This window comes from Mycolicibacterium arabiense, from assembly GCF_010731815.2.
GTDB lineage: Bacteria > Actinomycetota > Actinomycetes > Mycobacteriales > Mycobacteriaceae > Mycobacterium > Mycobacterium arabiense.
Genome location: NZ_AP022593.1, coordinates 5901223 through 5958893, shown reverse-complemented (window position 1 = coordinate 5958893; position 57671 = coordinate 5901223). Strand labels below are relative to the sequence as shown.

Sequence of the window (57671 nt, the reverse complement as noted above, 5' to 3'; positions counted from 1 at the left end):
GACGAATCCTCCGGTCGAGGGCGCCTTCTACTGGCTAAGCGACCGCGAAGTCCGATGGCGCCCAGCGCAGTACTGGAACCCGGGGACCACGGTAGAAGTCAACGTCAAGGCCTACGGCGTCGACATGGGAGAAGGACTCTTCGGTCAAGACGACGCCTCCACGCGGTTCACGATCGGTGACGAAGTCATCGCCACTGCCGATGACACCACCAAGACGATGACCGTGCGTGTCAACGGCAACGTCGTCAAGACGATGCCCATCTCCATGGGCAAGGACAAGACGCCCACCGACAACGGCACCTACGTCATCGGTGATCGATATTCGTTTCTGGTCATGGACTCCTCGACCTATGGCGTGCCGGTGAATTCCCCCGACGGCTACCGCACCGAGGTCAACTGGGCCACTCAGATGTCCTATAGCGGAATCTACGTGCATGCCGCCCCATGGTCGGTCGGCAGCCAGGGCCGCGACAATGTCAGTCACGGATGCCTCAACGCCAGCACCGAGAACGGCAAGTGGTTCTACGACAACACCAAACGAGGCGACATCGTGGAGGTCGTCAACACGGTGGGGCCCACCTTGTCCGGTACCGATGGACTCGGCGACTGGAACATCCCCTGGGATCAGTGGAAAGCGGGCAACGCTGCGGTAACCGGCTAATACCGGCGCACGTTGTAGATCGGCGCCGACGAGATCGGCGCCACCTTCACCGGCGTGCCATAGGTGGAGGCGTGCACCATGTTGCCGTTGCCGATGTAGATGCCCGCGTGTGAGGCGTCCGAATAGAAGGTGACGATGTCTCCGGGCTGCACTTCCGCGGTCGCCACGGGTTGTCCGCCCGCCGCAAGCGCCTGACTCGACCGCGGGAGCGACTTGCCGCTCTGCAGAAACGCCCACTTGATGAGCCCCGAGCAGTCGAAGGCATCCGGCCCTGTCGCACCCCACGAGTAAGGCGCACCCACTCGGGTCAGCGCCGCCTGCACCACCATCGCCCCCTCGGGTGAGTTAGGCGGACTCGGCGCCACCGGCGGTGTCGCTTCGGGCAACGCCACGATGACAGGGTCTGCCGGGGGCGGGGGGGCGGGCGGCATCGGCCCAGGGTCGGCAAGCGCTGCACGTTGACCCGGAGTCAACGCCCGATACAACGCCTCCACTTCGGCGACCTGCGCACGTAGGCGGCTCTGCTTGGATTGCAGGCTGGCGCGGACCGCTGACGCCTGTTCCGCGGCTGTGCGTGCTGCCGTCGCCGACGATTGCGCCGCGCGCGCGGCCTCGTCGGCACGGTTGGACGCGTCGCGAAAGGCGACTACCCGGTCAGAAACGTGAGTGGCCATCACCCGGCTCGTCGTGAGTTCATCGAGCAGGCGTTGCGGAGACTGCGCGGTCAACGCAGCACCGACCATGCTGGTCGAGCCTCCCATATACGCCGCAGCCGCTACCTCGTTCACCGCGGCCTGATACCGACCAAGGTCGGCTCGCGCTGCGGTCATCGCCCCGAGTTCAGCGCGTTCGAGACCCTCGGCCGCGCGCTGTGCCGCGACTTTCGATTCGAGGTCCAGTTCGGCCGAATACACCGCTTCCGAAGTCCGCTCGGCTTCCCGAGAAAGCTCCGTCATTTTAGCCAAGGCATCAGCAGCCGGGTCGGCCCACGCTCTCTCCGCCGAGTCACCAAGCGACAGTGCCAACACGAACGCCACGACGAGAGCGCCCGCCGAACGGCATGCCCCGGCAGGGCGATTCATCCTCAAGACATCAGTCCTAACACCGCAGGGAGATCTATGGTCTAGCTACGTAGGTCACGGAAAGATTACGAGCAACGTCGTCCGATGTCCACGCCCCCGGCCATATCCATCGGCGCGTGCGCACCCGACACGAGTTCACCTTCCTGTCGAGGCCACGGAAAAATTGTGACTGCCGCTGCTGATTCAAGACTCCGGTTCAGCAGCGTCCCAGCGCCGCAGCGACCGCAATCCACGGTGTGCGATAGTAGGTAGCGACATAGTAGGTAGCGTCCTAGTAGATTGTCTGCGGGCTGGCTCGACGAGGAACGACATGACAACCGGCACGGCAATCACGGCACGAGTTCATTCATTGAATCGGCCCAACATGGTCTCTGTCGGAACCATCGTGTGGTTGTCGAGCGAGCTGATGTTCTTCGCCGGTCTATTTGCGATGTACTTCACCGCTCGCGCCCAAGCCGACGAGTGGCCGCCGCCGCCCACCGAGCTGAACCTCGCCCTCGCGGTGCCGGTGACCCTGGTCCTCGTTGCGTCCTCATTCACCTGTCAGATGGGCGTCTTCGCCGCCGAACGCGGCGACGTGTTCGGCCTCCGCCGGTGGTATGTCGTCACCTTCCTGATGGGCCTGTTCTTCGTCCTCGGCCAGGGATACGAGTACGTGAGCCTGGTGCGTGAGGGAACCACGATCGCCGGCAGCGCATATGGATCGGTGTTCTACCTCGCTACGGGCTTTCACGGGTTGCACGTGATTGGTGGTCTCGTCGCCTTCGTCTTGCTGCTTGTGCGCACGCGTATGAGCAAGTTCACCCCCGCCCAAGCGACGGCGGCCATCGTGGTGTCCTACTACTGGCACTTCGTCGACATCGTGTGGATCGCGCTGTTCGCCGTTATCTACTTCGTGAGATGATCGATGCCACGCTGCGTTCCCCCGACTACGTTCGACGGCGAACCGCATGGGCTCCCGTCCTGCTGGCAGCCACCGCAGCACTGTTAGGACTTGCCTCCATCGCTGCGCCAGCTGCCGCGGCTGAACCGTCCTCGGTGCAGGGCACCTCCTCGACAGCCCCACCAAGCTCGGCCGACCCAACACCGACCACCCATTCCTACGACGACGCGCACACCGGCGAACAACCCGAAGGTGCCAGCCCCGCTCTGTGGATCCTGGCGGGCGCGGTCGCCGGGCTGATCGCAATCGCAGTCGTCATGCTGAGGGCGGGCAAACCCCCACGCCATCACCTCATTCGAGGTCCGTAACCAGTGCGCGAACCGCGCGATCAGCCGCCGAACAACAGATACAGGCCCAGGAAGGTGTGTCCGACCATCGTGAGCATCATTGCCAATTGGCCACTGATCTGATGCCGTCGCGTAAGCAGACGCAGCGCCCGGTCGTGCGCGGCAACGACGGCCACGATGTGTCCAATGACGACGCAGGACACCTTGATCAACCACAGCACCGACGGATGGGCCGACAGCACGTACACCACGTCGGACCGGTCCAACCCCAGCAGATGCCACCCTTGCCCAGTGGATGGGCCAGACGGACGATCGTTTCCTGACCACGCTCAACCGACTACGACAAATGGTGGGCGAAGATGTAGCCCACCACTATTCGTATCGAAGAGTGCGTCAGCTCGCCGGGTAGCCGCTAACGGCTTTCTCGATCTACGCCGCCGGTAGCGCGTGCGGCGGCCCAGAACGCGACACCGACGACCGTCGCGAACACGACGAGTAGCTGTGACGGTACGCAAGAGCGACGCAGCCTAAGCCTCGCTCGGCACAGGTACCGATGGCGGCAGAGCCACCTACGGGGTCGCCTGGCCAATCCGCTGCCGCCACACCCAGCCTTCTACCCGTCCGCCAGAACGAGACTTACTCAGCGGTGGGCTGGTCGCGAAGCAGCGCCGCTTGCACCGCGGCGGCCAGCCATCGCGCACCGCGTCGCGCAGCGCCACCGATCGTGCGCGCCGCACACCGCGACTGTCGAAGCGCCGCACCGCATGGCGGCCGCCGCCGCGACGCATCCGCGCCATCCGCTCCATGTTGTCGCCCTGGGAACCCGACACGACGTGCTGTCGCACGTCGGCATCGGCCGCGATCTTCACGCACACCGGGTTGTCGCATTCGTGCAAACCCAGCACCCCCGCAGCCACGGTTCCGCTTGCGATCGCCAACGCGTAACGGTGCGGCCGCACGCAGAACCCCACGCCGTCGCGCGTGAGGTAGAACCGGCCGTAGCCATCGGCGCCGATGGCACCGATCCAGATGTCGCAGTCCGAACGCGTTGGCCCGCAGACGACGTGACTGTCGAAGCGCGCGATCTCCGCGGCGTGCCGACGCCGATCAACGATTAGTTGGCTAGCGCTTCGCGTGGCCGCTGACCCTACGTCCGTGCACTGACGTTCAGCACGCCCCACGGCGGGCGTCGGCGCCCCGCCGCACGCGCGCCGCGGGGAGCTACTGGTTCGGCGTGGCATCTGATGTCCCGTCCAACAGTGCCTGTCGCCTCTCCAGCTCGCGCTCGATGATGGACCCCGCGCGCTCGACGTTGCGAGGGTCTGCGCGCACGTGGCGCAGCGCGTCGTCGGTGTGCGCGACGGCGAGCGGATCCTACTCGGGGGTGGTGAAACCCTCTTAGTCGTGCACCACGATCGGCGCCTCATGGCTCAATGGTCGCCCTCCGGTGGCCTCCTGCATCAGGCCGTGGCCGCATTCGGCTCGGCGTCACCGGGGTAGGCAACCCCCGCGCGCTCGTCGCACTTCTCGCCGACGTCGCCTAGTGCGCATGCGAACCGTTGCTGGGCATGGACTTCTCGTCTCTCGGAGCGTGCCGCAGCATGGTCCGAACGATTCCGATTCCGACGTCTGTCCGTGCGGCGATGGTCGTCAGCGTCTCACCACGGTCCTGCATGCGTGCGACCGCTGCGCCTGCCTTCGCCCGGTGCGTGGCCACTCGCTTGGCAGCGTCGGCGTCGACCTGCGCGCGCAGCTGGGCCAGGCGCTCCTTCTTCCAGACCTCGACCTCGGAGAGCTTGCCGACCTCGTAGAGGAAGTTCGTGGCGTCGTCGATGTTCGCCTTGTCCCGCGCCGCGCGCGCTTCATTGGCGCGCCGGTTCGCTTCCACGGCCCGTCGCCGGGCTTCCAACTTGGACGTTCCTGCTGCTGTCATGACCGGGACACTAAAACCGGTCGGGCTGGACGTGCCACCACCACAGCCACATTCGCCGTCCACCAATTTTTTCGTCGGCGCCCCTGCCGCAGCACCGCACCTCACTCACCCACCGCGCAGCCCGCCCGTTCACCAGCGCCGCACCGCCCGCTCAGCTCACCCCCTCACAGCCACCTCCCACGGCCCAACGACAGACCACACACCTCTTGCACTCAGGAAGCCCGGCAGTCTAAGAGTTTTCTAAGAACCTCCGGTTTGGTGGTGGCTTCGCCAACCCCGGAGTTCGTAGCGTGCGGCGCATGCGGACACCGGCGTGCGCGTCATGGTGATGACGCTGCACAAGCTGACCGCCGGGGACGGATACCTGTACCTGGTGCGGCAGGTCGCTGCCTCCGACAGCACCGAGCGGGGCCGCTCGACCCTGGCTGACTACTACTCCGCCAAGGGTGAATCGCCGGGACGCTGGATGGGACGCGGCCTGGCCGCTCTGTCCGACACCGGTCGCAGCGAGGTCAGTCCGCAAGCCCGCGAGGAACTTTGGACTGTCGACGAGGGGTCCAGCGTCGTTGAATCGCAGATGCGCAACCTCTACGGGGTGGGATTGCATCCCAACGCTGACCGCATCTCGACCTACGTCAACGCTCACGGATCGGGCGCGCCCCGGGCAGCCGGCCGGCTTGGGCGAAAGTTCCACGTCCGCGACGGCGAGCCAGAGTTCGCGCGCCGTTTGGCCGTCGCTTTCCGCGACCACAACGCCGAATCCGGCGCGCATTGGAACGCCACCATCGACCCCGAGATCCGCTCGCAGATCCGCACCCGGGTCGCCATCGAGCTGTTCAGCGAGGAGTACGGCCGCCCGCCCGCCGATGACCGCGAACTGTCCGGATTCATCGCCCGCAACACCCGCGCGAAGACCACCGCCGTGGCCGGCTACGACCTGACGTTCTCGCCGGTGAAATCAGTGTCCGCACTGTGGGCTATCGCCCCGTTACCGGTGTCCGAGCAGATCGAAGCCGCTCACGATGCGGCCGTGGCCGACGTCCTGGAATGGCTGCAAGATCAGGCCGCATTCACCCGCACCGGCGCCGGTGGTATCGCCCAGGTCGACACCGAAGGGCTCATCGCCGCGGTGTTCACCCACCGCGATTCCCGCGCCGGGGATCCCGACCTGCACACCCACGTCGCGATCTCCAACAAGGTGTCCTATGTCGACGCCAACGGCGTGCGCCGCTGGCTCGCCCTGGACGGCCAACCGCTGCACCGCGTCACCGTCGCGGCCTCGGAGTTGTACAACACCCGACTGGAAGCCCATTTGATCTCCAGGCTGGGTGTGCGCTTCGCCGAACAGTCCCGCGGGCGCGGCAAACGCCCGGTGCGTGAAATCGTCGGAATGTCAGCGAAATTGATGGAGCGGTGGTCAAGTCGCCGTGCGGCGATCAAGGCCCGCACCGCCGAGCTGGCCAAGCAGTTTCAGACCGATCACGGACGCGAACCAACGAACGTCGAGATCATCGCGCTGGCCCAGCAAGCGGCCCTGGAATCGCGCGAGGCCAAGCACGAGCCGCGCTCACTCGGCGAGCAGCGCCAGGAGTGGCACACCCAGGCCGTCGAGGTCCTTGGAGAACGCGGCGTGAACCAGATGCTGGCCGACACGTTGGCCGCACCGCAGACCACCCGCGAGGCCGTCACGATCGACGAGGAATGGATCGCGTCGCGCGCTGGCGAACTCATCGCCACGGTGGCCGAAACACGCTCCACCTGGCAGCGCCACCACGTGCGCGCCGAAGCGCTGCGCATGGCGCGCGGCCACGACGTGGCGCACGATGTCGCACTGGTCGAAAGACTCACCGATACCGCCCTCGGAGAGGGCTTCTCGGTGCCGCACGCCCGCGTCGAAGACGCCGAGCTGGGTGAGCCTGTCGCATTGCGTCGCCGCGACGGCGCCAGCGTCTACCGCCGCCACGGTGTCGCGCTCTACACCAGCCAGGAAACACTGGCCGCCGAGCAGCGAATCCTGGACGCGGTGCACCGCGGCGACGGCCGTGTCGCAAGCGCCGCCGACGTCGAACTGGCACTGGCGGATTCGACGGCGCGAGGGCGCACACTCAACCCCGGCCAGGCCGCGCTGGTCACCGAGATGGCCACCGCGGGGCGCCGTGTCGCACTCGCACTCGCCCCGGCCGGAACCGGTAAAACCACGGCCATGGCAGCGCTGGCGCACGCGTGGCGCAGCTCGGGCGGACACGTCATCGGACTGGCCCCCACCGCCGACGCGGCGATCGTGCTCGGCGAGGACCTGGGCGCCACGACCGACACCCTGGACAAGTACGTGTGGTCCGCCGATCCCGTCAAGGCCGCGACATCACATGTGCCCGAATGGTTCAGCCGTGTCGGACCCGACACCCTGATCGTGGTCGACGAGGCCGGAAAAGCGGCCACCGCAGGGCTGGACGCGATGATCCGCGACGCCCTCAAGAAGGGCGCCAGCGTGCGTCTGGTCGGTGATGACGGCCAGCTCTCGTCGATCTCGGCCGGCGGCATTCTGCGTGACATTGCCGAGGCCACCGACGCCCTCACCTTGAGCGAAGTGGTGCGGTTCAAGTCCCCGGCCGAAGCCGCCGCCGGCCTCGCGCTGCACGACGCCGACCCGGCCGGAATCGGCTTCTACATCGACCATCACCGCATCCACGTGGGCACCGACGAAACCGCCGCCGACATGGCTTATCAGGCGTGGCGCGCCGACCTCGCTGCCGGCGGGGACAGCATTCTGCTCGCCCCGACCAACGACGTCATCAACGAGCTCAACGCCCGCGCCCGCCTCGATCGTCTGGCCACCGACCCCGAGGCCGCCGAGGCGCCCACCGTGGTGCTGGCCGATCAGCTGCACGCCAGCGTCGGAGACACCATCCGCACCCGCAAAAACAACCGGCGAATCACGATCGGGCGCAACGATTTCGTCCGCAACGGCTACCGCTACACCATCACCGACGTCCTGCCCGATGGCGGCGTGAAAGCCCGCCATCTGCGCAGCGGGCGCATCGTGACGCTGCCGGCGGACTACATCGCCGAACACGTCACGCTGGGCTATGCGGCCACCATCGACTCCGCGCAGGGTTTGACGGCCGGCGGCCGCACCACCAGGGGCACCTGCCACATCGTCGGCTCGGACACAATGACCCGCCAAGGGTTGTACGTCGCGTTGACTCGCGGCACCGACGAGAATCACCTGTACCTGTCCACGGCCGAGGGCGACCCGCACCGGCTGTTGTCCCCCAAAGCCACTCACCCCGAGACGGCGGTCGACGTGTTGACCAGGATCTTGGCCCGCGACGGCGCGCAGGTCTCGGCGACCACCGCCGCCCGACAGGCCGCCGATCCGGCCGCCCGGCTGCAAGCCGCGGCCGCTATGTACTACGACGCACTCGGTGCCGCCGCCGAGAACCGGCTCGGCGTCGGTGCCCGTGATCGCCTCGATGCCATTGCCGACGAGGTGATCCCGCAGTTGAGCCAGCGTGAGGCCTGGCCGGTGCTGCGCCGCAACCTCTCGGTCCTCGCCCTGCGTGGGGCTGACCCGCGCGAGCTGCTGACCGAGGCGCTGGCCAAGGGCAGCGTTTCTGACGCCGCTGACCCGGCCGCGGTGCTGGATCACCGCATCGACCCCGCCGGCACGCAGTCGTCTGGCATCGGGGTGCTGCGCTGGCTGCCCGCCGTTCCGCAGGCGCTGGCCGACGATCCGCAGTGGGGCGCCTATCTGGCCCGTCGCGAGAAGCTGGTCGAAGACCTGGCAGATGACATCCGGACGCGCGCACGCGGCTGGTCCAACGCCACCGCACCCGCCTGGGCGCGCCCGCTGATCACGGTGAACCCGGTCCTGACCGCCGAGATCGCGGTGTTCCGCGCCGCCACCGGGGTCGCCGACGCCGACACCCGCATCACCGGTGCCCGCCAGTACCCGGTGCGCACCCGCGGTGTGCAGGCGGGCGTGCAGCGCCAAGCCGCCGCCGACATCGGTCGCCGCAGCGCCGACACCTCCCGCTGGAACGACCTCATCGACGGCATCGACCCGCGGGTGCGCTCGGATGCCTACTGGCCGCAGCTGGCCGCTCAGCTTGTCCAGGCCGCCCGTATCACCCCGCAACTGCGCCAGATCATCACCACCGCGGCAGGCCAAGGGCCGCTGCCCGACGAGCTGCCCGCGGCCGCACTGTGGTGGCGCATCGCCGGCGCGCTATCCCCGACCGCCACCTTGGCCACCACCCATTCGCGGCTGCGCCCGCCCTGGGTGACCGATATCGACGTCGTGTTCGGGACCGCGCTCGCCGAAATCATCACCTCCGATCCTGCCTGGCCCGGGCTGGTAGCCGCGATCAGTGCCGCCGACCCGCACAAGTGGACACCGCGGGATCTGCTGCACGTCGCCGCCGAGCAGCTCGCCGACGCCACCGACGAGGACCATCCGATCCCGCCCGGCGATTACGCCCGGCTCATCACCTACACCGTCGATGCGTTCACCCATCGCCTCCAGGCCCGCCTCGGCGTGGATCTCGAGGACCTCCCCACACCCCAGGACGCGCCGCCGGACCCCGCCGAGGAAGCACTATTTCCGCCCGACCCGCAAGCTCCCTACGCGCACGTCGAGGAGCACCCGCCCCTCGACGACTACTTCGACCTCGCTGCGCCCGAAGACGTCCACGCCTTCAAATACGGGTCCCACGAATTCGAGGATCTTCGATTCGAAGACCTCTCAACACATCGCCCTACACCCGAATTGGGCATCACTATGGACGCCTTCATCGCGCTGCGCGCCGAGTACCGGAACGTCTGCGACGAAATCCAAACTCTTACCGCCGCTATTCGCGCCGGAAATGGCCCGGCATTGCGCGCCGCCGCCGACGATCTGCTGTGCATGCGCCGCCAGGTCGACGCCGATCGCCCCTACAGCCACGCCGTCACCGACGTGATAGAGCAGTGGTCGGACGCCGATGCCGCCTACAATGACACCCTGCGTTTGATCGAGCACTCACGCACCCAGCTCGACCTCCTGTTGGCCACCTCTGACGCCGACGAACTCGACATCATCTCGGCCCGCCAGCAGATCGCCTTCTACACCGACCTGCTCCCCGACCAGCCGCCCGCTCTGAAGTTCCAGCACGCCCTCGCCGACGCCCAGGCCGCCCGCGCCGCGGCCGCCGGAGGCGCCGACAAGATCGTCACCGAGCGCGACATCGCCGCTGCCCGCGGCGACGCCGAACGCGCCGACCTCGCCGCCCTCAACGCGCTGCGGGTACGGCGCCCGGTGCTGCGCCGCGAACTTCAACGCGCCGAGCGCGACATCGCCACCGCGTTCGCGGCCGCCCAGACCTCCACCTCACACACCCTCGAACAGCTCCTCGAGTCAGCACGCTCGGAAGTCGCTCTCCTCCAGGTCGCCGGCCACCTGGACCCCAAGCGCACTCCCCTGCTCATCCCCGACGCAGTACTATTTACACACGACCCCCACATCGTCAGCCGACTCAAATCCCTGACCGCACTGCCCTATCGCCTCGCCGTAATCCGCGCCGACATCACCGACAGCGACACCGCCGCAGCCCTCTACACCCTGCGCAGCACCGCCAACGCCGCCGACCGCAGCGTCCTGTGGCTCTCGGCTTCCGACACCAGCACCGACACAGCCCGCGGCGCCGAGCTGGCTGACACCATCACCACCATCGGTCACGCCCACCACCAACTCAGCGAACAGCACTGGGCACTGCCGCCCGGGACCATCGTCGTCATCGACGACCCCGCCACCGCCGAACCCGCCCAACTGGTCGACATCGCCCGCCAAGCCGCCGCCGCAGACGCTCGGGTCATCTTCCTCGACCACGGCGACGCCAGCCGCGGGCCGAGCTCCGCCGCGGTGCGCCTGCTCACCCACTCCCTGCCGTGGAACACCACCCTCACCGACGCCCAGTCGGCTCCCGAAGATCCAGTGTTCGAGACGATCCCGGCTGTGACGTTGGCCGACCGCCTCGGCCGCACCGGACTCAGTGATTCATGGCGTCGAGTGCTTACCCAGTACGACAACGCAGCGCGCGCCGTCCGCTCCGCGCACCGTCGAAACCTCGCCCTGGGATGGCGTACCCAAACACGCTCGGCCGACCGGGACCCCGCCCTCGGCGCCAGCATCGACGACTAACAGCCACCAGCACGGCTCTAGTGGTGGACTCTCGCGCGCACCGCCCGCCGCCGTAAGTAAGCGGACCGAGCCTTACTCCTACTGGGGGTGTCGTACACGACAACATTCAGGCGGAAATGTCGAAGGTGAAGCCACATTGGGCACCCCGCGTCCGACCCAATCGGCAAATCACGGCGTCGACACCGCTCGGCGGCGTAGTTATAAATCGGACCGCACATTTCCCAGTCTCAGTGTATTGACCGATAACAGCTCTGAATCGGAATGCTCACAAGCTGCTCACTCGCGCGAAAGTCGTTTGGCACCGCGATATTTATGGGTAAGGGGTCTCTCGTAATGAGACGCCATCTATCGAAACTGTCGTTGTGGAAACATCCTCACGATCCATGATGGGTGCTCAACCTCTACGGTGCCGGGCGTCTCGGTCCGGTCCACTTGCCCTTGAGTTGCCCGTATGCCGAGTAAAACCTGCTGCAACCGCGGGCGGAACTTATACGGCCTGCCTGTGGACTCGCCGGCGTCTGCACCGACACGTACTGGCGAGTGAGTTGGGGCCCCGCAGGCTGGTGTGGGCGCGATTGCCAAACCGAAGCTCGATCGCGACACGCTGATGTCGAGCGCTCATCCCGACATACCTTGCGGCGCCGGTAGCGATCGAGGACAACATCGTTACGGAGAGACTCCGGATTGGGCGCGCGGCCGGGTGTTCGACTCTCAGCATGGCACGATTGCAGCGAACCGTTTCGCACGCGACATCAGGGGCAGACGCCATCTCACACGAACCGCCCGACATAAAACCCGAGATGGGTAGCACCCAAACGACGCCGCAACTTCCTGAGCAGCGCCCAATGGCCGCTGTCGACGACCACCGCCTCAGATCGCAATTCATGCGCGCACTCATTGCGTCTCACCCGGCCCCGCCACCTCGCGGGGAACCGGCCCCGCGCGTGATCGTTCAGTTCTGGGACGACCGGCGAACGGTCCCCACGGACGTGGAAGGGTGCATAAGTGGCTGGGCAACGCTCGATTCTCAGGGCTACCAACACGTCCTCTTTGACGATGAGTCAGCGGCCGACTTCATCAAAGAGCACCTCGATGACCGTCATCTTCGAGCGTTTCAAGCGTGCCCGCACCCGGCGATGCGGTCCGACTTCTTTCGCTATGCATTCATCTGGGTGAACGGCGGCTACTACGTTGATGCCGATGACGAATACGTCGGCGGATCCCTCGCCCAGACAGCCCGCGCCGGTGGCCTTCAGCTTCGTCCGTTGTGCTACGACATCGCGAGTGATCAGATGATTGACGCAGTAGGGGCCGCCTCGGCAGCCTCTGACGCACAGAGGGTGTTCTACGTAGATACAACCCCACTCATTGCGCCCGCCAAGCATCCCATCGTCGGCGCCGCGCTTCGCAACGCGATGGAGAATATTCTCGGCGCGTCGAACGAGAATCGAGACATCCAATCCCTTACTGGCCCTGGTAATCTCACGGCGAGCCTAGTTCGACACGCGATCCAACTGAGACAATCCTCCATGCCTCTAGATTTCAGTATCCTTGAAGACTGGAACTCCGTTGCTGTGAGCAAATGGCCCCTCTCCTACCGGTCCGACAAGCGCAACTGGAGGCTGTGGCAGCGAGGCGGTGAGTGAGCGCGTGAGGAATGACGGCCCGCTGATGCCGCTATGAATCTGCTCGCCTTCGCTGACGCAAAGGTATTGCTGGCCCACCGCCTGCGGGTCGTGGCACGATTCACGGACTTCCACCGGCGGGTAGACGTCTTCTCCGGGTCTGACGACGTTGATGCACTCCGACGCATTTACGTCATCAATCTCGACCGCAAGCCCAACCGATGGCGGCGCCAACGGCGCGAGTTACACCGCTTTCGTGACCGACGTGGCGAACGACTCTCGGGGCTGACGCGACGATTCTCGGCGATCGACGCCAGATACCTCAACGGCGACATCGACGAGTCGATCCTAGTGCCCTCATTCTCGTTGGCCGAACAGCTCGCCGTCGACCCCCACCCTCGCCTCGTCATCGACGACGCGACGCGTGCTCATCAGATTGCGATGACGCCGCAAGAGGTCGCTGTTGCCTTGTCTCATATCGAGGTCTGGAAGCTGGTCGCACACGGAGACGTGTCAAGTGCTCTGATCCTCGAAGACGATGTCGTGTTCGTCCGGAGTTTCGCCAAAAAGCTAAAAGCGGCGTGGGTCGAACTAACTGACGCCTCGGGCGGCGACTTGCGATTCGACCTCCTCTATCTGGCGTACCGAGAGCTTCGGCCCACAGCGCGCCGGAACTTTGTCCGTCGCAAACCAATTCCTCGGACTGAACCTGGACTTTGGGAGGCGTCCGGTTACGTGCTGAGCCGAGCCGGCGCGCGGAGGCTACTCGACCGATTACCCGCACACGGCCCGATTGACCTGTGGCTGAATCTTCAGTTTGATTCGCTCCTCGTCTATTCGGCGGCCGAACGGATAATCGAACAACGACTCGACGAGCCGTCAACGAACTCATATTCGGTCTTGCCAGCACTTGCGAAAGTTGGACTCCTAACTCAGGAGAAACCGCTTGTGCATGCCGCGGCGAAGTTGCCCGAGCCGGTTATCGCGTTGGGCCCACACGGCTCCGGCCTCACCGCGCTTGCGACGGCACTAGCCATGCTGGGTTACACCTGCTTCAGTGATGCCAATTCGCTGCCGCGACGAGAGCAGGACGCGCTCGACAACAACCGACTCCGAAGCTTCAATGCCTACGTCAACATTGGATCGGTAGCAGGCCTGCATTTCGCCGCGCTCGCCGCAACTTACCCGTCGGCACTGTTTATCTCGACGGCGCCGGATACCCAGTTCGGTGCCATTCCCGTCCATAGGCACCTACATCTCGAACCTCATCACCGCGACAAGTGGGCAGCACTGAGCCATTTCCTCAGCATCGAGTATCCGTCACTCCCCTACCCCGGCGACATTGATCTGGGCCAGCGAACCACGGTCGAAATGCCCGAAACGTCAACCACTGTGAACCAATCGCACGTGCTTCGGGCCGATGTGTCGCCATGGATTCTCCGCCAAGCGGATGACGTACTTCGCGGCTTTCGTACGCTAGACGACACCCGAGTCAAGTCCGCTCACACCACTGTGGATTGGACGAGTGATTCTGCCCTCCCCCTGGATGACTGGAGACTCCGCGATGACACCTTCCCAAGCAACCTGGCGCTCTTCTCGGCCAGAAACTACGAGCAGTCATCCGGATCCCCAGCGGTTCTGAGATTACGCCGAGAGCAGACCGCCGTACGCGAGTACACGTCAGGTGCGATTGCAAGCCAGCAAGAGTTCTTGTACGGGACCTTTGGCGCGGATCTGCGAAGCTCCAACGTCTCGGGCCTGATCACTGGGTTGTTCCTGCACCGTAACGCCCCCCGCCAAGAGATAGATATCGAGTTTTTGGGCAAGGACACAACCAAGATGTTGGTCAACGTCTACTACAACCCAGGCCCCATCGGAGCGCGAATGGAGTACGGGTATCGCGGCACACCTGTGCTTGTAGATCTCGGGTTCGACGCTGCCGCAGACTTTCACCGCTATGAGATCGATTGGTACCCAGATATAATCCGCTGGAGAGTCGACGGCGTAGTACTGCATGAACGTAGACAGTGGAGTCCCACGCCAATCCCAGATCGTCCATTAGAACTCAACTTGAACCTCTGGTACTCGAGATCTGAAGCACTGGCAGGACGGCTCGACGCCTCCCAACTGCCTGCAGCCGTCGAGTTCCGCTCAGTAACCGTTCACACACCTGCAAATAGGTAAACGCGACAGTCATGCTCGCTCTTCGGCGACATCGTCGCACCCGCGATTGTTGCCGTGGCAGTGGCTGCCGCGGCCGCCTATCCCGGCGCGTTTCCCGCGTTGACCCGCCGATACGAGTTCCGCGACCGTCAGCGTCACGATTACGCAGTACCTGCCGAATGACCGACGGCGGCGTCTACAACAACGTCGGGTTGTCACCGCTACACCCGGTCGCTTCCGAGCGCCTACCGGCCACGTCTACGACGTCGACTACCTGATCGTCGCCGACGCTGGGCGCGGGCGCACCGCACGCACGCGGCACGGTTTTGGCTCCGCCGAATGAAGCAGAGTTTCGCAATGGTCCACACCGGCGCCCAGGACGCCGCGCGCGCTCGGCTTCACCTCGGCGTGCCTGATCGCCGGTCCTGAGCGTCGGTCAGGCTGGATTTCGCCGGTCGACGACGACAACTGCGGACATGCGGAGAATCTGCCTCGCTGACCAATCCAATATGGCTCAGCTGGTGGACCCCATTCCGCCCGGAGTCATACGTTCACGTCATGCCATACCACGCCGGGGACCGTACGCCGGGTAGCGACCCGGTGACCTGCGGCCAGGTCGCACCATCGGTGATCCTTTTGATCGCGCTGCAACAGTTGGCCACAAACCCTGCCATCACGCCGCTGCTTCAACGGTATGTGGTCAACGTCCCCGAGCTACTACGAGCTTCAGACCGAGGAGGTGAAAGAATTGAGCACCAACATCTTTGACGGTTTACCGCTGTTACTTGCAGTTCCTCAAGCCGCTGCAATACTCGGCATCAGCCGGGCGGCGGCGTATCGGCTCGCCGCCTCGGGCGAACTGCCGGTGCGCCGACTTGGCGGCCGCGTCTACGTCGTTACCGCAGAGCTACAACAGCTGATTGCGTCGTAAGCCGCCTTACCGTTCGAACGGCGGTCGCGAGCTGTCCACGACGACTACATTTGAGCGTCAAGTGAGGCGAATTCAGTTCGCCGTGCGCACCTGTCGCAGGCCTGAGGCAATATTGGACAGAACCGCTCGGGCGCAGACGGGTGTCGGCAGGAGGGCAGATGACTACCACTGACGAGCCAGGTACCAAACGCGCACGTCGCGCGGAGCCGATCACCAAACACACCGCAAGAAACGGTGCAGTCAGCTATAGGTTTCAGGTCGACGTCGGCATCCAGCCCGACGGCACCCGCGACAGGCAACGATTCACCTTTCCCACGCTTGCGGAAGCGCGTCGCGAGTACCGGAGAATTACCACCGAGGTGGCAGCCGGCGCGTTCGTCAAACGCGACCCCACGACTGTCGCCGAGTATTTGACCCGGTGGCTTGACAGCAGACGCGACGTGCGTCCTAACACCCTCACCGGATACCGGCATTCTCTGAAGCCTGTCATCGACACACTCGGGAGCATGGGTCTTCAACAGCTGCGCACCGCTGACATCGACGCTCTGGTGACGGTGCGACTGAGCGGCGCGCCGGTCACCCAGCGCGACAGAAGAGGCCGTCGCGCAGCAGAAGTCCTCACTTTCTTGCGAGGCCAGCCCGAAGGGGCGAAGTACAACGAGATCTTGGGGGCCCTCGGTGAACCAGGTATCAGGTCCCTCGACCGGCTTGTGACTTCGGGTGGCGTGGTGCGGAAGGGGCGCGGTCGCTACGTGGCCGCCGAACCAAGTGACCCACAGCGCCCCCGGGTCCCAGGCAGCGTCAGTCCGCGGACTGTGGTCACCATGCTCGTCGTGCTGTCGTCCGCCCTCGACGACGCGATGCGGGAAGGTCTGGTAGCGCGGAATGTGGCGCGCTTGGTGAAGCGCCCGACAGTCGAACACCACGAAATGAAAAGCTGGACCCCTGAACAGGCCGGCCAGTTTCGGCATCACGTGCGCGACGACCGTCTGAACGCCTGCTGGTTGTTGACCCTCGCCGGACTTCGCCGCTCGGAAGTACTCGGGCTCAGATGGTTTGACGTCGATTTCGATGCTGGCACCGTGTCCGTCGCTCAGGGCCGCGTGGTGGTCGAAGGCACAGGCACAGTCACCGGCGACCCGAAGTCAAAGCGCTCGCGCCGGGCGCTCCCGATGCCCGTCGACGTCCTTACAGCGCTCCGTACCTTCAGGCTTCGCCAAGCCGAGGAACGCCTCGCCATCGGTTCGCAGTATCCCGACACCGGACTCGTTGCCGTCAACGCAGACGGCTCCCCCATCCGGCCGGAGACATACTCTTCCCAGTTCGCTCAGCACGCGAAAGACGCTGGCGTGCCGGTCATTCGGCTACACGATGTGCGGCACACCGCCGCCACCATGCTGCTCGACGGCGGCACCACACCGTCGGCGACGGCAAAGTGGCTGGGCCATGATCCGGCGATCACGCTGCGGGTGTACGGGCACGTCTATGACGATGCACTCGCCGCGGCGGGTGATGCGCTGATGGGACGGTCGCGCACTAGCGGCGAGCCGTAGGCGGGGCGGTCGCCAAGGCTACACGCCAGTGTTAGCGCGCGCCTCAACCCATTTGATCAGTCGGCGGCGGCGTTCTGCGATGCGCTCGGGATTCTGCTCCGCGTCACGCTCGGCGGCGTCGGCTTCCTCCCAGGCACGACGCATGTCAGCGTCGCGGAACTCCACAGTCTTCGCCATCACTCATCCCTCTCGGACGACGCCAGCATTGCTGCGCTTCCCGACACAACACGTTAAGCATCTGCGACATCGTTCAAAGCGAAGCGCCTAGAGCCGCGTACTTCCGCCTTTGCGCGACAGCAACGGGACCGAGGAGCGAGTTGAGCGGTCGATCAACCGCGTCGGCCGGCGCGTTCGGCGAAAGCATCGAGCGCGGCGAGTACTTCTGGAGAACGCCACACTCTGTTGCGGGGCCCGTTGGTTGTCTCGATGAGAATTCCTGCTTTCGTGAGCGGGTTGAGATAGCGGTGAGCATTGGTCGACTCGATGCCCAGTTCTTGCGCCAGTAGTACGGCGTTCAGGACCGGGCGGCGAGTCAACAAGTCGGCGACCTTCCACACCGCGGAGTCGGACCGCGCGGAGATCACACCGTTCCAGTTTTCCCGAATCTCGCGAAGTTCGACGACCAGTTGTCGCCCGTTGGCGATCGCCAGAATGGTGGCTCGCGAGAAGCTCTCGACAATCGGCGCAGCGTCACCGTCGCGATAGCTCGTCAATGCGGCGAAGTATGCGCCGGTGTCGGCCAACAGCCCGGCTGAGACCGGCACCGTAACCTGCCGCGTCAATCCCTTATTGCGCAGCATCGCTTGCACTAATGCGCGCCCTGTCCGGCCGTTGCCGTCGGTAAAGGGGTGGATGGTCTCGAACTGTGCGTGACTCACCGCGATCTGCGGCAGCGCGGGCACGTCGGCCCGGTGGGCGAACGCGATCAGATCGCCGATCGCCCCAGGGATCAGCTCATGTCGCGGGCCGACAAACGTCGCGCCGATTGGGGTGGACCCACTTCCGATCCACACTGGCTCGGTGCGGAACTCGCCTGGGGTGTGGCGGGGATCGTTGATCATCAAGGCGCGGTGCATCGTCCGGATACTGTCCGCGTTCAAGGTGTCAGACAGGGTGACCGCTGCCTGCATCGCAGCGGTGTTGGCGACGACCATGGCCGCGTTTCGCTTGGACTTTCCACCGGGCAGCTCGGCCTCACCGATTGCGCGCGCCGAGGCGGTCAGGTTCTCGATCTGCGAACTCGCGGCGGATTCCGACCGCAGCAGCACTGATGCGAACGGAGCGATCTCGCCGCCGAGTTCGGCGTCAAACCGTGCAATCTCGCGGCTGGCTGACTCAGCGTCGGCCAACACAAATGATGGCAGCTCCAAAACTAGATCGGCAATGTTGGCGGGCACCGTGGGGTGATAGGTGCCGTACTTGGGCAGCGCTCGCCCCGCATGCCTCCTGCTCTGCGGCTCCCAACGGACGTCCTCGCGAGTGACAGAGCTAAGTGAAGTCACCACCGCAGTCTAACTTCACTTATTTGCCTACGTGAAGTCAGAAGACGCATCTGACTTCAGTTAGCGGGATCGCCTGGGGTGTCTTACAAGTGACTGTCGGCTCCGCGTGCAGGCCAAGTCCAGGCCCTGTGGGCTCACCCGTTCGAAATCTCTTGGCACACTATTGGCACACCGGGGGTTTTGAAAAGCGCCCAGAGTCTGGGCTACAAGCTTCTGAGCTGCAGTTATGACGGTGGGCGCGGAGGGTTTCGAACCCCCGACCGCTGGTGTGTAAAACCAGAGCTCTACCACTGAGCTACACGCCCGTGCTCGGGGGAGGCTACACGGCGACGAGGCGTCACCGGAAATTCCTCAGCCGGTGGGCAGGGCCGCCAGCGCCTCGGTCCACACCGCCCGATCGCGCAGTTCCCCCGGCTGCTTCATCTCCGCGAACGCGATGACTCCGGACGCGTCGACGACGAACGTGCCGCGGTTCGGGTAGCCGGTCTGCGCGTTGAACACGCCGTAGTCCTCGGCCACCGCGCCGTGCGGCCAGAAGTCGGACAGCACCGGGAACGTGAACCCGTTCTGCGCGGCCCACGCCCGGTGGGTGGGCGGTGGCCCGACCGAGATGGCCAGCGTCCGGGTGACGTCGTTTTGAAAGTCGTCGAGGTGGTCGCGGATCTCCCCCAGCTCGCCCTGACAGACCGGGGTGAACGCGAGCGGAAAGAAGACCAGCAGGACGCTGTGGGTCCCGCGGAAGGCGCTCAGGGTGACGGGCTGGCCCGCCTGATCCTTCAGCGTGAAGTCCGGCGCGCGGGTGCCTGCCTCAAGCAGCGCCACTCACCTCCGGCTGGCGGCCTTCGACTTCGGCTGCACCAGTCGACTCGCAATCCAGTCGCCCAGATTGGCCGACGAGGTCTGGACCAACCCTGCGGTCGGTGCCGACTCGGCGATCTCCGCCGGCTGCACGTGCCCTGGCTTGCCGGTCTTGGGTGTCACCACCCAGATGACGCCATCGTCCGCGAGCGGTGTGATGGCATCCATCAGCCGGTCGACGAGGTCGCCGTCGTCGTCGCGCCACCACAGGAGCACGACGTCGACCACCTCGTCGGAGTCCTCATCGAGGAGTTCGCCGCCACAGGCGTCCTCGATGTCCGCCCGGATGTCGTCGTCGCTGTCCTCATCCCAGCCAAGCTCCTGGATGACATGGTCCTTTTCGATGCCCAGCCTCTGGGCGTAGTTCGGCGAGTCCGCCGCAACCACCCTGTCCTCCTTATGCCAGCGGGTCCGACACCCACTTTCGTCGGCCCTATAGTTGCACGCTACGGCTCAACCCACGCGCCTGGCGCGCGAGTTGGTCAATATGCGGCGTCGCAGAGGTCCAACGCAGCGGTCTGCGAATCGTTCACCCGGGTGACCGCGGCGTTGAACTCGTCGACCCCCGCATCCCCCGAGATCGCCGCGGCGAGCGCTCGCGCCGCATCCACCCAGCCGAGGAGGGACGCCTGCAATTCCGGCGTCAACGGGTCCGCGACGCTGCCCTCCACCAGATCTGCGCTGCGGTTGAGCGCGTCGATCGCCGGGCCTGCCTTGTCGACGACGTCCGGCAGGTCCTCGTTGTAGGCGCCGACGTAGACGTTCACGGCGGCGATGGCGTCGACGCTGCTCGAGCTGAGCGCCTCGCACGCGGTGTGCACGGCCTCGGTCGATGCCGACGCCCGCCGCTCGGACTCGCGCGCCACCGAACTCGATACCGACGCCTCGCTGGAGGCCGACGCCGACGCGCGGTACAGCGGCACGTCCGAGCCGTCGAGCGTCGGCGAACCGTCCGTGACGCTCTGACAGCCCACGACCACCATTGCCAGCACCGCCACGACGCCCACCGCCCGACCAGCGGCGCGCGGGCTGCCGGCCCGCAGCGGTCGACCGATCATGGTCACCAGACGTTACCGGTCGGCCGGGTGAACCGTCGGTCATCTCGCTACGACGACCCAGGTGGTTGGGTTGAGGCAGGATGGAGGACGATGGACATGCAGTTCACCAGGGCCACGAGCCCGAGCACCCGCCAACCAAGGAGCGGAAGTTGACCACCGAGTTCGCACGCCAGGACCTGGCCCAAAACTCAAGCAACACAACAGAACCCGATCGCGTTCGCGTCATCCGCGAAGGCGTCGCCTCATACCTGCCCGACATCGACTCGGACGAGACGGCGGAGTGGCTGGAATCGTTCGACGCATTACTCGAGCGGTCCGGGCCGTCGCGCGCCAGGTACCTGATGCTGCGTCTGCTGGAGCGCGCCGGCGAACAACGCGTCGCGATCCCGGCGCTCACGTCGACCGACTACGTGAACACGATCCCGACCGAGTTGGAGCCCTGGTTCCCCGGTGACGAGGACGTCGAGCGTCGCTACCGCGCCTGGATCCGGTGGAACGCCGCGATCATGGTGCACCGCGCGCAGCGGCCCGGAGTCGGTGTGGGCGGCCACATCTCGACCTACGCCTCGTCGGCCGCACTCTACGAGGTGGGGTTCAACCACTTCTTCCGCGGCAAGAGCCACCCCGGCGGCGGCGACCAGATCTTCATCCAGGGCCACGCCTCCCCCGGCATCTACGCGCGCGCCTTCCTCGAGGGCCGGCTAACCGCCGACCAACTGGATGGTTTCCGCCAGGAACACAGCCATCCCGGTGGCGGCCTGCCGTCCTACCCCCACCCGCGGCTGATGCCGGACTTCTGGGAGTTCCCGACGGTGTCGATGGGCCTCGGGCCCATGAACGCCATCTATCAGGCCCGGTTCAACCACTACCTGGCCGACCGCGGCTTGAAGGACACCACCAATCAGCACGTGTGGGCGTTCCTCGGCGACGGCGAGATGGACGAACCGGAGTCGCGCGGACTGATCCAGGTGGCCGCCAACGAGGGGCTCGACAACCTGACCTTCGTGGTCAACTGCAACCTGCAGCGCCTCGACGGCCCGGTGCGTGGCAACGGCAAGATCATCCAGGAGCTGGAGTCGTTCTTCCGCGGCGCCGGCTGGAACGTCATCAAGGTGGTGTGGGGCCGCGAGTGGGACGCGCTGCTGCACGCCGACCGCGACGGCGCGCTGGTGAACCTGATGAACACCACGCCCGACGGCGACTACCAGACCTACAAGGCCAACGACGGCAGCTACGTGCGCGATCACTTCTTCGGTCGTGACCCGCGCACCAAGGCGCTGGTGGAACCGATGACCGACGCCGAGATCTGGAACCTCAAGCGCGGCGGTCACGACTACCGCAAGGTGTACGCCGCCTACCGCGCCGCGATGGACCACAAGGGTCAGCCCACGGTGATCCTGGCCAAGACCATCAAGGGTTACACCCTGGGCAAGCACTTCGAGGGTCGCAACGCCACCCACCAGATGAAGAAGCTCGCGCTCCAAGACCTCAAGGACTTCCGCGACGCCCAGCGCATCCCGATCGGCGACGATCAGCTCGAGGAGAACCCCTACCTCCCGCCGTACTACCACCCCGGGCCGAATGCACCCGAGATCCGCTACCTGCTCGACCGTCGCCGCACCCTCGGCGGCTTCCTGCCGGAGCGCCGCACCAAGATGAAGTCGCTCAAGCTCCCGCCGCGCGACACCTACAAGGCGCTCAAGAAGGGGTCGGGCAACCAGGAGGTCGCCACCACCATGGCGACGGTCCGCACGTTCAAGGAACTCCTGCGCGACAAGGAGATCGGCAAGCGCATCGTGCCGATCATCCCCGACGAGGCCCGCACGTTCGGTATGGACTCGTGGTTCCCGAGCCTGAAGATCTACAACCGCAACGGCCAGCTCTACACCGCCGTGGACGCCGAACTGATGTTGGCGTACAAGGAGAGCGAGATCGGCCAGATCCTGCACGAGGGCATCAACGAGGCCGGCTCGACGGCGTCGTTCACCTCGGTCGGCACCTCGTACGCGACCCACGACGAGCCGATGATCCCGGTCTACATCTTCTACTCGATGTTCGGGTTCCAGCGCACCGGCGACGGGCTCTGGGCGGCCGCCGACCAGATGGCGAAGGGCTTCGTGCTGGGCGCCACGGCCGGTCGCACCACGCTGACGGGTGAGGGCCTGCAGCACGCCGACGGTCACTCGCTGCTGCTGGCGTCGACGAACCCGGCCGTGGTGACCTACGACCCGGCGTTCGCCTACGAGATCGCCTACATCGTCGAAGAGGGTCTGCGGCGCATGTACGGCGACGCCCCGGAGAACGTCTTCTACTACATGACGATCTACAACGAGCCCTACGTTCAGCCCGCCGAGCCGGAGAACTTCGATCCCGAGGGGCTGTTGAAGGGCATCTACCGGTACCGGCCGGCGAAGGAGAAGCGCAGCAACGTCGCGCAGATCCTGACCTCCGGCGTCGCGATGCCCGAGGCGTTGCGTGCCGCCGACCTGCTGGCCGCCGAGTGGGACGTCGCCGCCGACGTCTGGTCGGTGACCAGCTGGGGCGAACTCAACCGCGACGGCGTCGCACTCGACCGGGAGGCCCTGCGCCACCCGGACAAGCAGGCCGGCCAGGCGTACGTGACCAAGGTGCTCGCCGACACGGCGGGCCCCGTGGTGGCCGTGTCGGACTGGATGCGCGCGGTGCCCGAGCAGATCCGTCCCTGGGTGCCCAACACCTACGTCACCCTGGGCACCGACGGGTTCGGATTCTCCGACACCCGGCCCGCGGCGCGGCGCTACTTCAACACCGACGCCGAGTCGGTCGTGGTCGCCGTGCTCTCGGCGCTGGCGCGCGACGGTGAGATCGATCCGTCGGTCGCGGTGGCGGCCGCCAAGCAGTACAAGATCGACGACGTGCTGGCCGCAGGCGTCTCGTTCAAGGACACCGGAAGCGCCTGACCTCGACACCGGTCGACCGCCTTTAGAGGAATCTGCCAGAACAGTGGCGTAGCTTTTAGGGGTGACCGACAAAACCGTGGGCGACGACCCAACCAGCAGGTCGTCGCTGGAGTTGCTGGACTCCGTCCCGGAATCGCTGCTTCGACGCGTGAAGCAGCATTCCGGGCGGCTGTCCACCGAGGCCATCCACGTCATGGGCGAGCGGCTGCCGTTCTTCGCCGAACTCGAGGCGTCGCAGCGGGCCAGCGTCCAGCTCGTCGTCCAGACCGCGCTGGTGAACTTCGCCGAGTGGATGCGCGACCCCCGCGGCGACGTGGGCTACACGGCCGAGGCCTTCGCGTTGGTGCCGCAGGAGTTGACCCGTCGCATCGCACTGCGCCAGACCGTGGACATGGTGCGGGTGACCATGGAGCACTTCGAGGAAGCGGTGCCGGTGCTGGCGCGCAACCAGGACCAGCGGACCGCGCTGACCGTCGGCATCCTGCGCTACAGCCGCAACCTGGCCTTCGCCGCCGCCTCCGGGTACGCCGACGCCGCCGAGGCGCGTGGCGCGTGGGATACCCGGATGGAGGCCAACATCGTCGACGCGGTCGTCCGTGGCGACATCGGCCCCGGACTCCAGTCGCAGGCCGCCGCGCTCAACTGGGATGCCACCGCGCCGGCGACCGTCGTGGTCGGCCTGCCCAACCCGGCCCGGGTGGAGTACACCAGCGAAGACGTCCACGCCATCGTCAACCGGCACGGACGGGTCGCACTGACCGACGTGCACGGCACCTGGTTGGTGGCCATCGTGTCGGGTCAGCTCTCGCCCACCGACAGGTTCCTGGCGGACCTGATGAACGTGTTCGGGGACGGCCCGGTCGTCATCGGGCCGGTCGCCACGTCACTATCGGGCGCGCATTACAGCGCCCACGAGGCGATGGCGGGCATGAACGCGGTGGCCGGATGGAGTGGCGCGCCGCGGCCCGTGCCGGCTCGCGAATTGCTGCCCGAACGAGCCCTTGCCGGGGACCGATCGGCCATCGCGGTCCTGGAATCCGAGGTGATGCGGCCGCTCGCCGACGCCGGACCTGCGCTCGCCGAGACCCTCGACGCCTACCTCGACTCAGGGGGCGCGATCGAGGCTTGCGCACGCAAATTGTTCGTTCATCCAAACACCGTTCGCTACCGCCTGAAACGCATCACCGACTTCACGGGCAGGGATCCCACGGTGCCGCGCGACGCGTACATCCTGCGGGTCGCGACGACCCTCGGCCGCCTGAGCCGTGAGGTCTCCCACACCAGCGCCGTGAACAGGGCCATGGTGGAGCTGACGCCCCTGGCTACTTCGTTTCGTGGACAGTGACGTCGTTGCGGATGTCGCGGCTGTATATCGGGAATGTCCCATCACGTGCGCTTTTGTGGACTTCCCACAAAAACATAAGACCAGGTTCATAATTTCTTACACCGCACAAACCGGTCTTCACAGTGTTCTCTTAATCCGTGCCCCAAGAACCCGTGCTTGCGCTGCTCGCGCCAGGACAAGGATCGCAGACCCCAGGCATGCTCTCCCCATGGCTCGAACTGCCCGGCGCGGAGGAACGACTCGGCTCGTGGTCTGAGGCCATCGGCCTCGACCTCGTCCGGCTGGGCACCACGGCAACGGCCGAGGAGATCACCGACACCGCGATCACCCAGCCACTCGTGGTCGCCGCGACGCTGCTGGCCTTCGACGAGGTCACCAAGCGCGGACTGCTCGACGGCAAGACGACCGTGACGGCCGGACACTCGGTCGGCGAGATTGCGGCCTACTCGATCGCAGGCGTGCTCGCCGCCGACGACGCCGTCACCCTCGCCGCCACCCGCGGTGCGGAGATGGCCAAGGCGTGCGCCACCGAGCCCACCGGCATGGCTGCGGTGCTCGGCGGCGACGAGGCCGAGGTGCTGGCCCGTCTGGAGGCGCGCGACCTGGTCCCCGCCAACCGCAACGCCGCGGGACAGATCGTCGCCGCAGGCGCGATCTCGGCGCTCGACAAGCTCGTCGAGGACCCGCCTGCGAAGGCGCGCGTGCGCAAGCTCGCGACGGCCGGCGCGTTCCACACCCACTACATGGCCTCCGCGCTCGACGGCTACTCGGCCGCCGCCCAGTCCGTCACCGCAGGCGAGCCGTCCACCACCCTGCTGTCGAACGCCGACGGCCAGCCGGTCGAGTCGGCCGCCGACGCGATGACCAAGCTGGTCGCCCAGTTGACCAGGCCCGTGCGCTGGGACCTGTGCACCGCGACGTTGGCCCAGCGCCAGGTCACCGCGATCATCGAGTTCCCGCCGGCCGGGACGCTCGTCGGGATCGCGAAACGAGAACTTCGGGGAGTGCCGACGCACGCCGTCAAGACCCCCGCAGACCTGGACGGGCTCACGGAGATCTAACCGGGCCCGCCAGACCGCACCACAACGTCTTCAAGGCGTGACAACGGCCCTCCACCGTGGAGGGCCGATCATCAAGAAATAGAAGGAGCCATCGTGGCCGCCACTCAGCAGGAAATCATCGCCGGTCTCGCGGAGATCATCGAAGAGGTCACCGGCATCGAGCCCTCCGAGGTCACCCCGGAGAAGTCGTTCGTCGACGACCTGGACATCGACTCGCTGTCGATGGTCGAGATCGCCGTCCAGACCGAGGACAAGTACGGCGTGAAGATCCCCGACGAGGACCTCGCGGGCCTGCGCACCGTCGGTGACGTCGTCGCCTACATCCAGAAGCTCGAGGAAGAGAACCCCGAGGCAGCCGCAGCCCTGCGCGACAAGTTCACCTCGTGACCCGCCCTTCCACTGCTAACGGCGGTTTCCCCAACGTCGTCGTGACCGCCGTCACGGCGACCACGTCGATCGCACCGGACATCGCGAGCACGTGGAAGGGACTGCTTGCAGGAGAGAGCGGCATCCACGTTCTCGAGGACGAGTTCATCACCAAGTGGGACCTGCCGGTCAAGATCGGCGGGCACCTCAAGGAGCCGCTCGACCCGCTGATGTCGCGCCTCGAGATGCGGCGCATGTCCTACGTGCAGCGGATGTCGAAGTACCTCGGCAACCAGCTCTGGGACAGCATCGGGCGCCCGGAGGTCGATCCCGACCGTTTCTCGGTCGTGATCGGCACCGGGCTCGGTGGCGGCGAGAAGATCGTCGAGACCTACGACGCGATGAACGAAGGCGGACCCCGCAAGGTGTCGCCGCTGGCCGTTCAGATGATCATGCCCAACGGCGCCGCCGCGGTCGTCGGCCTCGAGCTCGGTGCCCGGGCCGGCGTCATCACCCCGGTGTCGGCATGTTCGTCGGGCTCGGAGGGCATCGCCCACGCATGGCGTCAGATCGTCATGGGTGACGCGGACATCGCCGTCTGCGGTGGCGTCGAGGGTGGCATCGAGGCGCTGCCAATCGCGGCGTTCTCGATGATGCGCGCGATGTCGACCCGCAACGACGATCCGGAAGCCGCATCGCGTCCCTTCGACAAGGACCGCGACGGATTCGTCTTCGGCGAGGCCGGCGCGCTCATGGTCATCGAGACCGAGGAGCACGCCAAGGCTCGTGGCGCCAAGCCACTGGCCAGGCTGATGGGCGCAGGCATCTCGTCGGACGCCTACCACATGGTGGCGCCGGCACCGGACGGTCTTCGGGCCGCCCATGCGATGAAGCGTGCGATGGAGACCGCCGGCCTGTCGCCGTCGGACATCGACCACGTCAACGCGCATGCCACGTCCACCTCGATCGGTGACATCGCCGAGGCGAACGCCATCCGGAACGCCGGTGTGGAGAAGGCCGCGGTGTACGCACCGAAGTCGGCGCTCGGTCACTCGATCGGCGCCGTCGGTGCACTGGAGTCGATCCTGACGGTGCTGGCGCTGCGTGACGGCGTCATCCCGCCGACACTGAACTACGAGACGCCCGACCCCGAGATCGATCTCGATGTCGTCGCGGGTGAGCCTCGGTATGGCGACTACCAGTACGCCATCAACAACTCGTTCGGTTTCGGTGGACACAATGTCGCTCTGGCCTTCGGTCGCTACTGACCGTCGCCGGATCTAGAGGGAGTGTTCGAGCAGTAATGGCAGGAATGTCGTCAGACGGTTTGCCCAACGTGGTCGTCACTGGTTTCGCCATGACGACCGCGTTGGCGACCGACGCCGAGGGCACCTGGAAGCGTCTCCTCGACGGACACAGTGGCATCCGCACGCTGGACGACGACTTCATCGATCTCTACGACTTGCCCGTCCGCATCGGCGGGCATCTCCTGGAGGACTTCAACGGGGACCTGACGCCCGAGGAGATCGATCGGTTCTCCTACCTCCAGAAGATGGCCACCGTGATCGGCAGGCGGGCGTGGGAACACGCCGGCTCACCCGAGGTCGACACCAAGCGTCTGATGGTGTCGATCGGCACCGGCATGGGTTCCAGCGAGGAATTGCTGTACGCCTACGACGGCATGCGGGAGAAGGGCCTCGGCGGCGTCTCCCCGCTGGCCGTGCAGACGTACATGCCGAACTCCCCCGCCGCGACGGTGGGGCTCGAGCGCAACGCTCGAGCGGGTGTGGTGACGCCGGTGTCGGCGTGCGCATCCGGTTCGGAGGGCATCGCCAACGCGTGGCGCAGCATCGTGGTCGGCGACGCCGACATCGCGATCTGCGGCGGCCTCGAGACCCGCATCGAAGCGGTGCCGATCGCCGCATTCGCGCAGATGCGCATCGTGCTGTCCACCACCAACGACGACCCGGCGGGCGCATGCCGCCCGTTCGACAAGGACCGCAACGGCTTCGTCTTCGGCGAGGGTGGCGCGCTCATGGTCATCGAGACCGAGGAGCACGCCAAGGCACGCGGCGCGAACATCCTCGCCCGACTGATGGGCGCGGCCGTGACGTCCGACGGGTACCACATCGTGGCGCCCGACCCGTCCGGTCAGCAGGCCGGTAGGGCGATCACGCGGGCCATTCAACTCGCCGGGCTGACTCCAGGCGACATCGACCACGTCAACGCGCATGCGACCGGCACCTCGGTCGGCGACGTGGCGGAGGGCAAGGCGATCAACAACGCCCTCGGCAGCAACAGGCCGGCGGTGTACGCACCGAAGTCGGCGCTCGGTCACTCGGTGGGCGCAGTGGGTGCGGTCGAGGCGGTCCTCACCGTGCTGGCCCTGCGCGACGGAGTCATTCCGCCTACCTTGAACTTGCGCAACCTCGATCCGGACATCGACCTCGACGTGGTCGCCGGAGAGCCCCGACGGGGTGATTTCCGGTACGCGATCAAGAATTCATTCGGATTCGGCGGGCACAACGTCGCTCTCGCCTTCGGGAAGTACTGAAGTACGCACGGCACGAAACCAACAGCGCCCTTGAAGCGAAGCGTTACGAAACCAGGAGACTTGAGATGACGACAGTGGCCAATCCGGAAGCCCCCGGCAACGTAGGCGAATCCCTCGACCCGCGCGACCCGCTGTTGCGCCTCTCCACCTTCTTCGACGACGGCAGCGTCGAACTGCTGCACGAGCGGGACAAGTCCGGCGTCCTCGCCGCGGCCGGCACCGTCAACGGCGTGCGCACCGTTGCCTTCTGCACCGACGGCACCGTCATGGGTGGCGCGATGGGCGTCGACGGCTGCAAGCACATCGTCGACGCGTACGACACCGCCATCGAGGAGCAGAGCCCGATCATCGGCATCTGGCACTCCGGTGGCGCCCGGCTGGCCGAGGGCGTCAAGGCGCTGCACGCGGTCGGTCTCGTGTTCGAGGCGATGATCCGCGCCTCCGGCTACATCCCGCAGATCTCCGTGGTCGTCGGCTTCGCCGCGGGCGGCGCCGCCTACGGCCCCGCGCTCACCGACGTCGTGATCATGGCGCCGGAGGGCCGCGTGTTCGTCACCGGCCCCGACGTCGTCCGCAGCGTCACCGGCGAGGACGTCGACATGGCGTCCCTCGGTGGGCCCGACACCCACCACAAGAAGTCCGGCGTCTGCCACATCGTCGCCGACGACGAACTCGACGCCTACGAGCGTGGCCGCCGCCTGGTCGGCCTGTTCTGCCAGCAGGGGCACTTCGACCGCAGCAAGGCCGAGGCCGGCGACACCGACCTCGCGGCGCTGCTGCCCGACTCCCCCCGGCGCGCCTACGACGTGCACCCGCTGGTGAGCGCCCTGCTCGACGAGGACGCTCCCTTCGAGGAGTTCCAGGCCAAGTGGGCGCCGTCGATGGTGGTCGGCCTCGGTCGTCTCGCGGGCCGCTCGGTCGGCGTGCTCGCCAACAACCCGCTGCGCCTGGGCGGTTGCCTGAACTCCGAGAGTGCGGAGAAGGCAGCGCGTTTCGTGCGGCTGTGCGACGCGTTCGGCATCCCGATCGTCGTGGTCGTCGACGTGCCCGGCTACCTGCCCGGTGTCGACCAGGAGTGGGGCGGCGTGGTCCGCCGCGGTGCCAAGCTGCTGCACGCGTTCGGTGAGGCGACGGTTCCCCGCGTCACGCTGGTGACCCGCAAGATCTACGGCGGCGCGTACATCGCGATGAACTCGCGGTCGCTGGGTGCCACCAAGGTGTTCGCGTGGCCCGACGCCGAGGTCGCCGTCATGGGCGCCAAAGCCGCGGTCGGAATCCTGCACAAGCGCAAGCTCGCCGCCGCCGCTCCGGAGGACCGCGAAGCCCTGCACGAGGAGCTGGCTGCCGAGCACGAGCGGATCGCCGGCGGCGTGGACAGCGCCATCGAGATCGGCGTCGTCGACGCGAAGATCGACCCGGCGCACACCCGTAGCGTCGTGACCCAGGCCCTCGCCGAGGCGCCCGCCCGCCGCGGCCGCCACAAGAACATCCCGCTGTAAGCCGGGGGCTTCCCCGCGAGCAGACGCAAAATCCCCTGATGCCCGGTGCATCAGGGGATTTTGCGTCTGTTGGGCGTTCGTGGAGTGCGCGACTGTGGGCCTTACGTACGCCAACCGGCCGAAATGCGTACACAACCCACACACTCGGCGCTCAGCGGGCCGCGAACATCTCCTCTGCGACGCCCACGACCCGCGAACGATCCTCTGCCACCAGGCCGATCCGCGTCCGGCGGTCGAGCACGTCGTCGACGGTCAGGGCGCCCTCGTGGGTGACCGCGTACTCGAATTCCGCCCGCAGCACGTCGATTCCGTCGGCGACTCGCTCCGTGGGGCGCGCACACGTCGCACGCGCGATCACGTTGGGCGCCTCGGCGCCGAAGCGGGCGACCAGTGACGACGGCAATTCGACCGGCGACCGCAGCGTCGCCACCGGGTTGGCGAGCGCCCCAACCAGCGGCAGGTTGCGCGTGCGGCACGGCCCGGCCGACAACCCACGCAACGCAATCGCCCGGTCCAGCACGTCCTCGGCCATGTAGCGATACTCGGTGAGCTTGCCGCCGATCACGCTCACGACGCCATTGGCGGACTCACTGACCGCGTGGTCGCGTGACACGTCGGCGGTGTGCCCGCTACCGGTGTCGATCAGCGGCCGCAGCCCCGCATACGCGCCGATCACGTCGGCCGTCGTCAGCGCCGTGTCGAGCGCGGTGTTGACGGTGTCGAGCAGGAACGCAACCTCGTCCGGCGTCGGTTCCGGCACATCGGGAATCGGCCCGGGAGCGTCCTCGTCGGTGAGGCCGAGGTACACCCGACCGAGCTGCTCGGGCATCGCGAAGACGAACCGATTGACCGCCCCGGGAATCGGGACCGTCAACGCGGCGGTGGGGTTGCCGAACGTCGCCGCATCGAACACCAGGTGCGTGCCGCGGCTGGGCCGCAACCGGATCGACGAGTCGACCTCACCGGCCCACACCCCGGTCGCGTTGATCACCGCACGCGCCGTCACGTCGAGCGATTCCCCGGTCAGTTCGTCGGTCAGCCGGACCGATGTGCCGGTCGCCTGCGACGCCGACACCCGGGTCAGCACCCGCGCGCCGTGCTGCGCGGCCGTGCGCGCGACGGCGGTGACGAGGCGGGCGTCGTCGATGAGTTGCCCGTCGTAGGCAAGGAAGGCGCCGTCGAGACCCTCCCGGCGCACCGTCGGTGACAGTTCGGCGGACCGACGGGCGTCGATGCGCCGAGACCGCGGTAGCGTCGCCGCGGACGTCCCCGCCAACCTGCGCAGCCCGTCGCCCGCGGTGAAGCCGACGCGGACCAGCGCCCGTGACGACGTGCTCATCGACGGCAGCAGCGGCACCAGTTGCGGCATCGCCGTGACCAGGTGAGGGGCGTTGCGGGACATGAGGATTCCGCGTTCGACGGCGCTGCGCCGCGCGATGCCGAAGTTGCCGGTGGCGAGGTAGCGCAGGCCTCCGTGCACCAGCTTGGAACTCCACCGGCTGGTACCGAAGGCCAGGTCGTGCTTCTCGACGAGCACCACCGACAGCCCCCTGGTCGCTGCGTCGAGCGCGATGCCCGTGCCGGTGATGCCCCCGCCGATGACGACGACGTCCACCGGTCCCCCGTCCCCGAGCGCCCGGAGGTCGGAGGTGCGGCGGGCGGCGTTGAGTGCGGTCGGACTGGTCATGGCTTGAGGTATCCGTTCAGGGCGTGGGCCAGTTCGGTGGCGAGTGCGTCGGAGTCGAGGATCGGTTCGACGGAGTCGGCGGACAGGATCGTCGACTGCGTGATGAGCAGGCACATCGCCGCCAGCCGACGGGGGTCGCCGGCGCGCACGCTGCCCTCGCGCTGGGCCGCCGCGATCTCGTCGGCGACGGCGTCGAGCAGGATCTGCTGGCTGGTGCCCAGTCGTTCCGAGAGATAGACCATCGCGAGGTCGGGCGCCTGGTGCAGCACGGTCATGATCACGGGTTCGTGGCGCAGTCGGTCGGCGAGATCGATCACCCGCTCCACCAGGCGCTCCCGGCCCGTGCCCGCACTGGGGACCTCGTCGAGCGCGCGGGTGATCCGGAGGGTCAGCAGCGCCGCGAGGATCGAGCGGGTGTCGGGGAAACGCCGGTACACGGTGGGTCGGCTGACACCGGCGCGACGGGCGATCTCGGCGAGCGTGACGCGGTCGACCCCGTAGGCGACGACGCATTCCGCCGCCGCGTCGAGGATGCGATCCGCCACCGGCGCGGGCGGCGCTGCGTTACTGATTGACATGATCTGTAATACTGTAACGCATGACTCTCGTGGACGACCAGTCGATGCCCCCGATGAAGTGGAACGCCTGGGGTGATCCTGCTGCCGCCAAGCCGCTCTCCGACGGCATCCGCACCCTGCTGAACCAGGCACTCGGCGTCGACACGACACCGCGGACCGAGCTGACCGCCGACCAGGTCCAGCTGCGGCCGTCAGCCCTCTCCGACGCCGACGCCAGCGCGCTCAGCGAGATCGTCGGCGCCGAACACTGCGTCGTCGACGACCTCGGCAGGCTGCTGCGCGCGGGCGGCAAGTCGACACTGGATCTGTTGCGCCGCAGGCACACCGGCGTTCAAGATGCACCGGACGCCGTCCTCCTGCCCGCCGACGACGACGAGGTGGCCGCAGTACTCGCGGCGTGCGCGGAACGCAGGATCGCCGTCGTCCCGTTCGGCGGCGGCACCAGCGTCGTCGGTGGACTCGACCCGCTCCGCGGCGATTTCGGGGCCGTCGTCTCGCTGGATCTGCGACGCCTTGACGCCCTGTACGACCTCGACGAGACCTCCGGTGAGGCCGAACTCGGCGCGGGCGTCACCGGGCCCGAGGCCGAACGGCTGCTCGGCGCGCGCGGGTTCTCGCTCGGGCACTACCCGCAGAGCTTTCAGTTCGCGACCATCGGCGGGTTCGCGGCGACGCGGTCGTCGGGTCAGGACTCCGCGGGCTACGGCCGGTTCGACGACATGGTGCGCGGGCTGCGCGTCGTAACCCCCGCAGGCGTTCTCGACCTCGGCCGCGCACCGGCCTCGGCGGCGGGGCCCGATCTCCGCCAGCTCATCGTCGGCTCCGAGGGAACCTTCGGCGTGATCACCCGGGTGCGGGTGCGCGTTCACCCCGCTCCCGAGACGACGCGATACGAGGCATGGTCGTTCCCCGACTTCGCAACGGGTGCATCGGCTTTGCGGGCCGTGGTGCAGACCGGCACCGGGCCGACGGTGATCAGGCTGTCCGACGAAGCCGAGACCGGGGTCAACCTGGCCACCACCGAGGCGATCGGCGAGCAGACGGTCACCGGCGGATGCCTCGCCATCACGGCGTTCGAGGGCACCGCCGCCCACGCCGAGAGCAGACACGCCGAGACGCGCGCCGTACTCGAGGCCGCCGGCGGCACGTCGCTCGGCGAGGCACCTGCGAAGGCCTGGGAGCATGGCCGGTTCGGCGCACCGTATCTGCGCGACTCGCTGCTCTCTGCGGGGGCGCTGTGCGAGACCCTGGAGACGGCCACCAACTGGTCGAACGTCATGACGCTCAAGGCCGCTGTGACCGACGCGTTGACGAACTCACTCTCCGAATCGGGCACGCCCGCACTGGTCCTGTGCCACATTTCGCACGTGTACCCGACCGGCGCCTCGCTGTACTTCACCGTGGTCGCCGGGCAGCGGGGCGATGCGATCGAGCAGTGGCGCGCCACCAAGACCGCGGCATCGGACGCGATGGTCCGCTGCGGGGCGACCATCACCCACCATCACGCCGTCGGCGCCGATCACCGCCCGTGGATGCGTGACGAGATCGGCGACCTGGGCGTCGAGGTGCTGCGTGCCGTCAAGGGCGTACTCGATCCCGCGGGAATCATGAATCCGGGCAAGCTGATTCCGTGAACCGGGTCACCGTCCTCACCAACCCGGCATCGGGACACGGCAACGCGCCGCACGCCGCGCAGCGAGCCGTCGCGCGGTTCCAGCAGCGCGGTGTCGACGTGTGCGAGATCGTGGGCCGCGATGCCGTGCACGCCCGCAGACTGGTCGACGACGAACTCGCCCGCGGCACCGACGCGCTGGTGGTGGTCGGTGGCGACGGCATCGTGTCGGTCGCACTGCAGGCGTTGGCGCTGGGCGACGTACCGCTGGGCATCGTCCCGGCCGGCACCGGCAACGACCATGCGCGCGAATTCGGCCTGCCGACGGGCGATCCCGCCGCGGCCGTGGACGCCATCGTCGACGGCAGGACCGAACGCGTGGACCTCGGCCGCATCCGCGGCGCCGACGGCACCGACCGTTGGTTCGGCACGGTGATGGCGGCCGGCTTCGACTCGCTGGTCACCGATCGCACCAACCGCATGCGATGGCCGCACGGCCGGATGCGGTACAACGTCGCGATGGTCGCCGAGCTGTCGCAGCTGCGCCTGCTGCCGTTCCGCCTGACCTTCGACGGCGGCCCGGAAGTCGTCACGGAACTCACTCTCGCGGCATTCGGCAACACGAGGAGCTACGGCGGCGGCATGTTGATCTGCCCGGGCGCCGACCACTCCGACGGCATGCTCGACGCGACGATGGTGCGATCGGCATCGCGCACCAAGCTGATTCGGCTCTTCCCGACCGTCTTCAAGGGCACCCACGTCGACCTGGACGAGGTGAGCACGGCCCGGGCGAAGGTGATCACGGTCGACTGCCCGGGGATCAACGCCTACGCCGACGGCGAGTTGGTGTGTCCGCTACCGGTGGAGGTGTCGGCGGTCGAAGGCGCTCTGACGGTCCTGCGACCGTAGAGCTACCCGACTCCGCGGTTCAGCCAGCTGACCTCACCGGTGTCGCCGCCGCCGCGGTAGGGCTCGAGCGCCTCGTCCCATGCCGTGCCCAGCACGGTGTCGAGTTCTGCGGCCAGGGTCTCGGCGCCCGATCGCATGAGTCCGCGCAGTCGCATCTCGCCGACCATGACGTCGCCGTTGGCGCTCATCGCGCCGTTCCACAGTCCGAGCTGGGGGGTGTGGCACCACCGGTGACCGTCGACGCCCTCACTGGGGTCTTCGGTGACCTCGAAGCGGAGCACCGACCAGGCGCGCAGTGCGTTCGCCAAGGCAGCGCCGGTGCCCACGGGTCCACGCCAGTTGGTGATGGCGCGGAGTTGTCCGGGCATGGCGGGTTGAGGGGTCCACTTCAGGTTGGCGCGCGCCGACAGGGTCGACGACAACGCCCACTCGACGTGGGGACACACCGCCGCGGGTGAGGCGTGGACGTACACCACACCTGTCGTCGCGTCGGCGAACTGGTTCGACGCACGCATATCTGCTCCTTAAGGCTCCACCTGGGACGTCTTCCCCAACGGCCTGGTGTTACCTAACTGATGCAGATGTTTCGTGCGTGTCTATTGTGCCTTGTGGGACCGGTGTTGCGCTAGTGTGCTTTGAAATCTCTCAGGACTCCATCAGAAATCGCCGGCCAGACGGTGTGCGTCCAGTCGCCGAAGTCGTGGTCGGTGAGGACGACGAGGGCCAGGTCAGCCGTCGGATCCACCCACAGGAACGTGCCCGACTGACCGAAGTGCCCGAACGTCGCAGCCGAGTTCTGCGCTCCCGTCCAGTGCGGCGACTTGCCGTCGCGCAGCTCGAAGCCCAGCCCCCAGTCGTTGGGCCGCTGCGTGCCGAAGCCGGGCAGCACGCCGGCCAGGCCGGGGAATTGCACGGTCGTCGCCTCACCGTGCAGCTGCGGCGAGACCAGTTCCGGGCGCAGCAGTTCCCGCGCGAAGACGGCGAGGTCGGCGGTCGTCGACTCAGCGCCGTACCCGGCCTCCTCGGCACCGCCGGCGAGGGTCGTCGACGTCATGCCGAGCGGATCGAGCACCGCCTCGCGCAGGTAATCGGCGAACTCGATACCCGACTCCTCCTGCAGCGTGCGGGCGAGGACGGCGAAGCCCTCGTTGGAGTAGACGCGCCGGGTGCCGGGCGTCGCGATGACGTCGGCCGACCGCATCGACAGGCCGGAGGTGTGCGCGAGCAGGTGGCGCACCGTGGCGCCGGGCGGCCCGGCGGGGGCATCGAGGTCGAGCGCACCTTCCTCGATCGCGACGTGGGCGGCCCGGGCCACCAGGAGCTTGGTCACCGACGCCAGCGGGAAGCGTCGCTCGACGTCCCCATGCTCGGCCAACGTGCCCGCCGGACCCACCACGGTTGCGGCGACGTTGGGGACCGGCCACTCGGCAACGGTGTCCAGGGCACTCACGTGGAGGATCGTAGTGCGCGGGGCATCGGACACGCGTGGACGGCGCTCGACTCCACCGGTGCGCGAGCACCCTCACCCATTAAGTTGTTGGCATGAGTCAGACAGTGCGCGGCGTGATCAGCCGGAGCAAGAAGCAGCCCGTCGAACTGGTCGACATCGTGATCCCCGACCCGGGTCCCGGCGAGGTCGTGGTGGACGTCATCGCGTGCGGGGTCTGCCACACCGATCTGACGTACCGCGAAGGCGGCATCAACGACGAATACCCCTTCCTGCTCGGCCACGAGGCCGCGGGCACCGTCGAGTCCGTGGGTGAGGGCGTCACCGCCGTCGAGCCCGGCGACTTCGTGGTGCTGAACTGGCGCGCGGTGTGCGGCCAGTGCCGGGCCTGCAAGCGCGGCAGGCCGTGGTACTGCTTCGACACCCACAACGCCGCGCAGAAGATGACGCTGACCGACGGCACCGAACTGACTCCGGCGCTGGGCATCGGCGCGTTCGCCGACAAGACCCTGGTACACGAGGGCCAGTGCACCAAGGTCGACCCGGAGGCCGACCCCGCCGTGGCGGGTCTGCTGGGCTGCGGGGTCATGGCCGGGATCGGCGCGGCCATCAACACCGGTGCCGTCGAGCGCAACGACACCGTCGCCGTGATCGGCTGCGGTGGCGTCGGCGACGCCGCGATCGCCGGCGCCGCACTCGTCGGCGCCAAGCGGATCATCGCCGTGGACACCGACGACAAGAAGCTCGAATGGGCCCGCGACTTCGGCGCCACGCACACCATCAACGCCAAGGAACTCGACGTCGTCGAGACCATCCAGGACCTCACCGACGGCAACGGCGCGGACGTCGTCATCGACGCGGTCGGCAGGCCCGAGACGTGGAAGCAGGCGTTCTACGCCCGCGACCTGGCAGGGACGGTGGTCCTGGTGGGTGTCCCCACACCGGACATGACGCTGGAGATGCCACTGATCGACTTCTTCTCCCGCGGCGGGTCGCTGAAGTCGTCCTGGTACGGCGACTGCCTGCCCGAGCGCGACTTCCCCACGCTCATCAGCCTCTATCGCGAGGGCCGGCTTCCACTCGACAGGTTCGTGTCCGAACGCATCGGCCTCGACGGCATCGAGGACGCCTTCGGAAAGATGCACGCCGGTGAGGTCCTGCGTTCCGTGGTGATCCTGTGAGCGCCGCGAACAACATCGAGCGAATCGTCACCAGCGGCACGTTCGAACTCGACGGTGGCAGCTGGGACGTCGACAACAACATCTGGGTGGTGGGCGACGAGTCCGACGTCGTGGTCTTCGACGCCGCGCACACCGCGCAGCCGATCATCGACGCGGTGCGCGGACGCAACGTCGTCGCGGTGGTCTGCACGCACGGACACAACGACCACATCACCGTGGCGCCCGAGCTGGGCAGGGCGCTCGACGCGCCCGTGCTGATGCACCCCGCCGACGACATGCTGTGGCGAACGACCCACCCGGACAGCGAATTCCGCAGCGTCGAGGATGGGTTCGTGCTGCGGGCGGGCAGCGTGGAGATCCGCGCGCTGCACACGCCCGGACACTCCCCCGGTTCGGTGTGCTGGTTCGCTCCCGACCTGCAGGCAGTGTTCAGCGGGGACACGCTGTTCAACGGCGGACCGGGCGCGACGGGGCGTTCCTACTCCGACTTCCCGACCATCCTCGAGTCCATCTCGGGACGCCTCGGCATGCTCCCCGGCGAGACGGCCGTCTACACGGGCCACGGCGACACCACGACCATCGGCGACGAGATCGTGCACTACGACGAGTGGGTCGCCCGCGGGCACTAGTCAGCGCCCGTCCAGCACCCGCTTCTTCTCGGCCTCGAACTCGTCCTCGGTCAGTGCGCCCGAATCACGAAGCCTGGCAAGGGTGTCGAGTTCCTGGATCCGGATGCCCTGGTCTGTCGGGACGTAGGCGCCCACGGCGTCGACCGGTAACGGGTGATGCGTGACCGTCGATTCGGGGGTCTTTCGCCTGTAGATCCAGACGATGACGATGATCAGATCAACGAGCGCGACGCCGAAGACGATCGCGAAGATCTCGGGCAGGTGGCCGTAGGGGCTGCCGTGGCCGAACGCCAGCGTGGGATTGACGTAGGCACTCACCTGCCCTTCGGTGGTGATCCCGTAGTCACCCTCGGCGGGGATCTGAGCCGTCCAGACCTGGACGCGCGCATCGTTGTTGACCGTGGTCGTGCCACCAACGTCCTCGACCAGAACGGGGTCGGGCACCCCGTCGGGGGGCGCGATCGAGATCTTCATGCGGGGCACGGGCAGGCCGCCGCCTTCTCCGATGATCATGGTGTGGAAGCTGATGGTCACCTCGCCCTCGGGAAGGTGGACGCTGCCCGTCCCGGGGATCGGCACCTCGCCGTAGGCGTCGTAGTCGTCGAAGACCAAGGCGTTGAGGACCATCGTCGCGACGAACCCGATGATCGAGGCGATCATGGTCGCCACCGCGATGCCGGTGAGTATGCGCGGCGCGTCTCCACGACTCATGGCCGCAGTCTGTCACGACCCCGGATTTGGAGCTAACGTTTCCTCATGCCGGAGTCGAGCAACGTGGTGCGGCCGGAGCCTAAGGACAGCGCCTGGTACAGCGCTGCCTCGCGGCTGCAGGCTGCCGGATTGCGGCAGGCGATAACCCTTTTCGAGCAGGCCGCCGAAGTGGTGCCGATCCCACGCCCCCCGCGGCCGATCGTGATCGCCGACTACGGAGCCGGTACCGGTCACAATTCGGTGCTGCCGGTGTGCGCGGCGATCTCGGTGTTGCGCAAGCGGACCCGTCCGGAGCACTCCATCCTGGTGACCCATACCGACGTACCCGACAACGACTTCACCGCACTGTTCCGCACCCTCACCGACGATCCGGACAGCTACCTACAGCGGGACAAGGCGGCGTTCGCATCGGCGGTCGGCCGCTCGTACTACGGGCAGATACTCCCGTCGAACAGCGTGAACCTGGCCTGGTCGTCGTGGGCGCTGCAGTGGATGGGCGGTGACCCACTGCCGGTCGGCGATCACTTGCTGGCCGCTTACAGCGGGGACGACGGCGTCCGCCGGGCCCATGCGAAGCGAGCCGCCCACGACTGGCACGAGTTCGTGGCGTTCCGCGGCCGCGAACTCGCTCCGGGTGGTCGGCTCGTCGTGTTGACGCTGGGCGTGGACGAGGATGGCCAGCTGGGGTTCGGGCCGCTGCTCGACGCGATGCTCGACACTCTCGCCGAACTCGAGTGCGACGCGGTGATCGGCGCCGACGAGCACGCACGGATGGCGATTCCGATCGTGGGCCGCACCGGGAAGGACTTCGGTTCGCCCTTCGCGCCTTCGGGCACGTTCGAGAAGCTGTCCATCATCCACATGGAGTTGTTCGACGCCGAGGACAGGTTCTGGAAGCAGTACCAGGCCGACGGGAAGGCCGACGCCTTCGGGGCGCAGTGGGCGGCATTCCTGCGCAACGCGCTGTTCCCCACCCTTGCCGAGGCACTCGACGCCGACCGCCCCGTCGAGCCTTTCTTCGATCGGCTGGAGTCGGGTGTCGCCGGCCGCTTGGCCGCCGCGCCGGAGCGCATACGAATTCCCTTGGCACTGTTGGTGCTCGAGAAGCGCAACCGCGTCGAGGACTGACGGTCAGGACGCGGCGCGCTCGCGGAAGGTGCTGCGATAGCCCTGCGGCGACACCCCGGCGAGCCGGCGAAACTGCTCTCGGAAGTTGGCCGGTGACGTGAAGCCGACCTCCCTGCCGATCCGTTCGACACCCAGATCGGTGGTCTCGAGCATCTGCTGGGCGTGCCGGACGCGCACCCCCGCCAGCCACTGGATCGGGGTCTGCCCCGTCTCGGACTGGAAGCGTCGGTTGAGTGTGCGGATGCTGACCGACGCGTGGGCTGCGATGTCGCCCAGGGCCAGGTCGCGGTGTGCTTCCTGTTCGATCCACTCGAGGACTCCGTCGAGTTCGGTGCGCCGGCCCATGGCGTGGGCGATGGTCACCGAAGCCAGGTTGCGGACGATGAACTGGGCTTGTCCGCCGGTGCGGTGCAGGGGCGCCACCGCGAGCCGGGCGGCCTGGGCGGCGGCGACCGCACCGAGGTCGCGCTGCACCATGTGCAGGCAGAGGTCGAGACCCGCCGACGCGCCGGCCGAGGTCAACACGTCCCCGTCGTCGACGTAGAGCACGTCGGGCTCCAGCAGGACGCTGGGGTATCTCGCCCTGAACGTCTCGGTAGCCACCCAGTGCGTGGTTGCCCGCCGCCCGTCGAGCAGTCCCGCGTCGGCCAGCGTGAACGCACCCGAGCAGATCGAGGCCACCCGCGTGCCCGCGGCGTGGGCGGCGCGCAGGGCGTCGAGCACCTCGGGCGGCGGCGGAGTGGAGACGTCGTTGCGACCGGGCACGATGACGGTGTCGGCGGACGCCAGCGCGTCGAGCCCGTGGTCGGTGGCGATCCGCATGGGTCCCGCATCCACCTCGGGTGCACTGCCGCACACCAAGATTCGGTAGCCGGGCCCGCCGTCGGGCGCCTCGGCGCGACCGAACACCTCCACCGGCGTCGAGAGATCGAAGGCGACGACGTCGGGCAGCGCGAGAATGGCAACGGTGTGCACGCCTCGAAGGCTAGCAGACGTCGTGGCAAGATAGCGTTGCCCGTCGGTTATCTGGTCAGGCTGGGCTCAGCACGTCAGGGCGCCATCTCGTAGGCGCCGTCGTAGGCCTTGACCCGCTGCCACACGCGGTCGAACCGTTCGCCGTCGGGAACCGGCTTTCGGACGGCGCCCAGCGCCCAGCTCTGCTGCGCCTCCGTCGAGGTTGGCTTGCCGTACAGCGCAACGGCATATGCGCTGAAGTCGCGGACCTGAAAGTCGAAGATCGAATCCACGATGTCGTCGTCGAGACCGGCCAGTTCCGCTTGTTCGAGGATCAGCTGGCCGTACACGATCAGTGAGAACAGGTGGCCGACGTCGAGCATGAAGTCGAGGTCCTTGACCTGCGCCGCATCGGGCGCGGCGGTGACGAGCAGCTCGCGGAACGCCCGGGCCTGGTCGTAGAAGACGGCGACGTTGGGAATGTGGGCGTGGCGCTCGTACACCGGGGTCCAGTCGGCGAACTGGACCTGACCGGCTCCGCGGGTCGGCCCCTGCTTCCAGAAGAAGACGTCGTCCGCAGCGTCGTTGCGGGTCGGGATCGCCGGGTACTCGCGGGGATTGAGCATGTAGTTCGGCATGAACTTGAGCACCAGGCCGACGTTGACGTGGACGGTGCCCTCCAGCCGCGGGAGGCAACCGATGAGCTGTGCGACCTCGCGGAACATCGTGTTCTTCTCATAGCCCTTGGCCGCGATGACGTCGTGCAGCGACCGCATCACCGTCTCGCCCTCCATGGTCACCTTCGCCTTGGTCATGGGGTTGAACAAGAGGTAACGCCGGTCGTCCAGGCTTGCGCTGCGGAAGTAGTCGACGGCGCGTCGGCTGAACGCCTTCATCGCGATCATGCGCGAGTAGGCGTCGACGAAGTTGACCCGGACGTGGCCGAAGTCGGTGACGGGGTTCCCGTAGAGGATGCGGTTCTGTGCGTGCGTGATCGCCTCGTAGAACGCGTGTTCCGTCATGCCGATCGACGACGAGCACAGGTTGAACTTCCCGACGTTGACGGTGTTGAGTGCGGCACTGAACGCCTCGACACCGGTGTGCAGGATGTCCTCGGCCCGCACGGGATAGTTCTCCAGCCGGAACGTGCTCACGTAGATCTGCATGTGCACGACGTTGTCGATCAGGTGGTAGTCCGCGTGGCGGCTGTCGGCGGCGAAGAAGACGTATGCGTCCTGACCTCCGACGTCACCGCGCCTGCCGAATACTGACACCAGGCTCGCGACGTTGCCGTTGCCGATGTAGTACTTCTCCCCCGACGCCCGGTAGAGGATGCCGTTGGCGCGGTCTTCCTCGCTCGCCGGAGTCAGCACCATGTCGGTGCTGTAGACGTCGGCGCCGTGCTCGCGTTCGGACAGCCCGAAGGCCATCACCTCGCCGGCCTCGAGATCGTCGGCGGCGCGCAGCTTGGCGTCCTTGTTCTCGCTCTGCCACACCGGCCCGAGCCCGAGGATGGTGACCTGCTCGGTGTACCAGTACGTCAGGCCGTAGAACCCGAGGATCTCGGCGAGTGCGGCGTTGCGTGCGCCGTCCCACCGCTTGTCCGGGTTCCCGTCGGCGAACTCCGAGGGGGTTAGGAAGGTCGCGAAGAGCTTCTCTCGCTTGACGAATTCGACGAACTCCGCGGGCCATTGCGCCTTCAGGTCGTCGTCGAGGATGCGCTTCTTGCCCTGCCCCTCGAAGAAGTCGATGGTCGCGCGCAGCAGCCGACGTGTCTCGGCGTCGAACTCCTGCGGGTCGTAGGTGTGCGGGTCGAAGAGCAGACCGTCGGTGTCAGTCACGGGGTTCCTTCCTAGGGCGCAGGCAGTACCGGTGCGGGGACGAACGGTAAGCCGGGAATGGTGGGGTACGGCAGCGTCGGAATGATCGGCGGCTGGGTCGATGGCGGCGGTGGTGGCGGCTCGGTCGACGGCGGAGGCGGTGGCGGGGGTTCCGTCGACGGTGGCGGAGGTGGTGGCGGCGGCGGCTCGGTGCTCGGCGGCGGAGCCTCCGGTGCGGGTGCAGGCGCGGGCGCAGGTTGCCGGGTGACCGTCCGTTGCGGGGGCGGGGCGCTGCCCGCACCCGGTTCGGCAGGCGCAGGCGCGGGCGCGGGCACGGTGCTCTCGGGCGCCAGGGTGGGTGCCTGCGGCGAGGTGGTCGGGGTGGTGTCCGACGGCGATGATGGCTCGTCGTCGCCGCTGCGGGTCAGCAGGATGGCGGCACCGATCGCGGCGACGACCACCGCCAAGGCGATCGCCATGACAACGAACGGGTTTCGGTACCACGCTCGGCGCCGCTCCTGCTCCTGCTCCGGTTCCTCGGTCTCGGCGAAGGCGAGTCGCGGACGGGCGCTCTCGCCGGCGTCGGGTTTGTAGGGCTGCGGCTGATAGGCCTGGGGTTCGTACGCCTCGGACGGCGCCACGTCCGGGACGTCGTCGGCGTCCGACCAGGCGAGTGCGCGAGAGTCGCTGGACTGGGTCGCATCTGCCGCGACGGCCGATGCTGCTCCGGCACCCGCTGCGGCGACGGCGGCGGCTGCCGCGGCACCGGCAGCCGGCGCCATCGAGGTGGCGTCCTCGACGACGGTGCCGCGCACGGCGAGCAGTCCCCCGCCGATCGCCGCGGCGAGTTCTGGGTGCGCGCCGGCGATGATGGGCACCCGGAGGTGCTCCGACAGCGTCGTCGTCACCAACGGGATGCGGGCGCCGCCACCGACGGTTGCGACGGCCGCCAGGTCAGCGGGCCGAATCCCGATGCGCTGCAACGTCTGCTGCAGGTCCTCGACGAACGCGGCGAGGGGGTCTCGGATCGCCTCGTCGAGTTCGGTACGAGTGACCCGGATGTCGCCGCCGCGCCCGGGCAGGTCGGCTGCCAGCGCCGTGACCGACGCCGTCGACAGACGCTCCTTGGCGGCACGGCACTGGGCCCGCAGCCGGGTGAGCGATCCGATGGCCGAGGTTCCGGTCAGGTCAACCGATCCCGCCGATGACAGGCCACCTACGACGTGGGTGAGCAGCGCCTGGTCCACCTGATCACCGGAGAAGTCGAGATGGCGTTCGGTCGGTGCGAGAGGGGCAAATCCGTTGGCTGCGTCGGCGAGCGTGATGCTGGTGCCGGTGCCGCCGAAGTCGCACACGGCGATCACCCCCCGCGCCGGCACGCCCGGGTGCTCTTGCAGAGCGGTCAGCGCAGCCGTCGCGTCGGGGCTGAGGTGCACCTGACGGGGCGCGCGGAACTCCGGCATGCTGAGCAGCGTGCCGCGCAGGGCCTCGACGGCAGCGGGCCGCCAGTGCGCCGGGTAGGCGATGCCGACGGGTTCGCCGCCCGCACCGGGGTCGACCGTGCGCAGCATGGCTCGTAGCGCTTCTGCGAGCAGGACGTCCGCGCGGTGGCTCGAACCGTCGGGGGCCAACAGCCCAACGGGGTCCCCCACCCTGTCGACGAAGTCGGTGAGGATCAAACCGCGTTCGGCGAGGTTCGGGTTCTCGCTGGGGACCCCGACTTCCGGCGGTCGGTGCGGGTACAGGGTGAGGACGGCGCTGCGGCGCACGGCCGCCCGGCCGACCGCCACGGCGGTGAGGTTCGTGGCTCCGTTCGAGAGGCCCAGGCCGGTGGTCACGTCAGCGGATCGTGCCGGTGCCCGCGATGAGCGGGAGATCCAGTGCCGTGACCCACCCGGGCGGTAGGTCGTTCACGGCGGGGACGGCGTTCAGGGCGCGCATGCCGGTGGCGAGGCAGCCGGCGGCCGCCGCGTCGCGTCCGGATCCGTCGGTGAAGCGGAACGCGGTCTCCTGGGTGATGCTGGGGCTGCCTTCGATCTCGACGCGGTAGACGTCGTTGTCGTTGCCAGTCGGCCAGTCGGGCGCCGAGTCGGCGCCCACGCGGTTGACGTGTTCGAGCTGAATTCGCGTCTCGCCGTTGAAGACTCCGTTGATGGTGAAGCGGACGGCCGCGACGTTGCCCGGCTCGATGACCCCCTTGGCCGACTTGACCTCGACCGGCGTGACCCACTTGTCCCACGTGGTGGTGATCTCGTCGAGTTCGATGCCTGCTGCGTGGGCAATCATCGGAACGGTTGCGCCCCAAGCGAAGACGAGGATATCCTTGTTCTCCAGCAGAGGTCGGTGCTCAGGCGGCTTGCCGATGCCCATCTCGAATTCGTAGTCGCCCTCGTAGTTGGTGTAGTCGAGCAGCTCGGATGCGCGGACCTTGCGCACTTCACCGCACAGGCCCATCAGCGTCATCGGGAACAGGTCGTTGGCGAAGCCAGGGTCGATGCCGGTGGTCAGGCAGGACGACTGGCCGGCCTCGCACGCTTCGGTGATCGGCTCGATCCAGTTCGGCGGGTTCAGCTTCATCGACGGCCACACCCACGGCGTCATCGACGTCGAACAGACGTCGATGCCGGCCCGCAGGAACCTCGTGATGAGCGCGATGTTGTCGTCCGCCTGCGCCGCGGTGGGCCCGTAGTGCACGAGCGCATCGGGCGCCAGGGCGATCAGCGCATCGACGTCGGCGGTGGCGGTCAACCCCAGCGGTTCGTCGAGCCCGCACAGTTCGCCGACGTCGCGACCGACCTTGTCGGGGTTGCTCACGCCGACCCCGACCAGTTCGAAGAACGGGTGCCTGGCGATCTCGGCGATCACCATCTTGCCCACGAAGCCCGTTCCCCAGACCACGACTCGCTTGGTCATGCGCCGCCACTGCCTTCCGTCGAGTTGGTCCGGCCCCGCCCATCGGATTCACCATAGGCGCGCGGAGCCTGACGGTGGTTCGAGTCCAGCAACTCGCGGATCTCTCTGCGCAACTCTTCGAGCTGGGCTGCCGTGGCCGCCTTCTGCGCGGAGTCTTCTTCGGCGACGCGTTCGACGATCCAGGACGCCAGTGTGGCGGTGACGACACCGAGGAGGCTGACGCCGGCGACCATGAGCGCGACCGCGACGAGTCGGCCACCCCCGCTCGTCGGATAGGTGTCTCCGTAACCGACGGTCGTAACGGTCGTGAACGACCACCACAGCGCAGTCCCGAAGTCAGTGATCTTCGAGTCGGGTGCGTAGCGCTCGACGTCCAGCATCGCCAGTGCACCGCCGTAGACGATCACCGCCGCACCGAAGGCCGTGTAGACGATCACCCGACCCCTGACCGTTCGACCGATCGCGCGCTGCAGCACGTTCACGACGACCGCAAGGGTAAGGAGGCGGAGTGGACGCAGTGCGGGTAGTAACAGAATCGCAAGTTCAGGCAAGTGCCGGGCGAACCAACGCATTCGAGGCCGCGCGAGGCACAACCTGATCAGGAAGTCGACACCGAACACGCCCCACGTCACGATCCAGGTCACTTCGATTAGCCGGCCAGCCGTTCCCGAAGGCTGTTCGAGAACACGCACCGAGTACACCGCCAGGAACACCAGCGCGATCGCCGCCAGTGGCCATTCCATCCGGCGTTCGTAACGCGTCAACCGGGTTTGCCCATCGATCACGCAGCGACACTAACCCGGGAGGGTTGGGCCCGTCTGACCGTCCCTCAGAAGCACCTCTTCAGTCCGCCCGGCTCGCAGTACAGCGGGTAGCGGTCGACGGGGATCGGCAGCGGACCCTTGTACGCCAGCGTGAACGGGTAGGTCAGGATGTTCGCCGCGACCTGGCCGTCGCACACGTCGCTGAAGGACACCGAGCGGGTGCCCGACATCGTGCGGTCGTCGAATTCGTACGTCTCCACGATCGGCGCGGTGGTGGCGCCGTCGGGACACGTCAGGCCGTCCTTCTTGTTCGTCGAGAACGTCCAGACGCCGTTGGTGAGCCGGGCGTCGCCGCCTGCGACCTTCGTCGACGGGTTCGCGGCGACGTGCAGCCGGCACGCCACCGGCAGCTCCAGGTTGACCCGCAGGTCGCCGACGGTGGGGACGCAGCTGGGGTAGATCACCCAGTCCGCGACCACGTCGCCCTGGGTGTAGCCGTAGACGCCCTCCATCACCTGGTCGGCGCGGGCAGGGCCGGCAGAGCCGAGCGCAGCAGTGGCCAGCGCCGTGGCGACGACGGCGAGGGTGCGGGTGATCCTCATGCCCAGCAGTATGGCAAGCGTTGTCCAGCAACGTCGCCGGTTTGCCTTCGTGAGAGAGTTCGGTCATGACGACACTCGAGGGCAAAGTCGCCCTGATCACGGGAGCATCGGCCGGATTGGGCGCCGCGACGGCCACGCTGTTCGCGCAGCGGGGAGCATCGGTGTTCGGCGTCGCCCGTGACGCCGACCGGATGAGCGAGGTGTTCGCCGACGTTCCGGGCGGGCGGTACTCGTCGGTCGACGTGACCTCGTCGGCGGCCTGCCGCCAGGCCGTCGAGGAGTGCGTCGAGACGTTCGGCAGGCTCGACGTCCTGGTCAACGTCGCGGGCTTCCACCAGATGCGGCACACCACGACCATGACCGACGAGGACTGGGAACGCGACCTCGCGGTCAACCTGCACGGCCCGTTCTATCTGTCCCGCGCAGCGCTGCCGCACCTGCTGTCGACAGGCGGCAACATCGTCAACGTCAGCTCGATCGCCGGCGTCGAGGGCGAGGTGTACTCGACCGGGTACTGCGCGGCCAAGCACGGGCTCATCGGATTGACCCGCGCGATGGCGATCGAGTTCACCAAGGAGAAGCTGCGGGTGAACGCGGTCTGCCCGGGCGGCATGCCCACCGCGCAGACCACCGAGTTCGCCGCGCCGGACAACGCCGATTGGGACCTCATCATGCGCATCGCCTCGCCGCGCGGCTTCATGGAGACCGTCGACGTCGCCAAGACGATCGCGTTCCTGGCCAGCGACGACGCGGCCGCCATCCACGGCGCGGTCTACCGGGTCGACAACGGCAAGGGTGCAGGCTGACGCCCGGCGGCGGACCGTGGTCGGTCCACGTTCACCAGCCCGTCGTCCGTTGACCCTGCCAAGTGCACGCATCACTGCCACAATCGCGCGGTGACCGACGTCGTACAGACCCCGAACGAGTTCCCGGCAGACGCTTCGCACGTGCGCACCGGCTTGGACGCCGCGGACCTCCAGGAGGCGATCACCGATCACCTTCGGTACTCGATCGGTCGACCCGCTGCCGCGCTGAAGCCCGAGCACTACTACCGGGCGCTGGCCCTGGCCGTGCGCGACCGCATGCAGGACAACCGGGTCGCCTCGACGCAGACGTCACTGGATCTCGGCAAGAAGGTCACCTGCTACCTGTCCGCCGAGTTCTTGATGGGTCCCCAGCTCGGGAACAACCTGCTGAACCTCGGCATCGAGGCCGCAGCGGGCGCCGCCCTGTCCGCGCTCGGCCAGGACCTCGACGAGGTGCTCGCCTGCGAACCGGAGCCGGGGCTCGGCAACGGCGGCCTCGGCAGGCTCGCCGCCTGCTACCTGGATTCGCTGGCCACCCTTGAGCGACCGGCGATCGGCTACGGCATCCGCTACGAGTTCGGCATCTTCCGGCAGGAGTTCTCCGACGGCTGGCAGGTCGAGCTGACCGACAACTGGCTGGCCAACGGCAACCCGTGGGAGATCGCCAAGCCCGACGTCAACTATCTGGTCAACTGGGGCGGCCACACCGAGCAGTACGTCGACGACCACGGCGCCGTCCGCGTGCGGTGGTGGCCGAAGCAGGTCATCAAGGGCGTCGCGTACGACACCCCGATCCAGGGCTACGGCGTACACACGTGCAACACGTTGACGCTGTGGAGTGCGCGTGCCGTCGAGTCGTTCGCACTCGACGCCTTCAACGACGGCGACTACTACCGCGCCGTCGAGTCCGAGGTGACGTCGGAGACCGTCACGAAGGTGCTCTACCCCAACGACGAGCCCGAGGCGGGCAAGCGGCTCCGGCTGCTGCAGCAGTACTTCTTCGTGTCGTGCTCGCTGCAGCACGTCGTGCACATCATGGACGACCTGGCCGACGCCTCGCTGCACGACCTGCCCGAACGTTTCGCGTTGCAGCTCAACGACACTCATCCCTCGATCGGCGTGGCCGAATTGATGCGGATTCTCGTCGACGACCGCAGGCTCGACTGGGACGAGGCGTGGCGCATCACCGTGGCGACGTTCGGCTACACCAACCACACCCTGCTGCCGGAGGCGTTGGAGAAGTGGCCGCTGGGGCTGTTCCGGGAGTCACTGCCCCGGCACCTGGAGATCATCTACGAGATCAACAGCCGCTTCCTCGACGAGGTGCGGGCGCACTTCCCCGGTGACGTCGACCGCGTGCGGCGCATGTCGCTGATCGGCGAGGACGGCGGGCACACCGTGCGCATGGCCCATCTCGCGACGGTCGGCAGCCACGCCATCAACGGCGTCGCCGCCCTGCATTCGGATCTGCTCAAGGCGAGCGTGCTCAAGGACTTCTACGAGCTGTGGCCGGAGCGGTTCTCCAACAAGACCAACGGTGTGACGCCGCGCCGCTTCCTGGCCCTGTCGAATCCGGGCCTGCGCTCGCTGCTGGACCGGACGATCGGCGACGGGTGGCTCACCCATCTCGACCGCCTGCGTGGGCTCGAGGAATTCGTCGACGACCCCGAGTTCCGTCAGCAGTGGCGTGACGTCAAGCGGGCGAACAAGTCTCGGCTCTCGGAGTACCTGCACTCGACGACCGGAGTCGAGTTGGACCCCACCTGGATGTTCGACATCCAGGTCAAGCGGATCCACGAGTACAAGCGTCAACACCTGTCGGTGCTGCACATCATCCGCCAGTACCTGCGCCTGAAGCAGAATCCCGGCCTCGAGGTTGCGCCGCGGGCTTACGTCTTCGGCGGCAAGGCCGCCCCGGGTTACTTCATGGCCAAGCGGATCATCAAGCTGATCAACGCGGTCGGCGAGACGGTCAACAACGACCCCGAGGTCAGCCGGCACATGAAGGTGGTGTTCGTGCCGAACTTCAACGTGCAGAGCGCCCACCTGATCTACCCGGCGGCCAACCTCAGCGAGCAGATCTCGACTGCCGGCAAGGAGGCGTCGGGCACCGGCAACATGAAGTTCATGCTGAACGGCGCACTGACGATCGGCACGCTCGACGGTGCCAACGTCGAGATCCGCGAAGAGGCCGGTGCCGAGAACTTCTTCCTCTTCGGGTTGACCGAATCGGAGGTCGAACAGGTCAAGCGCGACGGCTACCGGCCTGCCGAGTACGTCGAACGCGACGACGAACTGAAGGCGGTGCTGGGCCTCATCTCGTCGGGCCAGTTCTCCCACGGCGACACCGAGGTGTTCCGCCCGCTCGTCGAGAACCTCACCAACACCGACCCGTTCCTCGTCGTCGCCGACTACGCGGCCTACGTCGAGTGCCAGGACCGGGTCGCCGCGGCGTGGCAGGACCCCGACGCCTGGTCGCGGATGTCGATCCTCAACACCGCACGCAGCGGCAAGTTCTCCTCCGACCGGGCGATCGCGGAGTACTGCGACGACATCTGGAACGTCGGCCCGGTGACCGTGACGCACGGCGCCGACTAGAGCGCCGCGATCACCTGGGCCGCCAGCAGGTCCAGGGTCTGGTCGGACGCACGGTCGTGGGTGAACAGCACGATCTGTCCGAAGCCCATCGCCGCGAGTTCGTGGATGCGGTCGACGACGTGCCCCGGCGTGCCCACCAGGCCGCCCTCGCGGAGGCCGAATCCCGGTCCGCCGAACCGCTTCTCGGCCAGCGCCCGGACACCGGGAAGGGCTTCGTCGTCGGGCGCGAGCGCCATGACGGCCTCGACCGACAGCACGATCTCGTCGACGTCGCGACCAACGTCGGCGCAGGCGGCTCGCAGGAGGTCGCGCTTGCGGTCGAGATCGTCGAGGGCGTACGTCGGCACGTTCCACACGTCGGCGTAGCGCGCGACCAGCGGCAGGGTGAACTTCTCGCCGACTCCGCCGACGACGATGGGCGGGCGCGGCCGCTGCACCGGGCCCGGCACGATCGGCATGTCGGTGACCGTGAAGTGCTTGCCCTGGAAGTCGACGGTCCCGTTCCCGAGCGCCTGGTGCAGGATCTCGAGCGTCTCGCCGAGCCGCTCGGACCGTTCACCGAACGTGCCCCACTCCATGCCCATGCGTCGGTGCTCGTCTTCGATCGATCCGCTGCCGATGCCGAGTTCCAGTCTGCCGGCCGAGATCTGGTCGAGTGTGGTGACCATCTTCGCCAGGACCGCGGGATGCCGGAACTGGTTGCACAGCACCATGTGACCGACCCGTAGTCGCTCGGTGCGGGCCAGCAGGGCGGTGGCCAGCGTCCACGCCTCGAGCGACGGGATGTTCGGCACGCCTGGGCCGAACATGTGGTCGTAGAGCCACAGCGATCCGATGCCGAGGTCCTCGCAGCGCAGGGCGCGGTGCAGGACGTCGTCGAAGGAGAACCCCATCTGCGGGACGTACACCCCGATGTCGAGTCCGCGGGTGTCGGTCACCGTGCTACCGGGCTTCCATGCCGCGCCACGCCTGCGCGACGAAGTTGTCCAGCATGAACGTACGGATCGCCTTGGACTGCTGAGTGGTGGTGAGCAGCGCATACAGGCCGAGCAGGAAGTACATGGCGCTCAGGCTCGCGTCGACGGACGGGTCCACCTCGCCACGCTGGCGCGCGCGGTCGATCTCCTCGACCAGGACCACGATGATGGCGTGGTCGGTCCATTCGTCCTCAGGTGGCCGCATGGGCGAAAAATGCACGGCGAGAACGTCTTTGAACAACAGCTGACCGAGACGGCGCTCGGCGGCGACGACCACCCGGACGATCTCGGCCAGCAGATCGGGTAGCGCACCGGAGGTCTTCGCGAACCGAGTCATCTCGGCGGCGATGCGCTTCTCCTCCCGTCGTTCCAGTTCGAGCAGGACGTGTTCCTTGCTCGGGAAGTGGAAGTAGAACGTGCCCCGGGCGACGCCGGCCGCCGCGACGATCGACCCGATGTCGGCCTCGGCCATGCCCGCCCGCTTGAACTCCTCGATCGCGGCGCCGAAGATCCGCTCGCGGGTCTCCCGGCGCTGCAGATCCGCGGCCGTCGGCTTGCGCTGCGACTCGCTTCCCCCGGCCGTTCCCGCCCTGCTCTGCACGCGCGCCACCCGCCAATCATTAGCCCCCTTCCCGGGCATCCGTCAACTGCCAGGCCCACCGGGCATTGACATTCGTCAGCGAAGCACTGACAGTTGTCAGTGGGACGGGCAGCGGTCCGAGCCCCACGAACCGAAGGTTGGACATGACGGTCACCGATGCCGCAGACGTGTACTTCGATCCCTACGACCAGGCCTTGAACAGCGATCCGTACCCGGTGCACCGGCGCCTACGGGAAGAGGCGCCGCTGTACTACAACGAGCAGTACGACTTCTACGCGCTGAGCCGGTTCGACGACGTCAGCAAGGCACTGGTCGATAATCGGACGCTCAGCTCGGCACGCGGCGTCATCCTGGAACTGATCAAGTCCGGCATCGAGATCCCACCGGGCACGCTGGTCTTCGAAGACCCTCCGATCCACGACATCCACCGCAAGCTGGTGGCGCGGATGTTCACCCCGCGCAAGATCGCCGCGCTCGAGGAGAAGGTGCGAGCGTTCTGCGCTCAGAGCCTCGACCCGCTGGTCGGGACGGGCCGGTTCGACTTCATCGCCGACCTCGGCGCTCAGATGCCGATGAAGACGATCGGCATGCTGCTCGGCATCCCGGAGTCGGACCAGGAGGCGATCCGGGATCACGGCAACGCGCAGATGAAGACCGAGGGCGGCGAACCGATGAAGATGGCATCGGAGGGCCTCGACCCCGGCCAGGTGTTCGCCGAGTACGTCGACTGGCGGGCACGCCACCCCTCCGACGACATCATGACCGACCTGCTCACCGTGGAGTTCACCGACGAGCACGGCGTCACCCGCAAGCTGACCCGCGACGAATTGCTGATGTACCTGAACGTCGTCGCGACCGCGGGCAACGAGACCTCCACGCGATTGATCGGGTGGGCGGGCAAGGTGTTGTCCGAGCACCCCGAGCAGCGGCGGCAACTGGTCGAGGACCGCTCACTGATCCCCCGGGCGATCGAGGAACTACTGCGCTTCGAGCCGCCCGCACCCAACGTCGGCCGGTACGTCACCCGCGACGTCGACTACCACGGCCGAACGGTGCCAGCGGGCAGCGCGATGCTGTTGCTCGTCGGCGCCGCCAACCGCGACCACCGCCAGTTCCCGCCCGACGGCGACGTGTTCGACATCCACCGGGAGACGCGGGCCCATCTGACCTTCGGGGTGGGCGCCCACTACTGCCTGGGGTCGTCGCTCGCGCGGCTGGAGGGGCGCATTGCGCTCGACGAGATCCTGAAGCGGTTCCCGGAATGGGACCTCGACCTCGACGGGGCGGTGCTCACGGCGACGGCCGCGGTGCGCGGGTTCGACGCCCTTCCGGCGAGGGTGTGACTAGCGCTCGGACGGCAGCGGCGGGCCGGCGGGTCCGGGATCGGCCTCGTCGATCGGCGCGGTGCCGCCGCCGGTCTGACCGGCGGCCAACCGGTCGAGGACGACCTGCTGATCGGGGCAGTAGTACCGGATGGCTCCACCGAGGAACTGGTACACCTGCTGCTCGGTGCTCTTCTTGTGCAGGTTCAGCTTGAGGAACGTGGCGGCTTCGTAGGCGTCGGCGTCGAGTCCGGTACGCATGCGCTTGCACACGATCTTGCCGATCCAGGCGTTGTAGTCCTTCTGCCCGTAGATGCCGTACGTGTTCAGTTCGGCGGTGAAGTCGGTGTCGACATCGGCGCTGGCAGGCGCCGCCAACGCGACCGTCGCGGCGCCCAGCGTCGCGATGACCACTCCCCTGACCCAGCGGATTGCATGTGTACCCATTTGTGGACTTACCCTATCCGACGACCGACGTGATTGACTTGCGTCGCAACCCCATTGATCCACCCCCCAGGGGCGTGGTCCCCGTCACACGACGGAGGTAGAAGTGGGAGTCGCCACGATTAACTTAACTAGGCTAATCTATCAGTTACGTTGGCTAATCTGTGACGCAGCTGAGACATCGGTGAGAAACATCGCATACGGGAATGGACGGGTGGAATGGTGACGGGCCTGCTGAAGAAGGCGTGGATTCCACTCCTCATCGTCGTGGTCGTGGCGGTGGCAGGCTTCACCGTCCAGCGCATCCGCACGTTCTTCGGTGCCGAGGGCATCACCGTCACCCCGGTCCAGTTCGCCGACGACCCCGAGCCGTTCGACCCCAAGGTCGTCACCTACGAGATCTTCGGCGAGCCGGGTGCCTACGCGGACATCAACTACCTCGACCTCGACGCGAAGCCGCAGCGGGTCGACGGCGCGATGCTGCCCTGGTCGCTGACGCTGTCGACCACGGCTGCCGCCGCACAGCCGAACATCGTCGCCCAGGGCGACGGCAGCTCGATCACCTGCCGCGTCACCGTCGATGACGAGGTGAAGGAAGAAAGGACGTCGACCGGCTTGAACGCCCAGACATTCTGCCTGGTGAAGTCGGCATGACGACGCCGAACTACGATCCTCCGACCGACGCCTTCCCACCCGCGAAGCACCACACGAAGCACGAGGGAAAGCCGTTCGTCCCTCGGATGATCCGGATGTTCGCCGTCCCGATCGTGATCGCCTGGGTCGCGGTGATCGCCGTGCTCAACGTGATCGTCCCGCAGCTCGAGACCGTCGGGCAGATGCGCGCGGTCTCGATGAGTCCCGCGGATGCGCCGTCGATGATCGCGATGAAGCGCGTCGGCCAGAACTTCGCTGAAGGCGAGTCCGACAGCTCGGCGATGATCGTGCTGGAGGGCGAGCAGCCGCTGGGCGACGAGGCACACGCCTACTACGACGAACTCATCAAGAAGCTGCGCGAGGACACCGAACACGTCCAGTCCATCCAGGACTTCTGGAGCGACCCGCTGACCGCGTCCGGTTCGCAGAGTTCCGACGGCAGGGCGGCCTACGTCCAGGTCAAGACCGCGGGCAACCAGGGCGAGACGCTGGCCAACGACTCGATCAAGGCCGTGCAGGACATCGTCGACGGCGTTCCGCCCCCGGACGGGGTGAAGGCGTACGTCACCGGCCCCGCCGCGCTGGCCGCCGATCAGCACATCGCCAGCGACCGCAGCATGACCATGATCGAGATCGCCACGTTCACGGTGATCATCGTGATGCTGCTGCTCGTCTACCGGTCGATCATCACCGTGCTGCTGACGCTGGTCATGGTGGTGCTCTCGCTGGCGGCGTCACGCGGTGTCGTGTCGTTCCTCGGCTACTACGAGATCATCGGCCTGTCGACCTTCGCGACCAACCTGCTGGTCACGCTCGCGATCGCCGCGGCGACCGACTACGCCATCTTCCTGATCGGCCGATATCAGGAAGCGCGAAGCATCGGCGAGGACCGCGAACAGGCGTACTACACGATGTTCGGTGGCACCGCCCACGTCGTGCTGGGCTCCGGGCTCACCATCGCCGGCGCCACGTTCTGCCTGTCCTTCACCCGGCTGCCCTACTTCCAGACCCTCGGCGTCCCGCTCGCCATCGGCATGGTGGTCTGCGTGCTGACCGCGCTGACCCTCGGGTCGGCCATCGTCACGATCGCCAGCCGGTTCGGGCTCCTCGAGCCCAAGCGTGCACTGCGCACCCGCGGCTGGCGCAAGATCGGCGCCGCAGTGGTGCGCTGGCCCGGACCCATCCTCGTGGCGACCGTCGCGCTGGCACTGATCGGCCTGCTGACGCTGCCCGGCTACCGCACCAACTACAACGACCGCAGCTACCTGCCCGCGGACCTGCCTGCCAACCAGGGTTACGCGGCGGCTGACCGGCACTTCTCCCAGTCCCGGATGAACCCTGAGCTGCTGATGGTCGAGAGCGATCACGACCTGCGCAACTCGGCGGACTTCCTCGTCATCGACAAGATCGCGAAGGCGGTCTTCCGCGAGGAGGGCATCGCCCGGGTGCAGACCATCACCCGGCCCGACGGCAAGCCCATCGAGCACACCTCCATCCCCTTCCTGATCAGCATGCAGGGCACCACGCAGAAGCTGAACGAGAAGTACATGCAGGACATGATGGAGAACATCAAGAAGCAAGCCGACGACATGCAGACGACCATCGACTCGATGACGAAGATGTCGGCGCTGACGGCGCAGATGGCGGGCGTCACGCACGAGATGGTCGGCCAGATGAAGAACATGACGGTCGACATCGCCGAACTGCGCGACAACATCGCCAACTTCGACGACTTCTTCCGGCCCATCCGCAACTACTTCTACTGGGAACCCAAGTGCTACAACATCCCGGTCTGCTGGTCGATCCGATCGGTCTTCGACACCCTTGACGGCATCAACACGATGACCGACGACATTCAGCAGTTGATGCCGCTCATGGAGCGACTCGACACCCTGATGCCGCAGATGGTCGCGTTGATGCCCGAGATGATCACGACGATGAAGACCATGAAGACGATGCTGCTCACGCAGTACGCGACCCAGAAGGGCATGCAGGATCAGCAGGCCGAGGGTTCGGACAACTCGTCGGCGATGGGCGAGGCATTCGACGCATCGATGAACGACGACTCGTTCTATCTGCCACCGGAGATCTTCGACAACGAGGACTTCAAGCGCGGCATGAAGAACTTCATCTCGCCCGACGGCAAGTCGGTGCGCTTCATGATCGTGCACGAGGGCGATCCGATGTCCCCCGAGGGCATCGAGCGGATCGACCGGATCAAGAACGCCGCCAAGGAAGCCATCAAGGGCACGCCGCTGGAGGGCTCGAAGGTCTACCTCGGCGGTACGGCCGCGGTGTTCAAGGACATGTCCGACGGCAACGACTACGACCTGCTGATCGCAGGCATCTCCGCGCTGGCGCTGATCTTCATCATCATGTTGCTGATCACCCGCAGCGTCGTGGCCTCGGCGGTGATCGTCGGAACTGTGGTGCTCTCACTGGGCGCATCGTTCGGCCTGTCGGTCCTGATCTGGCAGCACATCCTGGGCATCGAACTGCACTGGATGGTCATGGCGATGGCGGTGATCATCCTGCTCGCCGTGGGCGCCGACTACAACCTGTTGTTGGTCGCGCGCTTCAAGGAGGAGATACACGCGGGCTTGAACACCGGCATCATCCGATCCATGGGCGGCACCGGGTCGGTGGTCACGTCGGCGGGCCTGGTGTTCGCGTTCACGATGATGTCGATGGCGGTCAGTGAACTGACCGTGATCGGCCAGGTCGGCACCACGATCGGTCTGGGTCTGCTGTTCGACACCCTGATCGTGCGCTCGCTGATGATGCCGTCCATCGCCG

General features: G+C 67.1%; 46 protein-coding genes, 1 tRNA gene and 1 pseudogene (2 of these 48 only partly in view). 24 read left to right on the top strand and 24 right to left on the bottom strand.

Annotated elements, in window-relative coordinates:
• Nucleotides 1–661: the 3' portion of a L,D-transpeptidase gene (locus tag G6N61_RS30250; protein WP_372481167.1), read on the top strand. Its footprint begins 587 nt before the window's first position; only the last 661 of its 1248 coding nucleotides appear in the window; its start codon lies off the left edge, out of view; the stop codon is at nucleotides 659–661.
• Here the strand turns inward: G6N61_RS30250 and ripC are convergent.
• Nucleotides 658–1743 (bottom strand): peptidoglycan hydrolase RipC, encoded by a 1086-nt coding sequence (gene ripC / locus G6N61_RS30245; protein WP_179973550.1) that lies wholly within the window; start codon nucleotides 1741–1743, stop codon nucleotides 658–660. The genes G6N61_RS30250 and ripC overlap by 4 nt on opposite strands.
• A 310-nt stretch (nucleotides 1744–2053) precedes the next feature.
• Here ripC and ctaE point away from each other — a divergent pair, with 310 nt between their 5' ends.
• On the top strand, nucleotides 2054–2647 hold the full coding sequence (gene ctaE, locus G6N61_RS30240; RefSeq protein WP_163924497.1) for an aa3-type cytochrome oxidase subunit III: 594 nt from the start codon (nucleotides 2054–2056) through the stop codon (nucleotides 2645–2647).
• Nucleotides 2648–3014: 367 nt separating this feature from the next.
• Here ctaE and G6N61_RS31035 read toward each other — a convergent pair.
• From G6N61_RS31035 to G6N61_RS30225, 3 genes and pseudogenes are all read right to left on the bottom strand, one after another.
• Nucleotides 3015–3469, bottom strand: a pseudogene (locus G6N61_RS31035) (hypothetical protein); the annotation flags it as partial.
• A gap of 73 nt (nucleotides 3470–3542) precedes the next feature.
• Nucleotides 3543–3911: a hypothetical protein gene (locus G6N61_RS31395; protein ID WP_407666351.1), complete on the bottom strand. Its 369-nt coding sequence runs from the start codon at nucleotides 3909–3911 to the stop codon at nucleotides 3543–3545.
• A gap of 602 nt (nucleotides 3912–4513) precedes the next feature.
• Entirely contained in the window at nucleotides 4514–4906 is a 393-nt protein-coding gene (locus tag G6N61_RS30225; RefSeq protein ID WP_235887354.1) for a hypothetical protein, read from the bottom strand.
• Between the two features lie 322 nt (nucleotides 4907–5228).
• Between G6N61_RS30225 and mobF the strand changes: the two genes are divergently transcribed.
• From mobF to G6N61_RS30200, 5 genes are all read left to right on the top strand, one after another.
• Complete coding sequence (gene mobF, locus G6N61_RS30220; protein ID WP_163925212.1) at nucleotides 5229–11084, top strand: MobF family relaxase; 5856 nt, start codon at nucleotides 5229–5231, stop codon at nucleotides 11082–11084.
• Nucleotides 11085–12028: 944 nt separating this feature from the next.
• Nucleotides 12029–12730, top strand: coding sequence for a glycosyltransferase family 32 protein (locus G6N61_RS30215; RefSeq protein WP_163924495.1), 702 nt, complete (start codon nucleotides 12029–12031; stop codon nucleotides 12728–12730).
• A gap of 33 nt (nucleotides 12731–12763) precedes the next feature.
• Entirely contained in the window at nucleotides 12764–14893 is a 2130-nt protein-coding gene (locus G6N61_RS30210) for a family 16 glycosylhydrolase (RefSeq protein WP_163924494.1), read from the top strand.
• Nucleotides 14894–15620: 727 nt separating this feature from the next.
• Nucleotides 15621–15803, top strand: a complete 183-nt coding sequence (locus G6N61_RS30205; RefSeq protein ID WP_232170627.1) for a helix-turn-helix domain-containing protein — start codon at nucleotides 15621–15623, stop codon at nucleotides 15801–15803.
• 158 nt (nucleotides 15804–15961) lie between these two features.
• The gene (locus tag G6N61_RS30200; RefSeq protein WP_163924492.1) at nucleotides 15962–17356 is read left to right on the top strand and encodes a site-specific integrase; all 1395 of its coding nucleotides are present in this window, start codon (nucleotides 15962–15964) and stop codon (nucleotides 17354–17356) included.
• A gap of 18 nt (nucleotides 17357–17374) precedes the next feature.
• Here G6N61_RS30200 and G6N61_RS30195 read toward each other — a convergent pair whose 3' ends face one another.
• The 6 genes from G6N61_RS30195 to G6N61_RS30170 all read right to left on the bottom strand — a co-directional run bounded on the left by G6N61_RS30195 (nucleotide 17375) and on the right by G6N61_RS30170 (nucleotide 20774).
• Nucleotides 17375–17533: a hypothetical protein gene (locus tag G6N61_RS30195; protein WP_163924491.1), complete on the bottom strand. Its 159-nt coding sequence runs from the start codon at nucleotides 17531–17533 to the stop codon at nucleotides 17375–17377.
• 152 nt (nucleotides 17534–17685) lie between these two features.
• Nucleotides 17686–18753 (bottom strand): Fic family protein, encoded by a 1068-nt coding sequence (locus G6N61_RS30190; protein ID WP_235887353.1) that lies wholly within the window; start codon nucleotides 18751–18753, stop codon nucleotides 17686–17688.
• A 338-nt stretch (nucleotides 18754–19091) separates the two neighbouring features.
• Nucleotides 19092–19163, bottom strand: a tRNA-Val gene (locus tag G6N61_RS30185).
• A 46-nt stretch (nucleotides 19164–19209) separates the two neighbouring features.
• Complete coding sequence (locus tag G6N61_RS30180) at nucleotides 19210–19674, bottom strand: peroxiredoxin (protein ID WP_163925211.1); 465 nt, start codon at nucleotides 19672–19674, stop codon at nucleotides 19210–19212.
• A gap of 6 nt (nucleotides 19675–19680) precedes the next feature.
• Nucleotides 19681–20103 (bottom strand): DUF3052 domain-containing protein, encoded by a 423-nt coding sequence (locus tag G6N61_RS30175; protein ID WP_163924489.1) that lies wholly within the window; start codon nucleotides 20101–20103, stop codon nucleotides 19681–19683.
• 95 nt (nucleotides 20104–20198) lie between these two features.
• On the bottom strand, nucleotides 20199–20774 hold the full coding sequence (locus G6N61_RS30170) for an Rv2240c family protein (RefSeq protein WP_163924488.1): 576 nt from the start codon (nucleotides 20772–20774) through the stop codon (nucleotides 20199–20201).
• 149 nt (nucleotides 20775–20923) lie between these two features.
• On the opposite strand from G6N61_RS30170, the gene aceE reads away from it, so the two are divergent.
• From aceE to G6N61_RS30135, 7 genes are all read left to right on the top strand, one after another.
• The gene (aceE, locus tag G6N61_RS30165) at nucleotides 20924–23713 is read left to right on the top strand and encodes a pyruvate dehydrogenase (acetyl-transferring), homodimeric type (RefSeq protein ID WP_163924487.1); all 2790 of its coding nucleotides are present in this window, start codon (nucleotides 20924–20926) and stop codon (nucleotides 23711–23713) included.
• 61 nt (nucleotides 23714–23774) lie between these two features.
• The gene (locus tag G6N61_RS30160; protein ID WP_235887352.1) at nucleotides 23775–25058 is read left to right on the top strand and encodes a PucR family transcriptional regulator; all 1284 of its coding nucleotides are present in this window, start codon (nucleotides 23775–23777) and stop codon (nucleotides 25056–25058) included.
• Nucleotides 25059–25210: 152 nt separating this feature from the next.
• The gene (locus G6N61_RS30155; RefSeq protein WP_163925209.1) at nucleotides 25211–26119 is read left to right on the top strand and encodes an ACP S-malonyltransferase; all 909 of its coding nucleotides are present in this window, start codon (nucleotides 25211–25213) and stop codon (nucleotides 26117–26119) included.
• Nucleotides 26120–26212: 93 nt separating this feature from the next.
• Nucleotides 26213–26506, top strand: a complete 294-nt coding sequence (gene acpM / locus G6N61_RS30150; protein WP_163924486.1) for a meromycolate extension acyl carrier protein AcpM — start codon at nucleotides 26213–26215, stop codon at nucleotides 26504–26506.
• Nucleotides 26503–27753: a 3-oxoacyl-ACP synthase KasA gene (gene kasA / locus G6N61_RS30145; RefSeq protein ID WP_163924485.1), complete on the top strand. Its 1251-nt coding sequence runs from the start codon at nucleotides 26503–26505 to the stop codon at nucleotides 27751–27753. Before acpM ends, kasA begins: the two co-directional genes overlap by 4 nt.
• A 35-nt stretch (nucleotides 27754–27788) precedes the next feature.
• Complete coding sequence (gene kasB, locus G6N61_RS30140; RefSeq protein WP_163924484.1) at nucleotides 27789–29039, top strand: 3-oxoacyl-ACP synthase KasB; 1251 nt, start codon at nucleotides 27789–27791, stop codon at nucleotides 29037–29039.
• Between the two features lie 65 nt (nucleotides 29040–29104).
• A complete protein-coding gene (locus tag G6N61_RS30135) occupies nucleotides 29105–30538 on the top strand; it encodes an acyl-CoA carboxylase subunit beta (protein ID WP_163924483.1) in 1434 nt (477 codons plus the stop codon).
• Nucleotides 30539–30689: 151 nt separating this feature from the next.
• On the opposite strand, the gene G6N61_RS30130 is transcribed toward G6N61_RS30135, so the two are convergent.
• Nucleotides 30690–32225 carry a glycerol-3-phosphate dehydrogenase/oxidase gene (locus G6N61_RS30130; RefSeq protein ID WP_163924482.1) on the bottom strand — a complete coding sequence of 512 codons (1536 nt, stop codon included), beginning with the start codon at nucleotides 32223–32225 and terminating at the stop codon, nucleotides 30690–30692.
• Entirely contained in the window at nucleotides 32222–32806 is a 585-nt protein-coding gene (locus G6N61_RS30125) for a TetR/AcrR family transcriptional regulator (protein ID WP_407666507.1), read from the bottom strand. The genes G6N61_RS30130 and G6N61_RS30125 overlap by 4 nt, the downstream gene beginning before the upstream one ends.
• A 50-nt stretch (nucleotides 32807–32856) precedes the next feature.
• Between G6N61_RS30125 and G6N61_RS30120 the strand changes: the two genes are divergently transcribed.
• A complete protein-coding gene (locus G6N61_RS30120) occupies nucleotides 32857–34437 on the top strand; it encodes an FAD-binding oxidoreductase (RefSeq protein WP_163925208.1) in 1581 nt (526 codons plus the stop codon).
• The gene (locus G6N61_RS30115; protein ID WP_163924480.1) at nucleotides 34434–35324 is read left to right on the top strand and encodes a diacylglycerol kinase; all 891 of its coding nucleotides are present in this window, start codon (nucleotides 34434–34436) and stop codon (nucleotides 35322–35324) included. The genes G6N61_RS30120 and G6N61_RS30115 overlap by 4 nt, the downstream gene beginning before the upstream one ends.
• Nucleotides 35325–35326: 2 nt before the next feature.
• Here the strand turns inward: G6N61_RS30115 and G6N61_RS30110 are convergent, their stop codons facing one another.
• Both G6N61_RS30110 and G6N61_RS30105 read right to left on the bottom strand, forming a co-directional pair.
• Complete coding sequence (locus G6N61_RS30110) at nucleotides 35327–35839, bottom strand: DUF3145 domain-containing protein (protein ID WP_163924479.1); 513 nt, start codon at nucleotides 35837–35839, stop codon at nucleotides 35327–35329.
• Between the two features lie 110 nt (nucleotides 35840–35949).
• A complete protein-coding gene (locus tag G6N61_RS30105) occupies nucleotides 35950–36774 on the bottom strand; it encodes a serine hydrolase domain-containing protein (protein ID WP_163924478.1) in 825 nt (274 codons plus the stop codon).
• A 92-nt stretch (nucleotides 36775–36866) separates the two neighbouring features.
• Between G6N61_RS30105 and G6N61_RS30100 the strand changes: the two genes are divergently transcribed.
• Nucleotides 36867–37952, top strand: coding sequence for an S-(hydroxymethyl)mycothiol dehydrogenase (locus G6N61_RS30100; protein WP_163924477.1), 1086 nt, complete (start codon nucleotides 36867–36869; stop codon nucleotides 37950–37952).
• Entirely contained in the window at nucleotides 37949–38581 is a 633-nt protein-coding gene (locus tag G6N61_RS30095) for an MBL fold metallo-hydrolase (RefSeq protein ID WP_163924476.1), read from the top strand. The genes G6N61_RS30100 and G6N61_RS30095 overlap by 4 nt, the downstream gene beginning before the upstream one ends.
• Here the strand turns inward: G6N61_RS30095 and G6N61_RS30090 are convergent, their stop codons facing one another.
• Nucleotides 38582–39292: an SHOCT domain-containing protein gene (locus G6N61_RS30090; RefSeq protein ID WP_163924475.1), complete on the bottom strand. Its 711-nt coding sequence runs from the start codon at nucleotides 39290–39292 to the stop codon at nucleotides 38582–38584.
• Nucleotides 39293–39337: 45 nt separating this feature from the next.
• Here G6N61_RS30090 and G6N61_RS30085 point away from each other — a divergent pair, with 45 nt between their 5' ends.
• Nucleotides 39338–40420: a class I SAM-dependent methyltransferase gene (locus G6N61_RS30085; protein WP_163924474.1), complete on the top strand. Its 1083-nt coding sequence runs from the start codon at nucleotides 39338–39340 to the stop codon at nucleotides 40418–40420.
• A gap of 3 nt (nucleotides 40421–40423) precedes the next feature.
• On the opposite strand, the gene G6N61_RS30080 is transcribed toward G6N61_RS30085, so the two are convergent.
• From G6N61_RS30080 to G6N61_RS30055, 6 genes are all read right to left on the bottom strand, one after another.
• Nucleotides 40424–41395, bottom strand: coding sequence for a GlxA family transcriptional regulator (locus G6N61_RS30080; RefSeq protein WP_163924473.1), 972 nt, complete (start codon nucleotides 41393–41395; stop codon nucleotides 40424–40426).
• A gap of 74 nt (nucleotides 41396–41469) precedes the next feature.
• Nucleotides 41470–43215, bottom strand: coding sequence for an acyl-CoA dehydrogenase family protein (locus G6N61_RS30075; protein WP_163924472.1), 1746 nt, complete (start codon nucleotides 43213–43215; stop codon nucleotides 41470–41472).
• An 11-nt stretch (nucleotides 43216–43226) separates the two neighbouring features.
• Nucleotides 43227–45032 carry an Hsp70 family protein gene (locus G6N61_RS30070; RefSeq protein WP_163924471.1) on the bottom strand — a complete coding sequence of 602 codons (1806 nt, stop codon included), beginning with the start codon at nucleotides 45030–45032 and terminating at the stop codon, nucleotides 43227–43229.
• A gap of 1 nt (nucleotide 45033) precedes the next feature.
• On the bottom strand, nucleotides 45034–46107 hold the full coding sequence (locus G6N61_RS30065) for an NAD(P)H-dependent amine dehydrogenase family protein (protein ID WP_163924470.1): 1074 nt from the start codon (nucleotides 46105–46107) through the stop codon (nucleotides 45034–45036).
• The gene (locus tag G6N61_RS30060) at nucleotides 46104–46850 is read right to left on the bottom strand and encodes a potassium channel family protein (protein WP_235887351.1); all 747 of its coding nucleotides are present in this window, start codon (nucleotides 46848–46850) and stop codon (nucleotides 46104–46106) included. Before G6N61_RS30060 ends, G6N61_RS30065 begins: the two co-directional genes overlap by 4 nt.
• Before the next feature lie 86 nt (nucleotides 46851–46936).
• The gene (locus G6N61_RS30055; RefSeq protein WP_163924469.1) at nucleotides 46937–47473 is read right to left on the bottom strand and encodes a hypothetical protein; all 537 of its coding nucleotides are present in this window, start codon (nucleotides 47471–47473) and stop codon (nucleotides 46937–46939) included.
• 65 nt (nucleotides 47474–47538) lie between these two features.
• On the opposite strand from G6N61_RS30055, the gene G6N61_RS30050 reads away from it, so the two are divergent.
• Together G6N61_RS30050 and G6N61_RS30045 are read left to right on the top strand one after the other, a co-directional pair.
• Complete coding sequence (locus G6N61_RS30050) at nucleotides 47539–48279, top strand: SDR family NAD(P)-dependent oxidoreductase (RefSeq protein WP_163924468.1); 741 nt, start codon at nucleotides 47539–47541, stop codon at nucleotides 48277–48279.
• A gap of 90 nt (nucleotides 48280–48369) precedes the next feature.
• Nucleotides 48370–50877, top strand: a complete 2508-nt coding sequence (locus G6N61_RS30045; protein WP_163924467.1) for a glycogen/starch/alpha-glucan phosphorylase — start codon at nucleotides 48370–48372, stop codon at nucleotides 50875–50877.
• Here G6N61_RS30045 and G6N61_RS30040 read toward each other — a convergent pair.
• Nucleotides 50874–51770 (bottom strand): LLM class flavin-dependent oxidoreductase, encoded by an 897-nt coding sequence (locus G6N61_RS30040; protein WP_235887698.1) that lies wholly within the window; start codon nucleotides 51768–51770, stop codon nucleotides 50874–50876. The genes G6N61_RS30045 and G6N61_RS30040 overlap by 4 nt on opposite strands.
• Nucleotides 51771–51819: 49 nt before the next feature.
• Nucleotides 51820–52464, bottom strand: coding sequence for a TetR/AcrR family transcriptional regulator (locus G6N61_RS30035; protein ID WP_235887350.1), 645 nt, complete (start codon nucleotides 52462–52464; stop codon nucleotides 51820–51822).
• Between the two features lie 134 nt (nucleotides 52465–52598).
• Here G6N61_RS30035 and G6N61_RS30030 point away from each other — a divergent pair, with 134 nt between their 5' ends.
• Nucleotides 52599–53798 (top strand): cytochrome P450, encoded by a 1200-nt coding sequence (locus G6N61_RS30030; protein WP_163924464.1) that lies wholly within the window; start codon nucleotides 52599–52601, stop codon nucleotides 53796–53798.
• Here the strand turns inward: G6N61_RS30030 and G6N61_RS30025 are convergent, their stop codons facing one another.
• Nucleotides 53799–54224, bottom strand: coding sequence for a DUF732 domain-containing protein (locus G6N61_RS30025; RefSeq protein WP_163924463.1), 426 nt, complete (start codon nucleotides 54222–54224; stop codon nucleotides 53799–53801).
• A gap of 219 nt (nucleotides 54225–54443) precedes the next feature.
• Here G6N61_RS30025 and G6N61_RS30020 point away from each other — a divergent pair, with 219 nt between their 5' ends.
• Together G6N61_RS30020 and G6N61_RS30015 are read left to right on the top strand one after the other, a co-directional pair.
• Nucleotides 54444–54875 (top strand): MmpS family transport accessory protein, encoded by a 432-nt coding sequence (locus G6N61_RS30020; RefSeq protein WP_163924462.1) that lies wholly within the window; start codon nucleotides 54444–54446, stop codon nucleotides 54873–54875.
• Nucleotides 54872–57671, top strand: the 5' portion of a protein-coding gene (locus G6N61_RS30015) for an MMPL/RND family transporter (protein ID WP_163924461.1). The gene runs 116 nt beyond the window's last position; only the first 2800 of its 2916 coding nucleotides appear in the window; it begins with the start codon at nucleotides 54872–54874; its stop codon lies beyond the right edge, outside the window. Before G6N61_RS30020 ends, G6N61_RS30015 begins: the two co-directional genes overlap by 4 nt.

Excerpts from the sequence above, each read along its gene's own strand:
- ripC (WP_179973550.1), bottom strand. The coding sequence starts at position 1,743 with ATGAATCGCCCTGCCGGGGCATGCCGTTCGGCGGGCGCTCTCGTCGTG.
- ctaE (WP_163924497.1), top strand. The coding sequence starts at position 2,054 with ATGACAACCGGCACGGCAATCACGGCACGAGTTCATTCATTGAATCGG.
- G6N61_RS30225 (WP_235887354.1), bottom strand. The coding sequence starts at position 4,906 with ATGACAGCAGCAGGAACGTCCAAGTTGGAAGCCCGGCGACGGGCCGTG.
- mobF (WP_163925212.1), top strand. The coding sequence starts at position 5,229 with ATGGTGATGACGCTGCACAAGCTGACCGCCGGGGACGGATACCTGTAC.
- G6N61_RS30210 (WP_163924494.1), top strand. The coding sequence starts at position 12,764 with ATGAATCTGCTCGCCTTCGCTGACGCAAAGGTATTGCTGGCCCACCGC.
- G6N61_RS30200 (WP_163924492.1), top strand. The coding sequence starts at position 15,962 with ATGACTACCACTGACGAGCCAGGTACCAAACGCGCACGTCGCGCGGAG.
- G6N61_RS30195 (WP_163924491.1), bottom strand. The coding sequence starts at position 17,533 with ATGGCGAAGACTGTGGAGTTCCGCGACGCTGACATGCGTCGTGCCTGG.
- G6N61_RS30170 (WP_163924488.1), bottom strand. The coding sequence starts at position 20,774 with ATGATCGGTCGACCGCTGCGGGCCGGCAGCCCGCGCGCCGCTGGTCGG.
- kasB (WP_163924484.1), top strand. The coding sequence starts at position 27,789 with ATGGCAGGAATGTCGTCAGACGGTTTGCCCAACGTGGTCGTCACTGGT.
- G6N61_RS30135 (WP_163924483.1), top strand. The coding sequence starts at position 29,105 with ATGACGACAGTGGCCAATCCGGAAGCCCCCGGCAACGTAGGCGAATCC.
- G6N61_RS30130 (WP_163924482.1), bottom strand. The coding sequence starts at position 32,225 with ATGACCAGTCCGACCGCACTCAACGCCGCCCGCCGCACCTCCGACCTC.
- G6N61_RS30120 (WP_163925208.1), top strand. The coding sequence starts at position 32,857 with ATGAAGTGGAACGCCTGGGGTGATCCTGCTGCCGCCAAGCCGCTCTCC.
- G6N61_RS30110 (WP_163924479.1), bottom strand. The coding sequence starts at position 35,839 with ATGCGTGCGTCGAACCAGTTCGCCGACGCGACGACAGGTGTGGTGTAC.
- G6N61_RS30100 (WP_163924477.1), top strand. The coding sequence starts at position 36,867 with ATGAGTCAGACAGTGCGCGGCGTGATCAGCCGGAGCAAGAAGCAGCCC.
- G6N61_RS30090 (WP_163924475.1), bottom strand. The coding sequence starts at position 39,292 with ATGAGTCGTGGAGACGCGCCGCGCATACTCACCGGCATCGCGGTGGCG.
- G6N61_RS30085 (WP_163924474.1), top strand. The coding sequence starts at position 39,338 with ATGCCGGAGTCGAGCAACGTGGTGCGGCCGGAGCCTAAGGACAGCGCC.
- G6N61_RS30065 (WP_163924470.1), bottom strand. The coding sequence starts at position 46,107 with ATGACCAAGCGAGTCGTGGTCTGGGGAACGGGCTTCGTGGGCAAGATG.
- G6N61_RS30060 (WP_235887351.1), bottom strand. The coding sequence starts at position 46,850 with ATGGAATGGCCACTGGCGGCGATCGCGCTGGTGTTCCTGGCGGTGTAC.
- G6N61_RS30055 (WP_163924469.1), bottom strand. The coding sequence starts at position 47,473 with ATGAGGATCACCCGCACCCTCGCCGTCGTCGCCACGGCGCTGGCCACT.
- G6N61_RS30050 (WP_163924468.1), top strand. The coding sequence starts at position 47,539 with ATGACGACACTCGAGGGCAAAGTCGCCCTGATCACGGGAGCATCGGCC.
- G6N61_RS30040 (WP_235887698.1), bottom strand. The coding sequence starts at position 51,770 with ATGGGGTTCTCCTTCGACGACGTCCTGCACCGCGCCCTGCGCTGCGAG.
- G6N61_RS30030 (WP_163924464.1), top strand. The coding sequence starts at position 52,599 with ATGACGGTCACCGATGCCGCAGACGTGTACTTCGATCCCTACGACCAG.
- G6N61_RS30025 (WP_163924463.1), bottom strand. The coding sequence starts at position 54,224 with ATGGGTACACATGCAATCCGCTGGGTCAGGGGAGTGGTCATCGCGACG.